Raw genomic sequence first — 57671 nt, forward strand, 5'->3', positions numbered from 1 at the left:
TCGTTCAGTTTTAATGATATAAACTGCTTTTCATATCCTGTACCAAAATATATTTGCAGGTGTCAAAATAATTAGCAAGCTTTAGTAGATCAACCAGGAGATGTATGAATACAGGGAAAGCCCATAAATCAGGTTTACGCGTGGTGACTTCCCATTCCTCACTTTGGGGACGCTTTCTACAAGGTGACCGCCACGCTTTCGCCGAAATATACGATGCCCACATCGACGACCTCTTTCATTATGGCATGCATTTCTGCCAGGAAAAAGAACGCGTGAAAGACTGTTTACAGGACCTGTTCCAGGATCTCTGGATCAGCAGGGAACACCTGTCGGCCGATATACAAAATGTACGTTATTACCTGATCAGCAGCCTGAGAAGACGCCTCCTCCGCGCCCTGCGTAAAGACCGCCGCTACCAGCACCGTGAATCATGGGAAGCCTTCGAGTTCGAATACACCCTTCCGCTCGAAAACCAGCTAATCCTCGATGAAACCGCCGAAGAACAGAAACGCCTCCTGCAACAAGGTCTTGCAGGCCTTACCCGCCGCCAGCGGGAAGCCATTTACCTCCGCTTCTTCCAGAACCTCAACTACCAGGAAGTAGCCGATATCATGTCCATGCAGGTAGATTCTGTGTATAATACCATCTCCAAAGCTATCGGCATCCTCAAAAAGAATATTTCTTTGCCGCTCCTGCTCCTGCTTTTAAGCAGATAAAAAAAACTTCAGAAAAAGTGATGAGATTTCTTTCATAAGGTGCTCTTTAAGAAAAAGCACGTTCTCTTGGCAGCCAGCAATTATTTATCATACACGGCCAGGGAGTTTGCGATGGATAAGGATTTCCAGGAATGGGTTTTGCACCCGGAGCTAAGGAATGTGTATTGGGAAACGTGGCTCGGGCAACACCCGGAAAAGGAACCCATCATCAGCGACGCCAGGCAATTGGTGCATAGTATCCGTTTCAAATCATACACCCTTTCCGCTACGGATAAGGAACAGCTATGGGATGCCGTTTGGAGTGGAATGGCCGAAGAAGAAACAGACAAAGATCCCGTAGTCAGTACGCCCTGGTGGAAATACACCTGGAAATACGCGGCGGCGGTATTACTGGGTATCCTGGTTGCCGGTGCATGGTGGTGGATGCAATCGCCCGGCACTGAACAAACGATCCTCAGCACACATACCAAACTGGGAGAAACCCGGCGCCTGCTGTTACCCGATTCTTCCGAAGTAACGCTGAATGCCGACTCCCGCCTGCTCTACGCCATAACCGGCAGCGGCAAAAGGGAAGTATGGCTCGACGGAGAAGCCTTTTTTCATGTAAAACATACCACTTCCGGCCAGAAATTTATCGTCCATACCTACGATAATCTCAACGTGGAAGTAATAGGTACACAATTTAATGTAAACAGCACCGGCAAAGAAATAGTAGTAGTACTGCAACAAGGCAGTATCCTGCTAAACATAGGCGAACCCGGTAAGGGAAAAGCCACGGAGCTATACCTGCACCCCGGCGAAATGCTCCGGTACAATAAGCAGGATGGCGACTATGTCAAAAAGAGTGTAGATGCGGATCACTATACTTCCTGGCATACAGGCCGGCTGATCATGGACGATTTTACACTGGCCGATGCTGCCATCTTTATGCAGCAGGTCTTTGGTAAAACACTGATCGTCCGCGATTCGCAATTATTAAAATATAAAGTATCAGGGTCAATGCCTATCATTTATAACCCCGATACCATGATGACACAGCTGGGAAAGGTTTTCCGTATGCAATTCAACCAAAGAGGCGATGAAGTCTGGATCCATAAGCAATAGGGATCGCCGCTCATTATTATAAGCAGTCTTATTCTTAATCGTTAAAACCTGTTCAAGATGAAAAAAGGTTTACGTGTTTTGCTAATGCAAACATTAGCCCTGTATTTCCTATCCCAAACGGTGTCGGCACAAAATATGGCCGCTGCCGGCAACCAGCCGCTGCCCCCGGAAACGGGCAACAGCGGATCATTACAACCTGATGAATCTTCGCTGAAAACAGTACTTCACCTTATTGAAGAACACTTCAGCGTTTCCATTGCCTATAAAAGCAACCTGGTAAAAAACAAGAAGGTACAACTGTCCGTTGCTGCCTGCCAGTCTGCCGAAGAAGCTTTAGGCAAAGCCCTGCAACCCTTTAACCTGCACTACGAAAAAGTACGGGAACATTTTTATATGGTCACCGAAAAAACGGCCACACCGCTGCCTGTGGAACCAGGAACCATACAGCAGCAACATCCTGTTAAAGGACTGGTGAAAGATGAAAAAGGTAACCCCTTCGCCGGCGTTACCATTCGTATAGCCGGTACCAGTATCGGTACCGTTACCAATCCGGATGGATCTTATTCCATTACTGCTCCCGGTAAAAGCAATGACGAACTGGAAGTAACATTTATCGGTTATGAAACACAGCGTATACCCGTTAGCGATAGACAGCTCATTAATATTACCATGAAAGAAGGCGCCAGCGCGCTCAACGAAATTGTAGTAACAGGATATACCACCCAGAAAAAGAAAGACCTCACCGGCTCCGTGGCGGTCGTAAATATTGATAACTTAATCAAACAGCCCTCCGCCCAGGTAACAGAACAGTTACAGGGACAGGCATCCGGTGTAACCGTGATTGGCTCAGGCCAGCCGGGAGAATCCCCTCAGATCCGTATTCGCGGCGTAAACACGTTTGGTTCCAACTCACCGCTATACGTGGTAGATGGCGTACCTACCACCGATATCGCTGACCTCAACCCGAATGATGTGGCTAACCTCCAGGTATTGAAAGATGCCGGCGCTGCTTCTATCTACGGTTCCCGCGCCTCCAACGGGGTGATCATCATCACTACACGCCGCGGCTCAGGCAAGGTGAAAGTAAGCTACGATGGCTACTACGGCCGCCAGTATCCAAAGAGCGGGAACGTATGGAATACCCTCAACCCGCAGGAACAGGCTGAACTCAGATGGCTGGCCTACAAAAACTCCGGCGCCGATCCGGGTAATGACCAGTATGGCCACGGCACCACGCCGAAAATTCCTGATTACATCCTGCCGTCAGGCGCCATGGAAGGAGATCCTGCCGTAGATCCGGCTAAATATTATGTCAATCCGAATTATACCGACCTGGCTGACTATGGTAATTTCTACCAGATCGTAAGAGCCAATAAAGCCGGTACCAACTGGTATCGCGAAATATTTCGTCCAGCTCCCATCACCAGTCACAACGTGGCCGTAAGCGGCGGCGGCGACAAGGGTAACTATCTCTTCTCCCTGAATTATTTTAATCAGCAGGGTACGTTGATGAATACCTATCTCAGACGCTATACCGTTCGTTCTAATACACAATACAACATCACCGATCATATCCGCGTAGGAGAGAACCTGGCTTTTTCTATGTCTGAAAATCCTACGGTAGACATTAACACGGCCGATGCCGCCATCGGTCATGCTATGCGGGAACAAAGCATTATCCCGGTATATGATATCAAAGGCAATTTCGCCGGTTCCGCCGGTGATGCCCTTGGAGATGCCAATAATCCCGTAGCCATTCAGGCCCGTACCGCCAATAACAAAGCTTTCAACAGCAGGTTGTTTGGTAATGTTTATGGAGAAGTGGACTTCCTCAGGTACCTGACCTTCCGTACCAGCTTTGGGGGAGAAGTAGTATCCGGATGGTCGCACTCTTTTACTTTTCCGCAATATGAAAACAAGGAGAACTCTACCAGTAACTCCTATACGGAAGGATCTAACAACTCCCACAGCTGGACCTGGACCAACACGCTGACCTATCATCAAACATTCAATAAAGATCATGACCTGAAGATAATAGCCGGTACGGAGGCATTCGACAGCCGCAGCCGCACCGTAGGAGGTACCACGAAAGATTATTTCACCTTCGATGCCTACTTCCCCGACCTCACCACCGGTACCGGTGTACAAACCAACTACAGTACCCGGGAAATAGAATCACTGTTCTCCCTGCTGGGCCGGATAGATTATGCGTTTAAAGATAAATACCTGTTGAGTGCCACTCTGCGCCGCGATGGTTCTTCCAAATTTGTAAATAACCACTATGGTAATTTCCCCGCTATATCCGCCGGCTGGCGTATTTCACAGGAAGAATTTATGAAGAAGCTAACCTGGATATCTGACCTGAAGCTGCGCGGCGGCTGGGGAATCATGGGTAACCAGTTAAACCTCGGCGTCAACAACGGCTACTTCCTGTATGGCGGTAAACGCAGCTCTACCTACTACGACCTTGCCGGTGTAAACAATGGTTTGAATGCCGGTTTCGCCAGCTTCCAAATCGGTAATCCCGACGCCAAATGGGAAAGTGATGTCAACGCCAACATCGGTATCGATGCCAGCCTGTTTAACGGACAACTGGATTTCTCGGCAGATTATTACCGCAAGGATATCAAGGACCTGCTCTACAATCCTGAGCTGCCCGGCCTGGCAGGTACCTCTGCCCAGCCTTTTGTGAATATTGCCCAAATGAAAAATGAAGGATTCGATTTCTCCGTTGGATGGCATAAAAATATCAGCAAAGATCTGCAGCTAAACTTAACGGGTACACTCACTACCTACAAAAATAAAATTGTAAAAATTGCAGATGGGGTGGACTACTTCGATAGTGACGGCCGCCGTTTTGACGGCAGTAACATTATCCGCAATGCAGTAGGACAACCGGTTTCCTCTTTCTTCGGTTATAAAGTGATCGGCTTCTGGAATGAAACAGCCGAACTGGAAGAAGCAGATAAGCAGGCGCAGAAAGCCACCAATACACCCGATGCTATATACCAGGAAGGCGAAGGATTAGGTCGCTTCCGCTACCAGGATGTGAATGGCGATGGTATCATTACCCCCGATGACCGTACTTTCCTGGGCAATCCGAATCCCGACTTCTCTTATGGTTTCAATATAGGCGTTACCTGGAAAGGGTTTGATTTCAGTCTTTTCCTCTTCGGCACACATGGCAACCAGATATGGAATAATGTGCGCTGGTGGCGTGATTTTTATCCTTCTTTCGAAAGCGCCAAAAGTAAAACAGCCTTGTATGATTCCTGGAGACCGGATCATCACAACGCCAAAGCGCCGATACAGGAAGTGGATGGATCTACCAGCACCCAAAACGTGCCCAACTCCTATATGGTGGAAAACGGCGCTTACCTGCGCGCTAAAAATATGCAGCTCGGATATACTTTCCCGGCAGGCTCACTTACCCGTTTACACATTACCAAACTGAGGGTATACGTGCAGGCAGCTAACCTGTTTACCATCACAAAATATTCCGGCCTGGATCCCGAAATAGGAGGCTCAGATATCACTGATTTCGGCGTAGACGAAGGAGCCTATCCCAATCAGCGTCAGTTCCTCGTTGGACTTAACCTGGGTTTCTAACAATTGCTCATTTAAAAAAGTATGATCATGAAATCATTTTATCATATAATACTGAGTGCGGCTTTTGCAACTCCCCTGATAGCCGGATGTGGTAAAAGTTTCCTCGAACGCACGCCGCAGTCTTCCCTGGAAGAATCAGCTCTTACCAATAAAAAAGGGGTAAATACCCTGCTCATTGGCGCTTATGGCGCATTAGACGGACAGGACTTCAAAGATGGTGACCTGGTGAATCTTTCCGGAGGCAGCGGTTATGCCGTTTCTCCGGATAACTGGATCTATGGCAGCGTTTGCGGTGGGGATGCCCATAAAGGAAGCGACCCCGGGGATGCTGCCGCGGTGTTACAGATTGCCACTTTTGTAGGTAATGCTACCAACAGTTTTTTCAACGATAAATGGCGGGTAGATTATGAAGGCGTGCGCCGCTGCAATTTTGTATTGCATGTGCTGAAAAATGTGACTGATATGAGCGCCGATGAAAAGAAAGAACTCGAGGCAGAAGCCCGCTTCCTTCGCGGCCATTTCTTTTCCGACCTGAAGAAAATGTTTGATCATGTACCCTGGGTAGATGAGAATTCGGAAAGCTTCCTCAAACTGAACGTAGACGATTACAAAGTGCCTAATGATAAAGATATCTGGCCAATGATTGAAGCCGACTTCAAGTTTGCAGCGGATAACCTGAACGAAGTACAGGACGTAATAGGCCGCGCCAATAACTGGGCCGCCAAAGCCTACCTGGCAAAGACTTATCTCTACCAGAAAAAATACGCGCTGGCTATGCCTATCTTCGAAGATATCATCGCAAACGGTGTCACCGCCAAAGGAACCAAACTGGCGCTGACCACAAAATTCCACGATAACTTCGATGCCTTTACCGAAAATAACAGCGAAGCCGTTTTTTCGATCCAATACAGCGCTAACGACGGCTCCGGGGGCACTGGTAACGCCAACCAGGGAGAGATGCTGAATTACCCTTATAATGGTCCTTTCAGCTGCTGCGGTTTTTATCAGCCCTCCCAGGACCTGGTCAACTCTTTCCGTACAGATGCCGCTGGTTTGCCTTATATCGATGATTTCAATGATCATGCGGTTAAAAACGATATGAATATCGCCAGCAGCGATGCTTTTACGCCGGATGCAGGCAACCTGGATCCCCGGCTCGACTGGACCGTTGGTCGCCGCGGCATTCCTTTCCTGGACTGGGGTAATCACCCCGGCAACGACTGGGTACGTGATCAGCATTCTGCCGGTCCTTATGCCGCATTGAAGAATGTATACATGCAGGCCACCCAGGATAAATATTACGATGGCAACGGATGGGCGCCCGGTAACGCCATCAACTACGTGTTGATCCGCTTTTCTGATGTGCTGCTCATGGCGGCAGAATGCCAGGCCGAAGCCGGAGATCTGACTATCGCACAAAATCATGTAAACGAAGTACGTAACCGCGCTGCCAATCCAGTAGGCTGGGTGAAAACCTATATAGACCCTTCGCGCCCAATGGCTGGTTATACCAACACCCCGGCGGCACACTACAAAGTAAGCCCGTACGCAGCCGGTACTTTTACCACTAAAGGAAAGGCCTGGGCGGTAAAAGCCGTACGCTTCGAACGTAAACTGGAACTGGCCATGGAAGGCCACCGTTATTTCGACCTGGTACGCTGGGGCATTGCCCAGTCAGAACTGAACCGCTATTTCAGCTACGAAAAAACCATCACCACTGATATTGTAGGTGGTAACTTTGGCGCAAAAAATGTGAGATACCCGATCCCGCAACGACAAATAGACCTGAGCGTGAAAAACGGAACCTCCGTGCTTACGCAGAATACAGGTTACTAATCATCTGATCAGCAGGGAAAGGTGACTGCCTTTCCCTGTTTTATACTCCTCATAGCTTAAATATATCATTACATGAAACACGGCTATTACCTGTCGCTGTTAATGAGCCTTGCTTTGCCTCTGCGCGCCCAGCAGTGGCTTACCGCGAAGCAGCCACTGAATGAAAACTGGCAGATACAGTCGGCCGCTAAGGTAACCGGACACGGGAAAGAGATTTCTTCGCTAAACTATTCACCGGATCAATGGTACCCCGCTAAGGTACCGGGAACCGTGATGGCTTCGCTGGTGGAAGATGGAGTATACAAGGATATCTTCTTCCATAACAATATGGAACATATTGCCACCGACCCGTTTAAAGTCCCCTGGTGGCACCGCACCACTTTTAACTTGCCGGCCATGCCTCCCGGGCAGGTGGTACAGCTATTATTTAACGGGATCAACTACCGTGCGGCCATCTGGATAAACGGACAACAGGTAGCCACCGATACGCTCAGGGGGGGATTCCGCAGGTTCAGGTTCGATGTAAGCAAACTGGTACACGCGGGCACGAATGTGATGGCTGTAGAGGTTACCGCCCCGGCCCCCGGTGAACCCACTCTCGGGTTTGTAGACTGGAATCCCGCGCCCCCGGATAAAAACATGGGGATCTGGCGGGATGTGCAATTGCTGTTGAGTGGTCCTGTAACCATTTCACAGCCTTTTGTGCAAACCAACATTGATACGGCTACCGGAAAGCGTGCATCCGTTACCGTGAGTACGTTTCTGGCCAATGAAAGTAACCAGGCTGTAACCGGTACCCTTGAAGGCCGCATAGGAAAGGAGATCCGTTTTTCCCAACAGGTAACCCTGAGTCCCAACAGCCATCGCCAGGTTACGTTCCGGCCACAACAGTACCCGGTGCTCAACATCCTGAATCCCCGGTTGTGGTGGACCCGCGATCTCGGTAAACCGGAACTGTACCAGCTTTCCCTGCAGTTTAAAGTTAATAATACGGTAACGGATAAACGTAACGTTACTTTCGGTATCCGGCAGGTATCGGATTATATCAATGCCGACGGCCACCGCGGGTATATCCTCAATGGCAGAAAATTGCTGATCCGTGGTGGCGGATGGACAGATCCCATGCTGCTCAATGCTTCCGCCGATTATGAACGGGCCGGTATTGACTACGCGGTACATATGAACCTGAACACCATCCGGATGGAAGGATTCTGGGGGAATAATCAACACCTGTACGATCTCTGCGACGAAAGAGGAATCCTGGTGATGGTAGGCTGGAGCGCCCACTGGGAATGGGATAACTACATGGGCAGTCCGGCCGATGAATATGGCGGTATCATTACCCCGGAACAGCAATTTATTGCTACCGAGTCATGGAAAGATCAGATCATCTGGTTACGCAATCACCCATCTGTATTTGTTTGGGTGTATGGCAGCGATAAACTGCCCCGCCCGGGCCTTGAACAACAATACCTCGATATCCTGCATCAATACGATCCTTCACGTCCTTCCCTGAGTTCCGCCCACGATAATACCAGTACCATCAGTGGTCCGGCAGGCGTGAAAATGAGGGGGCCATATGATTATGTGCCGCCCGACTACTGGTACATCGATGATAAAAACGGCGGTGCTTTCGGATTTAATACAGAAACAGGCCCCGGTCCGCAGGTACCATTACTGGAAAGCCTGCAGAAAATGATCCCTGCCGATTCGCTCTGGCCCATTTCAAACGCATGGATGTATCACGCGGCAAGAGGAGAGTTTCATAACCTCGACTACTATAACAACGCCATGGAAAAACGTTTAGGCAGCCCCGTTAGTCTGAACGATTACCTGCGCAAAGCCCAATACCTGAACTACGAAGGGATGCGCGCCATGCTGGAAGCTTTTGCCGCCAACAGACCCGCTGCCACCGGCATTGTCCAGTGGATGTATAATTCCTCCTGGCCCAAACTCTGGTGGCAATTGTACGATTATTACCTGTTGCCTACGGCTGCATTTTACGGCGCCCGCAAAGCCGGTGAACCCCTGCACATTTCCTGGAACTATGGCCGCCGCGGAGTAGATGTGATCAACAATACCGCCAATTCCGCCGGGCAACTGAAAGCCAGCATACAGGTAATGGATACCGCGTTGAAAACGCTGTACCGCATCGATACCACGCTCCGGGACCTGCAGCCACAGCAGGCTTTTCACCTGCCGGCATTACCGGTACAACCGGCTGCGCCTACCTGGTATCTCGATCTGCAGTTGCAGGATAAAGGTAAAGTCGTAAGCCGTAATTTTTATGTGCTGTCATCCCGGCAGGACCTGCTCGATACCGCGAAAACCAACTGGTACATTACTCCCCAGTCACAGTTCGCTGATCTGTCTTCCCTCGGGCATCTCCCGGCTGTGAAGCTGGATATGCAATCGAAGTTGACTCGGAAAAACGATACCACTTTCGCCAGGGTAGTGCTGAAGAACCCGGGCAAGGAACTGGCATTTATGGTGCACCTGGATATCCGCCGCCAGAGCGGGGAAACAGTAGTGCCGGTGTTCTGGGAAGATAATGATATTACCATACTGCCCGGTGAAACGAGGGAGATTAACGGCTATGTACATACGAAAGATTTACAACAACCTGCGGTGATCGCTTTAAGCGGCTGGAACATCGTACCAATTCATCAATAATGAAAAACAGGAATTATTATATCGTAGCCCTGATTATGCTCACATTTTTTGTGATCTCTTTTCTCACCAATGTAATAGGTCCGCTGGTACCGGATATCATCAGTGGGTTTCACCTGAGCCTCACCCTGGTGGCGTTGCTGCCTTTTGCCTTTTTTATTGCCTATGGGGTAATGAGCATTCCTGCGGGCATGCTCATAGAAAAATATAAGGAGAAAAGGATCATGATAGCATCCTTTGTGGTGGCCTTTCTCGGCGCCCTGCTGCTGTCGTGTTTTCCCAACTACCTGACAGCGGTGGCCTCTCTTTTCCTGATCGGCTGTGGTATGGCCATGTTACAGGTGGTGATCAATCCGCTGCTGCGCACCTCCGGCGGAGAAGAACATTATGCCTTCAACTCTGTGCTGGCACAGCTGATTTTTGGATTGGCGTCTTTTGTAAGTCCGCTCGTATATTCGTACCTGGTAGTAAACATACAGGGTGGTGGCTTGCATGCCCTGGCCCGCCTGGTACCACCTGCGTTGCCCTGGATTTCTTTGTACTGGCTGTTTACCATTATCTGCCTGGCAATGATTATTATCATTGCGGTCTCAAAATTTCCCAAAGTTGCATTAACAAAAGACGAGCAGGCAGGGGCGCTGCAAACGCATATCGATTTACTGAAAAAACCGGTAGTGCTGTTGTATTTCTTTGCCTTGTTCTGTTATGTGGGAACAGAGCAGGGTATCGCTAACTGGATTTCGCAATTTTTGAGCGTATATCATCATTACGATCCGCAAACAACCGGCGCGAATGCGGTGGCTTATTTCTGGGGCTTGATGACTGCAGGCGGGGTGGTAGGGCTGCTGTTGCTGAAACTGGCCGATAGCCGTAAAGTATTGACAGGGTTCACACTGCTGGCTATTGCAAGTCTTACCGCAGCATTATTTGGCAGCGGACCGGTGGCACGCATCGCGTTTCCGTTGGTCGGCTTCTTTGCTTCGGTTATGTATCCCATCATTTTTTCATTGGCGCTGAATTCTGTAACAGAACACCATGGCTCGTTCTCCGGCATTCTTGTAACCGGTATCACCGGTGGGGCAGTACTGCCCGTGATCGTGGGTTGGATCGGCGATCACTGGGGATTGCGTACAGGCATGTGTTTCCTGTACCTCACCATGGGATATATTTTAAGTATCGGTTTTTGGGCTAAACCTATCATCACCAACAAAACGTTAAGCTTCGGCAACCGGGAAGAAAGGTAGCTGCTCTGCCCACTCGAGGCCGCCGGCTAAGGTCCGCCTGCTGAACTCAATATGTATGACCCTGCGGCTATGCCCGTTGCTGCTGCGTCCCGAAGCATGCATCAGCAGCGGTCGCATAATCATGATGCCACCTCTTTTTACCGGGCAGCTAACATCCGGTGTGGTGAGCAGATCAATACTATCCGGGCGGTAAATACCTTTGCGGTGCGAGCCGGGAATCACCTTCAACGCCCCGTTGTGCTCATCGGTATCATCCAGGTGAATACGAATGGTAAAATTGTTTTCCAGTATATCAACCGGAGGCTGCACCGCATATTGATCCGGCTTCACAGTCCATGGACCATAACCTTCAACAGGCAATTTTTTCGCTACTGCGATGGTCAGGTCCTGGTGCCAGGCCACAAACCAGTTCGACTGTCCCGGCTTATCAAAATAGATGGATTTCACCGGGAAATAGCCGGTACCAAAGAGCTGCCCGATCATCCCGGCAAGCCTCTCCGTAAAAATAAGCGGCTGTATCCCCGGAACAACCTGTAAAAATCGCCGGATAGCGAAAAGATCACTGGTTTTCCGGAATAGCGGACCAGAACTGTCTGCCGCACCGATGACACTTATCATTGTATCTATTGTGCTATTGCTGAAAACGTCAGGAATGATGATAAATCCATCAGCATCCAATAATGTTGCTATATCTTGTTTACTCATCTGTTATACGGATATTCATTGATCCAGTGAAATCCCCTGCTCATCAGTGCAAAATCATTCGGATCTTTTCTTTTTAGTACCACATGTATGCTGTCGCCGTTTATCTTTCCATTCAGATACAGCGTATCTGTTGAAGGAATACTGTAGTGCATCATCACGCTGTCGGTTTGACTGCTCCAGTAAGTCAGCAGATGTTTGGTGCTGTCAATTTTCATGTCGTAGTACTGCATATCATCCTTTTTCCTGGCGACCATTTGGTAATCTTTGTCAAAATATACTTTTTGCCAGAATTTAAAATTATTAATTAAAGAATTGGAAAATCCGGCAGTATCGCAAGTCACCGATTTTACTTCATAGATACCATATAAAGGTGGTGTTGTTTTACGCACGTACATTCGGTCCATTTCTATGCCGCCTGTAATTGTTGTGTATAGATAAAATGCCAGGAAAGCATACTTTAACCCCACAAAAATAATGCGTTTCCATTTTGTTTTAAAAACCGGCCGCCAATGGCTCGCCGCAGGAACCGGTTTGTTAAGAACGAAAAAGTTGATCAGCCGTTGTAAATCAGGCCATGCGATAAAACAGGAAAGAAGGAGTAAATGTGCAGAGAACAACTTTACGGGGATATCGTAATAAAGATTCATCATTACAATATTAAGCGTTACCGTAATGCTCATTAACGCACCAAGCAGCCGGGTGCGTTGGAAGAAAAGCAGCACACCACAAAAACATTCGGCGAAACCGGTAAACAGGTTATAACCGGTGGAATATCCCATATATGTCCAGGCAAGTCCCATGGGCGACATGTCGCCAATGGTTTGATCCAGTCGCGCGAGAGAAGGAAAGGGGAACTGTGTTTTTACAACTTTGGCCATGCCATATCCTATCAGCGTGACCGCAAGACCATAGCGGAAAATAACCATTGTCCAGTAGCACAAGCGGTCGTAGCTCTTCCTGTTACGATCAGTTAAAGACCATATGATGGTAATAAATAACGACCAAACTATCAGGCAGCAAACCTGCAGGTAGTTGTAGGTGGTGTCGCCACTGCCGCCAGGCCAATATTCGATATGATAGTCCCGTTTGATCAGCAGCTTTCCCATCCAGATAACCGGTGTATCGGATGGGAAACTCATTATCCCAAGATTATTAACCAGGTAGGATAAAAAATAGATGGCAAAAAAACGGAATAAAATCTTTTTGCCGGTTGACCATGTTGACAGGGACTCGTTTTGGAGGTTCATAGCGGATCTTTGATGCACTACGAATTAATTGAATTTTTTTTATGCCGCCACATATTTAAGAGAGTAGATAAGTATATGATATAAAGCTAAAGGCAGAAAGCGGAAAGCAAAAAGCTATTGAAGCGAATGATCCAGGCGGGTTTTCCTGCTTAATCATTCGCTTCAATAGCTTTTTGCTTTCCGCTTTCTGCCTTTAGCTCTACTTGATCAGTATAATACTGCCTTTGAACTCAAATTTTTCGCCGCTTTCACACACGGTTTGCATGGAGTAAATATAGGTGCCCAGCGGTGCAGCATGATTGCCATTACGGCCGTCCCAACCGGCTGCTGCTACGTTTACAGGGAAATGTGTTTTTTCAAATACAAGGGTGCCCCAACGATCGTAGATACGCAGCCATTCTATTTCTTTCACCCCCTTTCCCTTAGGGTAAATACGTTCGTTTCTGCCATCATTGTTGGGGGTAAAAGCAGTCGGCATATAGATGGCGCTCTGGTTGCAAAGCACGTGTATGATTACATCATCGGAGGCTTTGCAACCATAGGTGTTCTCTACTTCTATTTCGTAGCGGGTGGTAAGGTTGGGGATGGCCTGTACCCGCGGACAGCTACTGCAATCCAGGTAATCCGCCGGTGTCCATTTCCAGCGAATTACATCGTTGCTGTTGTTGCTGGCCAGGTAAACAGGCACGCCGGCCATTGTTTCCCTGTCTATGCCTGCACTCACCTGCGGTCTGGCGTTGACGGTTACGTTAACGGTTGCCTGGTCGGAGAAGCAGTTGTCTTTGTCATACCCCGTTACCTCATACGTGTAAGCGCCTGTCCAGGGCAGCGTGCTTACCGGCGTTGAAGCGTTGGGTTGATCCAATCCCTCTCCGCGCCAGCTGTAGAAATCAGCTCCCCAGGCGCGTAGCGGCAGTTTGTCTCCCAGGCACAGCACCGTATCCGGTGTGGCGTGAACGGTAAATGGTTGCACCACCCGTAGTTTTACTTCGTCTGTATTGATACAGCCATCATTGTCCGTTACTTTTACCTGGTAGGTAGTGGTGATCGCCGGTGATGCAGTAGGGTTGGCAATCCCGGCATTGTCAAGACCAGTGGCCGGACTCCATTCATAAATATTGCCGCCCCCTGCATGAAGGGGGATGGTATTTCCCAGGCAGATAAATGCTGCCGGCGAACTTGCTTTAATATCCGGTAATGGCAGTATGTTAATGGCATGACTGGCCTCGTTCATACAGCCATCTGCACTGGTAACTTTCAGTATGATATTGGTATTGCCCGGCGTTGCATAAGATTGTGCCGGCGGTTGTTGTACGCTGCTGCTGTTGCCGTTGCCCAGGTCCCAGGCCCATGTAACATCTGTGGACCGCGTTACACTGCCGCCAAAATTTACCGGTACATCCTTACATGCCTTATCCGGTCCGGAAATGGCTGCTAACGGTTTCGGGTATACGTTGATGGCTTCGGATACTTTCTGGTGACAACCATATTTAGTAGTGACTTCTAACCCGAACGTATACACGCCTACTTTATCCAGGAAAAATTCCGGGGTGGTAGTATTGATGTTTTTGGGCGTAAGGGATGGATCATAGGTCCAGGTAAAAGCAGGGGTGATACCCAGGTCTTCTACCGAATAACTATTGAAAACCGGCGCAAACGTAAGCGTTCCCTCGTCACAAAGCTTTGGCACACTGGGATGCAGTTTTATATCCAGCTGATCAATCACCACCGGATGGTCCAGGAAGGCGCTGCCTTTACAGCCGGCTGCATCTTTTACGATCAGTTGCGGCTTGTATATGCCTGGGTCGGTGAAGTGGTGCTTTACTTCGAGTGCATTTGTTTCTTCCACATTACCATCGGTAAAATCCCAGCTGAATGAAGTAGCATTTTCCGGCTTCACGGTAAAGGTGATTTCTTTTTCGAGACAACCTCCTTCAGCGCTGGCGGTAATAACGGCATAGGGGCCTTTTACAATCACTATTTCACTGTATTCATCTTCCGTATCGGCGATGCCTTTTACTTTTAAGGTCACTTTGTAATGCCCTGAGTTGGTATAGGTATGCACCGGAAACGCCTGGTCGGAAGTACTGCCGTCACCGAAATCCCAGGCACAGGTAGTATAGTTGATGGAGGTGTTGTTGAAACGATAGATAGCAGGCGCACAGTTACCTCCGTTTACAAATGTATAGGTGTACGTGAAGCTTGCACCCACAGCCGCTACTTTAATGGTTTTCGTGGTTTCGTCGGTACAGCCGTTATCGTCTTTTATCTGCAGCTTTACTTTATATATGCCTTCATCCGGATACACGTGCGATAAATAATATGGCTCAGTAGACGTGTTTCCATCTCCCAGATCCCATTTCAGTTCCGTGATGGTACCGCCGGTTTCATTTGAATTATTCCAGAAATTTATATTGGCGCCGGGCATTACCACATACGCATCGGGGGTGAAATCGGCATTGGGACCGTTTACCTGCAGGTTTTTGCCGCTGAAGGTATTTATACAACCCTCCTTGTCTGTTACGGTGAGGGTGGGAACAAAATTGCCCGCTGTTTGGTAGGTATGCCTGAATGGCGGACTGCTAAAGGTTTCCGAAGGGGTATTGTCGCCAAAATTCCATACCCATTTGGCAATACTGCTGCTATAGGTAAGGTCAGAATTGTCGGTGAAGGTAAGCTCTGTTTTCTTACACTCTATTTGCGAAGGGAGGTTGTAGTCAACGATTGGTCCGCGTACATCCATATCAATCACATTACTGTTGTTAAAGCAGCCCAGCCGGTCCTGTATCCGCAGGTTGACTGTGTGTTTACCGGGAGTAAGACCACTGTATACCTGCGTAGGTTTATTATAATCCCACCACCCCTGGTCGCTGCCATCGAGCTGCCAGTGATAAGGCCAGGCGCTGTTGTGGATACTGCCATCTTCTGCGGTTACCCTGGCAGTAAAGCTTTCATTGCTGCATAAAGTAGTTTTGTCTGTAGTAATTGTTACGAGAGAAGGGGCTATAATGCTCACGCGGCTGCTCAGATAGGTAGTACAATGGCCGTCGGAGGTGGTTAATTGAATCGTATAGTCACCGGATTTCTCATAAATATGTGTTACGTTATCGCTGTGAACGGTATAGGCGGTGTCTTTTCCATCGCCCCAGCTCCATTTCCAACTGTTGGCGCCTAATGAATACTCGCTAACGTTAACGGTAGTACGCTGATCGCAGTTCACCGGGCTGACGCTGAAACGGGGAAAAGGATTCACCGCTTTGATATAGGCAGTTTTGGTAGCGCTGTTGGGGCAGGTGCCGTTTGACACGGTAAGGGTTACATCGTAGAGCCCCGGTTCCTGGTAGCTATGTTGCACGGTTGAGCCGTAGCCCGACATGCCGTTGTCACCAAAATTCCAGTACCAGGTATCTCCCACGTCCGACTTGCTAATGAAGGAGGCATTTGTGTTACCGCATACTTCCGGTGCATCTGGTGAGCTGAAATCCACCGTAGGTTTTTTGTACACCTGTACGGGGCTGGATGCGTTGACCGTTCCCGTACAGCCGTTAACGGTAGTGTATTTCAGCGATGCCATATAGTTACCGGCTTTAGGGTACGTGTGCGTGGGGGCGGCGGCAGTGGAAGTACTGCCATCACCGAAATCCCATTGAAAAGTTTTTACCACATCGCTGCTGCTGCTGTACGAATCAAAGTTGGCGGTCAGCCCTTCGCAACCACTGGCGTTGCTTACGGTGGGGGTTATCCGCGTGCTGTTGACTGTCAGGTAAACCTCCCTGCGGATGGCACAACCGTCTTTACTGGTAGCGGTAAGTCTTACGTAAAAATATCCTTCCTGGTTAAAATTATGGACCGGGTTTTCCTGGGTAGACTGCTGACCGTCTGCGAAGTCCCAGTTCCAGCTGCTGGCGCCGGTGATGCCCGCTTTGAAATTAATGGTGGCCGGTACCGCGCAAATTGGTTTGTCGTCCATGCTGATATTGCCACTGGGTGTTGGCTTCACGTCTACCGTTTTCTCCACTACATCGGGGCAGTTGCCATACATAGCGGTTACTTTTATTTTTACCGGACCGGCGGCCGGCGCATGATAAGTAAGGGTGTTGTTGTTGTATGCCCATGCGGGCTGGCCATTGATTTCCCAGTTGGTGCTCTGGGGCTGAACGGGAGAGAAGCCGGCAACAAAATTGCTGTTCTGCTCAGAACACACCAGCGTGGGTACGCTGAGGGTGGTGGCGTAGTTTGCCACGTTGATGTCGTCTACTTTTTTTACCGCTGCACATCCCCGTTCATTCTTCACCGTTAGGGTAATGCTATGCGTACCCTTGGTGGTAAAAGTATGTTTGCCGGGATTTTGCTGTGTGCTGCTACCGCCATCATCAAAATCCCATTTATAACTAAGCGTGCCCGGACCACTGGAGGTATTGGAGAAATTCACCTCTACCGGTGCTTTACAAAGTACCTTCTCCGCTACGCTGAAATCGGCGTTGATCGCCGGCGCTACGTCAACGACTTTATCCAGCACTTTGAAATTCGTACAACCGTAACTGTTAGTAACTGTCAGTACTGCACTATATGCGCCGGGCACAGTATAAGTATGGGCGATACTGCTGCCCGCATTTTCGGCAACGCCTCCGTCGCCAAAATCCCAGCTGAAACTTTGCAGGGAACCGTCGCCGGGTTGCGATTTATCGGTAAAAGTGGTAGAAAAAGGAACGCAGCCTTTGTTGGGCGATACGCTGAAATTAACAACAGGCTTCGATCTTACATGAATATAGTCCGTTTTTACAGCTGTTTTACTGCTGCCATCTCCATAGGTTACCTTCAACGTCACTGTATAGTTGCCCGTTTTCAGATAGGTGGCTGAGGGCTTTTTTTTCGTACTGGTGTAGCCGTTACCAAAGTCCCATTGCCATGCCACCGGCGCGCCATCCGACAGGTCGGTAAACGTGGTGCTTACAGACTCGCAATCACTGACTACAGAGGCTTCAAAATCGGCTTTCTGTTGGGCATAGACCTTACCTGTATTAACAAAATATGCAAAAAAGCATAGTAACAGGGATACAACAATACGGTGCTTGGCAGGGGACAGATACATGCTGGTATAGGTATAATGTCATAAAAGTATATATATTTCCCGGGATATTTCCGGCCGATGTATCACTTGAATATTATGTTTTCGCTATACGATTTATGCTTAATTTTAACGGACTAAAAAGCAATCGCTTATGTCGAATTTGTTTAGTCCCTTTTCCTTAAGGGAGGTGGTATTCCGTAACCGTATTGCAGTGTCGCCCATGTGCGAGTATTCTTCGGACGATGGATTTGCGAACGATTGGCACCTGGTGCACCTGGGCAGCAGGGCAGTAGGCGGCGCCGGGCTGGTGCTGACAGAGGCGGCGGCTGTATCGCCGGAAGGCCGCATTTCCATTAATGACCTGGGCATCTGGAAAAAAGAGCATATACCAATGCTGCAAAGGATTACCCGCTTCATCGCAGCACAGGGCGCCGTTCCGGGCATACAGCTGGCACATGCCGGCAGGAAAGCCAGCACACTCAGACCCTGGGAAGGGAGCGGAACATTACCCGCCGATAAAGGCGGCTGGCAGGCGGTAGCTCCCAGTGCTATCCCCTTTAACGACGTATATCCTATGCCGGTGGCACTCACGGAAACGGGCATACGCAAAGTACTGGATGATTTCCGGGAGGCGGCCGCACGCGCCCTGGAGGCAGGCTTCCAGGTAGTGGAAATACATGCCGCCCATGGCTACCTGTTGCATAATTTTTTATCTCCCCTCAGTAATCAACGCACGGATGAATATGGGGGTTCTTTTGAAAACAGGATACGGCTGCTGCTGCAAACCGTGGAAGCTGTTCGCACGGTGTGGCCGGAGCGATATCCGCTGCTGGTAAGGATTTCCGCGACGGATTGGGCGGAAGGAGGCTGGAACCTCGGAGAATCGGTACAACTGGCTGCCCTCCTCGGGAACCAGGGTGTGGATTTGATCGATTGCTCTTCCGGCGGACTTGCAGCGCATCAGCATATCAAGGTGGGACCTCTTTATCAGACGCCTTTTGCAGAGAAAATCCGCAAAGAAGCAGGCATCGCTACCGGTGCAGTTGGTATGATCACCACCGCGGAAGAGGCAGAGTCCATCATCGCGGAAGGCCGGGCAGATATGGTACTGATGGCCCGGGAACTGTTACGAAGCCCCTATTTCCCCCTGCATGCAGCCCATACATTGGAGGCACATATACCATGGCCTATACAATATGAACGCGCAAGAATGCGGAAATAAACAGGGATAAAAGAAGAAGGGAGCGGCTTCACAGCCACTCCCTTCTTCTTTTATATGCCAGCAATATTTTATTTCAGTATCGCTTCAATAGCATCCAGTTCTTCTTTGGTAAAAGTGGTATTCTTCAGGGCATCCAGGTTATTGTCGAGCTGCGCAACAGAGCTGGCGCCGATCAGGACCGTTGTAATACGCTTATCTTTCAGTATCCAGGCCAGCGCCATCTGTGCCAGCGACTGACCCCGTTGCTGCGCCAGGCTATTGAGCTTTTTAACTTTCTCAATTTTCGCAGGCGTTACTTCTCCTTCCTGCAGGAAGCCGGTGGGCTTGCTGGCCCGCGAACCTGCCGGAATACCGTTAAGATAGCGGTCGGTCAATAAGCCCTGCGCCAGCGGTGAAAAGGGGATACATCCAACACCATTGGCTTCGAGCACATCCAGCAACCCATTTTCCACCCAACGCTCAAACATGCTGTATTTGGGCTGATGAATCAGGCAGGGCGTGCCAAGCGATTTTAATACGGCAACTGCCTCACGGGTTTGTTCGGCGGTATAATTGGAAAGACCTACATACAGCGCTTTACCCTGCTGTACAATGCTGTGCAGCGCGCCCATAGTTTCTTCAATTGGCGTATTGGGATCCGGACGGTGCGAATAAAATATATCCACATATTCCAGCTGCATACGGCGTAAACTCTGATCCAGGCTGGAAATAAGGTATTTGCGGGAACCCCAGTCGCCATACGGGCCAGGCCACATGGTATAACCGGCTTTGCTGGAAATGATCAGCTCATCCCGCAGATAGCCGGTAAAGTCCATTTTCAGCACCCTGCCGAATGTTTCTTCCGCACTGCCCGGTAAAGGGCCGTAGTTGTTAGCCAGGTCGAAATGAGTAATGCCCTTGTCGAATGCGGCACGGATAATATTGCGCCCGTTCTCAAAATTATCTATTGAGCCGAAGTTATGCCATAACCCCAGGGAAACGGCCGGTAACTGGATGCCGCTTTTGCCGCAACGGTTATAGGTCATACTGTTGTATCTGTCGGCTGCAGGTAAGTATTGCATGGAATTTTAAATTTTAGTGAGCCAAGATAAAAAATAAAAGGGAAACATACCAGCTGGTATATTTCCCTTTTCTATATCTTATTATTTGTAATAATTACTGTGCCTCTTCTACCGGGATACGGTCTGCAGCTTTCTGCGACAGTTTATTACTTTCCTTCAGTTTTTCAGGAACCGGGCGTATTTCCCAAACAATCCCCAGGAAACCTAATGTTTTGATAACATAGTAAGTAATGTCAAATTCCCACCAGTAAAAACCTTGTCTGGCTGCACTCTGATAATAATGGTGGTTGTTATGCCAGCCTTCTCCGAGCGTTACCAACGCCAGGATAGCGCTGTTGCGGGATTCATCTCCCGTGTAATATCTCTTATTACCAATTTTGTGCATCAGGGAATTGATGGTAAAAGTACCATGATAAAGGATAACAGTACTCAGGAAGAAACCGATCAGGAGTGTAGATAAACCTGCGCTCCAGTCAAACCAGCCGGTACCATTTACTTTATTACCTACAAAATATACGGCAATAGCTAATATCACAGCAGGCACCATATGCCATTTGTTGAGCCACAACAGTTCTTTTGCTTTATGGTCTTTGATCAGGTCAAAACGGGTAGGCTTGTATTCCGGTCCCATAATCCAACCGATATGCGCATACCAGAAACCGTAAACATTTGCGGAATGCGGATCTTCAGGCGTATCGCTATGCTTGTGGTGGATACGGTGATTAGCCGACCACCATAAAGCGCCCTTCTGCAGACTGCTTTGCGCTCCCCCGGCCAGGATAAACTGGAAGAATCTCGACGTTTTAAACGCACGATGTGAGAAATAACGATGGTAACCCGCCGTTACAAAAAACATGCGTATCACGTACAACACACCACATAAAATCCAGTCGAATGCTGTTGTGCCGGTAAAAAACGCCAGTAAGGGTATCGCGTGAATACCCATGAAATCTGCCTGATGCCACCAATTGGGTGGTTTTCTGTCTTGCTTGATCGCCTTATTCATTCCGCAAAGATAATTTCCGTCTTTTATTAAATAAATGATTTAAATCATTTGGGCAAAGTTAAGTGCTTTTCCCCGGTTTTTCCGCGGCTATATTATACCGAACATTTTATGACAGCAGGTGTTAGAATGGAAACATACTACTATCCTTTATTAACATTAAAGTAATCATTATGTCACAATTCAGTTCTGCTATCCGCAATACAGTGAAATACTGGTGGCTCTATTTGCTGAACGGTATTATCTTCCTGATCGCAGGTTTTATCGTTTTTTCCAATCCTTTCAGCAGCTATATACTCCTGAGTATCTTTTTCAGTGTTACATTATTCGTGACCGGGATCTTTGAGGTTTCATTTGCCCTCAGCAACCGCAAATCGCATTCAGGCTGGGGCTGGTCCCTGGCTTCGGGTGTTATTGATGTAGTGGTAGGTATTATCCTGATAGGATATCCTGCTGTCAGCATGGCGGTGATCCCGCTGTTCCTCGCCTTCTGGTTTATGTTCAAAGGTATCAGTCTCATAGGCTTTTCCATACAATTGCAAACAGATAAGATCCCCAACTGGGGCTGGTTGCTGGTAGGCGGTATTGGCCTGATTATCATTTCCATTGTTATACTCGATAACCCTGCATTGGGCATAGCGGCCATATTGGGATTGATGGCGGCGGCTTTCTGGGCCACCGGCGTACTGAGTATTATCTTTGCCTTCCGGCTGAAGCATATAAAGAAGGAGCTGAAGGCTTAAAGCTGAAAGCAAAAAGCTATTGCAGCAAATAACATATATACACTGATCACTCGCTGTAATAGCTTTTTGCTTTCAGCTTTAAGCCTTCAGCTTTTTTCAATATATTCGACTATTCATAATCTATTCTCTTTCGATGAAAATCAACAAAATCTATGCTATTGCATCCTTGCTGTTATGCAGCGGAATACAGCAGGGAATGGCCCAGACAACGTCCAAATATGATCAGCACGAGGCTTTTTCTCCCTTGTTTTACCCGGCTCCCGGCAACGAATTTCGCAGTGCCGGCGGACAGCCCGGCCCAAAGTATTGGCAGAATGCGGCCGATTACAAGTTGGATGTAACCCTCGATACCTTAGAACACCGCATCAGTGGGAACGTAGTCATTACCTACAAGAATAACAGCCCCGATCAGTTACCTTTCCTGTGGTTACAGCTCGATCAGAACATCTACAGGGAAGACTCACGAGGCTCCGCTACCGTGGCCGTATCAGGCGAACGGTTTGCTAACCGCAGCTTTACAAAAGGATTTGAACTCAAAACAGTGAGTCTCCTCAGCAACGGCAAAACCATTGCTGCCAACTACCTGGTAAACGATACCCGTATGCAGATCAAACTGGCGGATGCCCTGAAAACAGGCGCCTCCCTGCAGATCCGTATCGATTACGCCTATACGATTCCTGAATATGGCACCGACCGTACCTCCCGTTTGCGTACCGCTAACGGATGGATATACGAAATAGCACAGTGGTATCCACGTATGGCGGTTTACGACGATGTACTCGGATGGAATAACATTCCTTACATGGGTGCATCAGAATTCTATCTCGAATATGGCAACTTTGACTACAGCATTACAGCGCCCGCCAATATGATATTAGGCGGCTCCGGCGCATTGGTCAATGAAGCGCAGGTATTATCACCCAAAGAACTGACCCGGCTGGCAAAAGCACGCAACAGCAACGAAACCGTGTTTATACGCGACAGCGCCGATATTAACAGCAACAGCGCAAAAGGCAACCGTACCTGGCACTTCGTATGTAAGAATACCCGCGACGTAGCCTGGGGCGCTTCCGGCGCCTTTATATGGGATGCCGCCCGTATTAATTTACCGGGAGGCAAAACAGCCCTGGCCCAATCCCTTTACCCGGCAGAAGTTGCCGGCCAGAACGCCTGGGGCAGGTCTACCGAATTTGTAAAAGGCTGTATTGAACACTACTCCAAACAATGGTACGTATATACGTACCCGGTAGCCACCAACGTAGCAGGCACCGTAGGCGGAATGGAATACCCCGGTATTGTATTCTGCTCGTGGAAGTCCACCAGGGGAGGCCTCTGGGGCGTTACGGATCACGAGTTCGGCCATAACTGGTTCCCGATGATCGTTGGATCCAACGAACGTAAATACGCCTGGATGGATGAAGGCTTTAATACTTTCATCAATGGTCTGTCTACCGCAGCATTTAACAAAGGCGAATTCAAAACACCGGCAATGGTGCAAAGATCTGCACCTATGCTGTTTTCCAACAGGGCCGAACCCATCATGACCACCCCCGACGTACTCGATATGAATTACCTTGGTGTGGCCGCCTACTACAAACCAGCCATGGGACTCAATCTCCTGAGGAATGAAATCCTCGGCCCCGAACGTTTTGACTATGCCTTCCGGGAATATATTAAACGCTGGGCGTTTAAACATCCCACGCCATGGGACTTCTTCCGCAGCATGGAAAACGCAGCCGGTGAAGACCTCGCCTGGTTCTGGCGCGGATGGTTCCTCAATAGCTGGAAACTCGACCAGGCCGTGAAAAGCGTTCAATATGTTAAAAGTGATCCCGCCCAGGGCGCCCTCATTACCATCCAGAACCTGGAACAACTGCCGATGCCGGTAGTGCTGGCGATCAAGGATGTAAACGGTAAAACAGATACAGTGCGCTTACCGGTGGAAATATGGCAGCGCACCGCTACCTGGACTTTCCGTTATCCGTCGACCGTTAAAATTCGCAGCGTTGTCATTGACCCGGCAGGGAATTTCCCCGATATCAATCCTTCCAACAACAGCTGGAATGCGGAGGCCGGACAAGCGGTTCCCGCCGGTACTACGGCCACGACTATATTAAATAAATATATCAACGCCGTTGGCGGCGCTGATAAACTGAAAGCAGTGAAAGACCTTACCCAACAATATAAAGGAGAGGTAAGCGGTACCCAGGTGGATGTAACGGTAAAAGCCAAACAGCCGGATAAGCTGCTGCAAACAGTATTTGTACCCGCAGCCAACCTGATGGCCATGAAACTGCTGATCGACGGTAATAATGTAAGTATGTTCCGCAGCGGACAGGAAGCGCCGCTCCCGCCGGCAGAGAAGGTCATCCTGAAAGACAATAACCGGGTATTCCCCGAACTGTATTTCCTGGCGCCGGAAAATAATGTTAAACTGGAATTGTTGCCGGTAACAGAAGATATTAACGGCGTACCTACCTACGTGGTAAACGCCGCTACTTCAAATGGCGCCCTGCTGCGTTTGTATTATGATGTGAAAACCGGCTACAAGGTGCGCACGGTAACGTTGGCAGGACAGGAAGGTGGCAGCCCCGAAACCGTGAGCGACTATGGTGATTATCACGAAGTGAGCGGCATACAGTTTCCGTTTAAATACGCCAGCGGCAGATCCGGGCTCAGCGTAAACATGAAACTGAAAACAGTGACCGTGAATAGCGGATTAACGGATGAGCTGTTTAAATAATTGATAATTTTACAAGACATATAAAGCATCTCCCAAATCCGGGAGATGCTTTTGTGTTTATTGCCGGCCGAAAGTTAATATCTTCGTTGCCGTTTAAAGTCGAGATGCATATGAAACAATTGCGGCCGGTTATGTTTGTTGGTACGGGGTCCGATGTAGGCAAAAGTGTGATCACGGCCGGGTTTTGCCGTATATTTAAACAAGACGGTTATACACCCGCACCGTTTAAGGCGCAGAATATGTCGCTCAACAGCTACGCTACACCCGATGGACTGGAAATAGGCCGTGCCCAGGCGGTACAGGCGGAAGCCGCCGGTGTTGCTTGTCATACCGATATGAACCCGGTGCTGCTGAAACCTACCAACGATCAATCAGCGCAACTGGTGCTCCATGGTAAACCTGCCGGTAACCAGTCGGCCTGGGAGTATTTTATGGAAGATGATAAACGCGCCCTGTTTGAAGCGGTATCGCAATCATTTAATCGCCTGTCTCACCAGTATAACCCGGTAGTAATGGAAGGCGCCGGCAGTATTTCAGAACTCAACCTCCGGCAGAAAGATATCACCAATATGCGCATGGCCCTGCATGCCAAAGCGGCTGTATACCTGGTAGCGGATATCGACAGGGGGGGCGTTTTCGGCAGCGTATATGGTACGCTGGCACTGCTGCCGCCAGAGGAAAAGGCGCTGATCAAAGGTGTTATCATCAATAAATTCCGCGGCGATATCCGCTTATTTGAAGATGGACGCAAACTATTGGAAGAGCTCACCGGTGTACCGGTAACCGGCGTATTACCATATTATCACGATATTCATATTGAAGAAGAAGATGCCGTGTCACTTGCGCTCAAACATAAGCGGTTGCTGGCCGGACAGGTAAATGTGGCCGTAGTGCTGTTGCGTCATATGTCTAACTTCACCGACTTTAATGCACTGGAAAAAGACGAGCGCGTAAACCTTTTTTATACCGACAATCCCGCAGAACTGGCCGCCGCCGATATTATTATCCTGCCCGGCAGTAAAAATACGCTCGATGACCTGATTGCCATCCGGAATAACGGCACGGCCCGTGCTATAACGGAAGCGCACAAACGAAATAAAGTGGTGATCGGAATTTGCGGCGGATACCAGATGATGGGAACACGGATCGCCGATCCCTATGGCGTGGAAGGTCCTGTGGGGGCTATGCCCGGACTGGGCATATTGCCGGTAACCACGGTGCTTACCCGTGAAAAAACAACACTGCAACACAGTTTTCTTTACCGCGGCAACAGCAAGGTATGTACCGGGTATGAAATTCATATGGGAGATACCAGCAGCGACAACCCTTCGCCGCTGAATGAATTAAGCGGTGGCGGTAAGGAAGGCTATTTCCTCAGCACCCGGTGCTGGGGCACCTATCTCCACGGTATCCTCGATAACGATGTGGTGATCAACGACCTGTTGGCCAGCTGTGGGAAAACACCCGTAGTAAAGGATTTCGACTACCAGCACTTTAAGGAAACACAGTACGATAAACTGGCGCTGCATATCCGTGAAAATCTCGACATTCCGGCTGTTTATAAGGCACTGGAATTATAATATTACCTGATTATGATACAAGGACATGGAGACGATGGCTATCTGTTTGACCGGCCGATAAAAGCAGATTTCAGCTCAAATGTATGGTATGGCGGCCTGGCAGAGGGGCTAAAAACGCACCTCAGTAACCAGGTAGCGGGAATCGGTCATTATCCCGATGCGGCTGCCGGGAAATTGCAATCCCTGCTCGAACAACAGGCTAATCTCCCCGCCGGCGCCATCATGGTCACCAGCGGTGGTACAGAGGCTATTTACCTCGTGGCACAGGCATTTGCCGGCGCCACTGCCTCCGTATTAATACCCACTTTTTCAGAGTATGCAGACGCCTGCAGATTATACGGCCACCAGGTGCAATACCTGTTATGGGATAAGCTCACGGCTGCCACCGTATTTAATACCGATATGGTGTTTATCTGCAACCCGAATAATCCTACGGGGCAGGCCCTCGATGAACATGCCCTGCAACAGCTGATCCAGTTAAACAAACATACGGTATTCGTGATCGATGAAGCGTATATAGACTTTACCCGCGCAGCAGCCACTATGATACCTCACCTGCACCGCCTGCCCAACGTGCTGGTGCTGAGATCCATGACCAAAACCTGTTGTATTCCGGGGCTTCGCCTCGGTTATATCGCCGGCAGAAAACAGTTGCTGGATCGTGTACGCGCGTTCAAAATGCCCTGGTCGGTGAACAGCCTCGCACTGGAAGCGGGCTATTATATACTCGAACACCCCGGGCAATTCCGCCTGGATCCCGATAGCCTGCTGCAGGACACCTTCCACTTATGGGAGGGCATCCGGAAAATGCCGGAATATAAAGTATGGCCAACGCATACACATTATTTCCTGTTTGAAACATTAACAGGTACCGCCGCAGCACTGAAAGCCTGGCTGGTAGAGAATCATGGCATTCTTATCCGCGATGCCGCTAATTTTTATGGACTGGAACAAGGACACTGCCGCGTTGCCTGCCGCAGTGCCCATGATAACAAATTACTGATTACTGCCTTGCGCCAATGGAGCCTGTATTAAAATTCGTATTGCCGTTACTGTTAGGATATATTGCAGATCTGCTGCTGGGTGATCCACGCAGCTGGCCACATCCGGTGAAAGGATTCGGAAAGCTGATTCAACAAGGTACCCGCCTGTTGAACCGTGGCGCCGGCCGGTTCTGGAAGGGCATGTTGCTCACCCTTCTCCTGTGCGCGGGTGTAGTCTGTTTTTTCTATTTTGCACAAAAGGGCTTGTCGCAGTGGCCCATCGCATGGTATGCTTTCAGCACCGTTTTTGTTTTCTTTGCGCTGGCCAACAAAAGCCTCCTCCAGGAAGGTAAAGCCGTATTTGATATCCTGCATCGGCAGGGCGTGGAAGCAGGCAGAGAAAGACTATCGTGGATTGTAGGCCGCGATACGACACATTTATCTCCCCACCAGATCCGCATCGCTGTGATGGAATCCATGTCTGAAAACCTGAGTGACGGCGTAGTGGCGCCGCTCTGTTTTTACGCGGTAGGGGGGCTGCCCGGTATGATGCTCTACAAAATGATCAATACCCTCGATTCTATGATCGGCTATAAAAACGAAAAGTATCTTTACTTCGGTCGTTTTGCTGCCCGCCTCGATGATGTGGCCAATTATATTCCTGCACGCATCACCGCCCTGCTGATGATATTATTATACGGCAGCAGCCGCGCCTGGCATTTTGTAGTGAAATACGGTTCTGCACATGCCAGCCCTAATTCGGGCTACCCGGAAGCTGCATTGGCAGGCATTCTCGACTGCCGGTTTGGTGGCCCCAATACCTACGGCGGAGAAGTAGTACACAAGCCTTATATAGGGGAAAATGAACGCAGCATTGAACACGACGAATTCACAAAGGTAATGTACCTCAATCATGCCGTCACTTTTGTGATGATCATTTCTATCATCGCTGTAAAGTATTACCTGGTGTGGTATGCACAGCAGCAGTAATATTTATTTCTGCCGCTGCGTGGGGATGATCAGCGTTACCTTTACGCCCTGACCACCTTTGTCTTTCTTGTCGGTAACAGCAATGGAGGCTAGTTTTCCGGTTTGCTTGCTGAGTATTTTTAAACGTTCCTGTGTAATAATACCGGAGAGAGAATTTTTTTCAGGACTGCTTTCCTCAACGATACCAAGCCCGTTGTCTTCAATTACGCAATGGAGTAATGCATTCCGGAGCTGCAGCGTAATACTGATATGACCCTTGTAGGGAAGGTTGCGCATCCCATGCTGGATGGCGTTTTCTACGAAAGGCTGCATCAGCATTGGCGGAATAAAAACATCCATGTCTTCACAACCCTCAATGGGATGAACTTCATAATCGAATGCATGCTCAAACCGGATGGCCTGCAAGCTCAGGTAGTTTTCGAGGGCCTCCACCTCCTGGTGCAGCTGTACCAGGTTATGCCGGGAGTTTTCAAGGTTCAGTCTTAGCAGGCGCGCAAATTTATTCAGGTATTTAACGGATTTTTCTTTTTCATCATGACGGATAAAGCTTTGTAATACCGCCAGGGTATTAAAAATAAAATGCGGTTCCATCTGGCTGCGTAACAGTCGTTGCTCTAACGCGGTACTATGTTGCAGCGTTCTCAATTTTCGTTGACGGATAAGCACAATGGTCAGCGCAACGCCCGCCAGCAGCAGGATGCCGAATATAAACAGGATAATCCGCTGCTGTCGCAGGATGATGGCCTGGTTATTATATTGGCGGCTGATGTCAAGTGTTTTGTGTTGCTGTTCTTTCAACTCGTTAATCGCCTGCAACTCCATTACTTTTTTCAGCTGTTGTTCTTCCATTTCTGTTAGCGACATATTGGAGGCAGAATCCAGGTACTGCACCGCTTTTTTATAGTCGCCGTTTTCGTAATAGATATTGTATAAACTGCTGTAGGCGGCACTGAGGTTACCCGCATTTTCAGGTTCCCTGGCCATATCTGCGGCTTTGTTAATATAGTAGATGGCTTTCGGGAAATCTTTTTCCTCCATAAACATCTGCCCGTAGTTTACATATTCGCGGAAAGATACTTTGTTGAGCCTCTCCTTGATATGAAACGCCTGCACCATCAGCTGGTGTCCTTTTTTTCTATCACCCATTTTCTCGGATAGCACACCCAGCGCGGCATACACCGTGGCAATACGGATGGAATCCGGTTGCTTTAAGGCCAGCCGGAGGGCGCTGTCTTCATAATGCAACGCACGCTGATAATTGTGCTGCCGTTCGGCAATACGCGATTGCGCTTCCATCAGGTACGACATATAATAATAGTCCTTCTTGTTGGGATAACCGGCAATTGCTTTGTCAGTATATGTTTGTGCCTTGTCGTATACGCCATAGCGAAAATGTATTTCGGCGGCGAGGTCATAAATGCGGTATAGCTCCGGGTATTTAAACTGTTGTGCAAGCTCCAGTAAATGATAGATCCGTGAAAAGGTGCTGTCGTCAATTTTTTGTTGCAGATCGATCCGTATCAGGCCCATTTGCTGGAATACATAGAGATCTATCAGCCTGCTGCTGTCGAACGGGGTATTGGGTAACATGCGCCGGTAGCTGGTGGCAGCGGCTTTGTTACTGTCGGCAAACCACTGTTGCCTGCCCTCGAGATAATAATAAAGTCCTTGTCCCTTATCGCCGGCGGCCATGGCTATGGGCCGCAGCTGCTGCATTTTTCTCCGGGCAGCGGCGCCGGAAAAACGATCACCTGAGTCGATCAGTTGTTTTAATACGCCGATCACCGGCAGATCCCCGGCAGGCGCAGGCAAAGTATCAGGCGTAGGGCTGTTTTGCCGGCTGCAGCTAAGAAAACAACAGTAAATAACAGCCGGTATCAACAGAAACCTGGACGGAGAAATCATGAACACAATTTAATGATCGCCGGTAAGAAATTGCCTGACAAACTCCCTTTTACGCGATGATACCGGGATTTCACTGCCTTCTTTGAGCACCAGTATACCGTCTTTCAGAAACCGGTCTATGAAATGATGATTCACGATGTACGATTGATGAATACGGATAAACCAGTTTTCCGGCAGCAACTCTTCATACTCTTTAATAGGCCGGGACACGGTTACCTTTTTCCTGTCGGTAAGATAAAAAGTGGTATAGCTGCCATCACTCTGGCAATACAGGATGTCTTCAAAAGAAACAACCTGCAGGTACTGATGGGAGCGGAGTACAATACGGTTATGCAGCCCGGGTTTCTTATGGGCGTCGGCCACTTCAAGTTGCAGCTTAGGCTGTACAGGGCTTTCGGATTTTAAACGCTCCAGGGTTTCCGACAGCTCTTCTTCGTCTACCGGTTTCAACAGGTAATCGAATGCCCCAAATTTGATGGCCCTGATCGCATGTTGATTATAGGCCGTAATAAAGATAATGCGGAAATGCCTCTCCGGAAACTGCTGTAACAGCTCAAAGCCTGTCCCGTCAGACAGCTCAATATCCAGTAACAGCAGGTCCGGCTCTGTATTGGGGATAATGACCTTGGCTTCTGCAATATTGCCACAACTGCCCAGTACTATAAAATCAGGATAGCGCTTCATCAACCATTCCAGGTCCTTTCTGATGGCAGGTTCATCGTCGATAATCAGTGTACGGATCATAGTTTCCTTTTACGGTATCCAATGCTGTTTCACAGGTAAGCGATAAACAGCTGTCTAAAAGTAAGGGATTTTCACAGTCTTCAAAACTATGGGTTATAAACAGAGATGAGAGGCCGGCTATATGCCCTGGTGGTTGCTGTTGACCACGATGTTTGCTTCATCCTCAAACGATTTAAATTCGTTTTTCCGGGTAGATTTAAACACCACTTTAATCAATAACAGGCCGATGATGACAGGGATCGCGCCACCGAAGCTGATGACCAGCGTTTGGAACACCAGGCTTAAAACAATAGTAAAAAGGCCAAAGCCGGCCAGCATACCACCAATGATCCACATTACCGGTGGTATAAAATCCACCTGCAGGTACTGCTGCTTATAGCGCAACAGGTACTTGTAATTGTCGTGCGGAATAATAATGGTTTGCGGACTTAAAAACGGCTTTTTCAGTTGTGCCTTTGGAAAGTGCTGTTGCATCTCTGAGAAGATCTGCTGTACACTTTTTGACTGTGAATTGGTGATCTGCATTAAAACGGATTTATGGTTCCTCAATATTGTGCTGTTGGTAATATGCCTGCAAAATAGTACCTGTTGTGGGGGTAAATGGTACTGAATCTATATCCGTTCGCATTTTCCATATATTCGCCGTTTTTTGGGAGATGTGCTACCTTCGTAACGGCATAAAACTTTATCATGGGCAAAGGAGAGAAGATCAGTATTTTAAGTTGCGGGTGGTTGGGAAAACCGCTGGCGCTGCATCTCAAGGCGGCGGGCTATCCTGTAAAGGGAGCCAGGACCAGTGAAGCCGGCGTGGCTGAACTGGCTGCGCTGGGGCTGGAGGCTTATACTGTGATCCTGTCGGAAGAGGTGTTGACCGGCCCCGATGCTTTCTGGGATGCCGATATCCTGGTTGTTAATATTCCGCCCCGCAGGGAAAGAGGGATGGAGGCACATGTAGCGGAGATAGCCCTGTTGCGCAGTTTCCTGGAAACAACCCGTATTAATAAAGTAGTTTTCGTGAGTTCAACGTCTGTTTATGCAGATATAAACGGCCTGGTAACGGAAGATAATGAAGAAGTGCCCGATACTGCCAATGGCCAGGCGCTAAGGGCTGCCGAAGCCCTGTTGCTGGCGTCTGATCATTTTGACGCCACGGTGCTCCGTTTCGGCGGACTGATAGGCTACGATCGTTTACCTGATGCCCGCCGCATACAGGAAGGCAAACGGATCAATGAACAGCCCATGAATGTTATACACCGGGACGATTGCATTGGTATTATCCGGATGGTCATTGAAAAAGAGGTGTGGGGTGAGATGTTTAATGCCTGCGCCAGTGCACATCCCCGTCGCAGTCACTATTATAAGGCTGCTGCACAGGCGCTGGGGATAGAATTACCACGCCGGTTGCCGGCGGAAGAGGGGCCGTATAAAATAGTAGGCTCGCGTAAATTAAGACATGTGCTAGGCTATACCTTTAAATATGATGACCCCTTACTGGTATTTGATCAGGTAGCAAAGCCGTTAAAGTAGCAACGCCCCTGGTATTGAAAAAAAAAATTGTTTACATATATTAAAATCGCTATATTGTAGTACTACCTCAACATGCCAACAGGAGAGGTATTTTTTAACCATAAAAATTTATATCACCTAAACCTAATTAAAGCCGTGAATCTGCTGCTACTTAGCCTGTTTGCCCTCGCGCTATGGCTGATGTTCACCCTGTACAGGAGTCACAACCGCAGGAAATCTGAACTGCTCCTGCCTGTTCGCTCCGCGAATATTGTTAAAATTCATAGTTACAAGTCTTTTGGCATTATTGCCACTATCCGTTTTAAGGATGACCTTACACCACAGATAGGAGACCGTTTACATGAAGAAGGCAATATTTACCAGATAACGGGCGTGGTAAAGCCCGATCCGGTACAGGAGCAACCAAAGGATACCTGGGATTGCCGCCTGGTAAAAATATAAGCAATGGAATACCTCAAAATTTCCTGGCTTCATCGCTTCGACGATGAACCGGTATTTCTATACAGTGAAATTGATGCACAACGCTTTGAAAACCGGAAGGTAGAGATATACCCGGACGGCAGTTTTGGTATTGCCAATTGTAATTTTCACTTCGGAGGAACCGCCTTATCAGATATGGTAATGCCCGACATAGAAGATATCAGCGAGGATAAACAATTTATTCCTGAACTGATTTCGCAGGCAGAATTTGAACTGATCTGGAACCAATATTTTTATTTTTTGTCCTGACATAGCTGGTCCGTCGTTTGCGGAAGATCTTTAAAAGGATCTTATGAACGCATTCATGATAAAAACATCCGGAGGCCGCTTTTACGTAAAGCCTTATTCCGCCGAACGTTTCCTGGTAGACGTGGACGGGGAGGAAATTGTGATGGAGAAAGATGAAGACGGGTATGTACGCGCACCAGGCGCTACAGACAACGGTCATCGTTTAAACATGGGGCTGCTGAATCTTATCGCAGACCAGATTGCTGTACAGACAGCGTAAAAAATCCACAACCTGTGGTTATTTGTGTGCGGTAAAGGCCGACAAATACTTGTCGATATACAAGTCCTTGGTTTTGGTTTTATACTGCATCACAAAACGGGGATGTTCCAGGGGAACGATTGCTTTGAAGAATTTTTCTTTTTCATTCAGCTCCTGCAGGAATGCGGCATTCTTCCCGGTGCCCATGCAATAACACACCTCGCGGCTGATATTCCATTGCAGCTGCTGCGTTAAACTGCTTACAATGAAGGAGTAGGAGGCTTTAGTGAGCGCCGCGCTGTCATAGTAATTATAGTTGACCTCTTTCCCGCCCGGTTTCAGGGCCGTAAATCCAAGCGGACAAATACTGCTGATATAAAAGTGCTGGTAAAACTTTTTAACACCACCGTAGGCGTCTATTACATCATATACAAATACCGAAGAAGGTTCATGTGTTTTCAGACCCTTGATCTCAATCCCGCATTTTTCGTACATCCGTTTCGTATCTGTAAAGGGTACGCCGGTTGATCCCGAACCCAGGCGGCCGGGATTAATACCCAGGATGAGCTGCCGGGGCTTTTTGTCGTCATAAAACTTTTTATAGAATTCGGTCATGATATCCAGTATCCCCGGACCTTCTTTGAAGGGGTTCATGACGCGTATGCCTGCGGGCAGTTTGCCCGGAAAATGCAGGTGGCTGTTAAAGTCGATGATCTGATCCGCTATAGTCATTCCGCAATTTAGACCATTTGCCGATGCCTGGTAATTTTTTCCAGGATATCTTCTTCGCGGTAAGGTTTCATGATGTAATCATTTAACCCGGAGCGGAGGTAGAGCGCGATATCATCTTCCAAAACATTACCGGTAATAGCAATGATGGTGACCCCTGCTTTTTTCTTGTCGGGCAGGTCCCTGATCATAGCGGTCAGCATCAGGCCATCGATACCCGGAAGGTCGATGTCGGTAAGAATAAAATCGAATGATTCACGCTGGTACACTTCCAGTGCTTCTTCCGCAGAAGATACGATCAGGTAGGATGCCTGCATCCTGTCCAGCATCAGGGCCAGCAATTTCTGGTTGAGGATACTATCCTCTACTACTAATAGCCTTATACCGGCGGGTATAGTGCCGCTTGCAGGTGTATTACTCACGGGGACAATGATTTTTTTGGTAGCAGGTGATGGATTCATCAGCTTATACCTGATTTCAAAATAAAAAGTGGTGCCTTTGCCTGGGAGACTCTCCACATGAATTTTACCGTTGTGCAGGTCAATGATTTTCTTGGAAATATGCAATCCTAATCCACTGCCTTTATGATAATGGTTATTTCCCTGGGAGAATGCATCGAATACCAAAGGTAGTTCTTTATGTGAAATACCGGACCCGGTATCTTTTACGCTTACCTGGAGTAAATCGTTTTCCCTGATATGCGCGGTAACCGTAACATTACCCTGGTCAGTGAACTTTATCGCATTGGCCACCAGGTTGATCAATACCTGCTTCAGCCTGAAATCGTCGCCCAACACCAGCAGGGTACTGGGGAAATAGATGTGCACGTCGAACGCAAGCGATTTCATTTCCGCTTGTACCGACAACGTTTTGCATACTTCCTCTATAGCCGCCCGCGGAGAAAATTTTTCCTCGCGCAGTATAGGCTCGGCCGTTTCCATCCGCGTGTAGTCAAGCACGTTATTTACCACCTGCAGCAGCATGTCTGCTGAATGTCGTATAGCCGACACCGTTTCCGGGGTTTTGTCCCGTTCCATCAGGGAGGTAAATCCCAGGATTGACTGCACCGGTGTCCGGATTTCATGGCTGATGGTAGCCGCAAAATCGCTTTTCTGCTGCGCAAATTTTTCCGCCTGTTGCTTAGCCCTCAGCAGGGCCAGGTCGTAACGGTAAAGACGGCTGATACCATATATAATAATGGCCGCCATTAGCAGTATCAACGGAATTTCCCAGTAATTGTGCTTGTCGAGCCGGTATAGAGAATGGTCGATATCCTGTCCCAGCTGCAGCCGTTTTTTATCGGTTTCATCCAGTATGCTCGTCTTCAGGTCAGCCATGAGATGAAGCAGTTCTGTAAACAACCGCTCGTTGGCTACCACCAACGCATATTCCTTTTGTTTCAGGTTGTTATGGCTGTTGGCAGCATCCCGGATAAATTTGGTATAGGTGTCCTGTATTTTTTTTAACTGTTCGCGGCTAAAGGCTTTACCTCCGGAATTACCCGTGTCGTACTGCACTATCTTCACCTGTTTGCTGGTTTGTTGCGCGCCTTGTTTGTTGCTGATGGCGTCTTTTATACGCCCGAACAGTTTTTTCCTGCCCTGGGCTTTGGCCGTATCCGTTGTAACAACGGTATCGGTTTTCCTGTGTGCCAATGGCAACTTTATATTTTCCAGTTGTTGCATAGGCAGGGGAGCTGCCGTGGTATCCCAAACGAGCGATAACTGTAATAACGAGTCTACGTATAACCGTGTTTGTAAAAACAGTTGTGACTTGCGCGCTTTGTCTGCCAGCAATGCCGCCATCTGATCCCTGTCCTTACCGGCGCCCACTGCGCTGTCGAGATGGGCTGTAATGCTTTTAAGCTGCCCGGCATAAGTATTCAGGTATTTCCGGTCGTAGGTAAGCGTATAAATCCTGAAGTTATTGTCTGCTGCATATAATAATTGCACCGCCGCATCGATATGACGGGCGTCAGTTTTCGTTGCCACAAGGTCTTTCACAACTATACCTAACTGATGGGATTCGCGTTTTCTTAAAAAGATGATCATGAAAAATGTCATCAGAACTAAAACCATGATCGTCAGCACCGCATAGCGTACAAAAGTCTTTTTTTCCTGGGTCGTGTACATTGTTACATTATGATTGGGTCGTGGGTTGCCCGTTCGTCCGGGGCGGGAGCTAAAATAAACGATTTTATCCGCCGTAACTAATAGATAATCAATGAAAAACAATAAATATAGATAGCGAAAAGCATCTGAATTATATATGTATTGTTTTATTTAATACATTATATTTTTTTAGTTATTAAAAGAATCGCAATGGCCATTTTTATCTTTCAATTCATAAAATTTATAATATATTTTATGAGCGGGAAAGTTCCATCCGGATTTTGTATTATTATTGTCCGACCATAATAAATACGATATTAAACAGGTTTCTTCGATGCGCTATCTGAAAAACTCTTTCTTTACCTGCCTGTTGTTGTTTGTAATACTGTCAACTACGTATAGTCAACAGGTTTATCCTGACCCGCATTACAGGTTTTTATCGGGCCCCGGACTATTACAGGATCGTAATTTTTACCTGTTTACCCTGCTGGAACAGTTACCCGGTTTGCCATCGCTGCTGACTAAAGACAGCAGTCTGAATGAACTGGCGAAAGGATACAAACAGCGTATAGCCAATCCCGTAAGTAAACATGACATGGCTGACTCCTTGCTGTTTACAGAAAACACGATCCGGCAGGTGAGCAATACCTTTATCACGTTACTGGAGCGTAACCCGGAACAGTGGCTGCCCCTGTTGCGCGAAATGCGCGGCAGCGGCTTGTTTGAACTGTATGCCGGTAAAAGCGATGCCCAGTTGCTCCACTATGCATGGAAAGATGCCGCCAACGGCATTAACTATATTATCAATGCCTACGCAAATGGTACCGGTTTGCGCTACCCCGTGATAGACTCTGCTGCTTTTTACGTGCGCTCCCCTGCATACAGGGCAGCCATACAACAGCTGCTGGAACAGGTGCGGGAGAAGGATAAACCGGGCGAACTGTTTTTTCAGCCATCGCTGCAGCTGGCCCTGGGCTTGCTCCGGCTTAACCACCGCGATGAAGCGGTGCGTTACGAACCGATGTCTGCCACTAACGGCGACGCCTATAGGTTAATTAAGAAAACCAGCTGGGATAAGTATCCTTATCCTGCGATGCTGATCCTCGGCGCCAGCCCGGTCGCCAAAGAAACCATCAGCGAAACAGGTAAAAGCCGCTGCCGGATGGGCGCTGAACTGTACCGTAAAGGATTGGCGCCTTTTATTATTGTGTCTGGTGGCCATGTACGCCCTGTAGGAACGGTATACTCGGAAGCCATAGAAATGAAGAAATACCTCGTCAACGAGTTAAAGATACCCGCTGCCGCCGTAATGGTGGATCCCTATGCAAGACATACCACCACTAATGTGCGGAATGCAGTCAGGATCGCCTGGAGAAGCGGTATCCCGGTTAATAAAAGAATGTTGTGCGTGTCCGACGCCATGCACCTGGTATATGTAAACAGCCCCCTGTTTAAACAGCGCTGTATGACCGAGCTGGGATATATGCCTGCGGCGGATATCAAACAGGCTGATCTTTACTTTTTGTCGTTCTTACCAGACCTGCGCTCGCTGCAGGCAAATGCATTCGATCCCCTGGATCCGTGATGCGCCATACTTTATCAAGTTTTTCATCTTCCAGATAAACCTTATAATCAAATCAATACTATGTCCGGGTCATCTCAACAATCTTTATATACTATCCTGGGTGCAGGTGGTATCATCGCCAACCAGCTGGCAAAAGAGCTCGTTAATAACAACAAACAGGTACGACTGGTTAGCCGTTCGCCCAAATCAGTGGAAGGCATTACCGACCTGGTAGCAGCAGACATTACCAACTATGAGCAAACAAAGAATGCAGTAAAAGGCAGCTCCGTCGTGTTCCTTACTGCCGGCCTGAAATACGATATAAAGGTTTGGTCCGACGCATGGCCCAAAATTATGACAAACGCGATCAACGCCTGCAAGGAAACCGGCGCCCGGCTTATTTTCTTCGATAACGTATATTCGTATGGGTTAGTAAACGGTCCTATGAAAGAGGATACGCCTTATCATCCTGCCAGTAAGAAAGGCGTCGTCCGCGCCGCCATCGCCACCCAGCTGATGAACGAAGTAAAAGCAGGAAACATTACCGCTACTATCGCACGTGCTGCCGATTTCTACGGCCCCGGCGCCGATAAAACCGGCTTCCTGAATATCCTGGTCATTGATAAATTTAAGAACAACAGCACTGCTATGTGGCTGGGAAAAGATGATCAGACACATAGCTACACTTTTACCCCGGATGCCGCTAAAGGACTGTACCTGCTTTCGCAGGACGATAGCTCCTGGAACCAGGTATGGCATTTACCTACCGCCAACCCGGCCCCCGATGGTAAAGGCTATGTAAACATGATCGCTGCCCGGATGAACGTAAAACCTAAATACATGAAGCTTGGCAGCTTTATGTTGACGCTCTCCGGCCTGTTCAACAGCACCATCAAAGAGATGAAGGAAATGCTGTACCAAAGCAACTATCCCTATATCCTGGATTCTTCAAAGTTTGAAAAACATTTCCAGGTGAAACCAACTTCTTACGAAGAAGGGATCCGGTTAACACTGGAAAAACAATAGTCTACTGAGTTTGTAGGAAAATAAATTTGGTAGTTAATTTTTCTGCCTTATCTTTGCACCAGTTCTTTAAATAGCTTATCAAGAAAGGAGGAGGGACATGGCCCGACGATACCTTAGCAACCATCACTGCGTAAGCAGTGAAAGGTGCTGCATCCATCCCGGTGTAACAACCAGGAAAGATAAGTCAGATTCTAAGTTTTACTTTACATTATTATTTATATAGTGATAAAACTCATCTGGCTCCCAGGTGAGTTTTTTTTATGCCCCTGCCTCCCCGATATGCTCATTTAACGGACCTGTTTAATCAATTTTCATCAAACTAAAAATCAAACAAAGATGAGCACTATCACAGAACTGATCCATTCTATTCCCGTAGACCCGCACACCGGCGCTATTGCGGTACCCATTTATCAGACTTCTACCTTTGTGCAGGAGGCGCCCGGTGTAAATAAAGGATATGACTATGCCCGGTCCAATAATCCTACCCGCGAAACCGCGGAAAAAATCATCGCCAAACTGGAAGGCGGCGCTGCGGCATCTGCCTTTTCCAGCGGCCTGGCAGCCATAGATGCGGTGATCAAGCTCCTGAAATCCGGCGACGAAATTGTAGCGGTAGATGATATCTACGGCGGCGCTTTCCGCCTGTTTAATAAAGTGTATGAAAAATTTGGTATCAAGGTTCATTATGTAGATACTTCCGATACACAAGCGGTGTTTAATGCCATCACACCGGCCACCCGTTTAATATGGCTGGAAACACCCACTAATCCTACGCTGAAGATCTCCGATATCGCTGCTATCGGCCGTATTGCCAAAGCGCATAATTGTTTGTTTTGTGTAGACAATACCTTTGCCTCCCCCATATTACAAAAGCCGTTGCTGCTGGGCGCCGACCTCGTGATACACAGCGCCACCAAGTATCTCGGCGGGCACAGTGATCTTATTGCCGGTGTGGTGGTAGCGAAAACAATACAACTGGGAGAGGAGATCAAATTTTATCAGAATGCCTGCGGCGCCATTCTTTCGCCGTTCGACAGCTTCCTGCTGATAAGAGGTATAGAAACACTGCACCTGCGCATCAGGCAACATGGAATCAACGCACAGGCGCTGGCAGAATACCTGGAACAACACCCGGCAGTAGCGAAAGTATTTTATCCCGGATTACCTTCGCACCCGGGACATGAACTGGCAAAGCAGCAGAGTAAAGGATTTGGCGGCATCATCTCTTTTACATTAAAGGATGATACTACCGCGGCAGCTACGGCATTTGTGACCTCCACTCATTATTTTAAACTGGCAGAAAGCTTGGGTGGTATTAAAAGCTTGCTCTGTCACCCGGCAGCAATGACGCATAAATCTATTCCCGAGGAAAAAAGAAGGGCGGCCGGAGTGAGCGATAGCCTGATCCGTTTATCTGTAGGATTGGAAGAAACGGCCGATCTGCTGGCCGACCTGGAACAGGCCTTTAAGAAACTGCCGGCGCCCGCCCGCGAAGAAAACGTGTTGTCAGCATAGCGGCTACATTGTCGCCCGTTGCATTGAGAATGGTGGCCAGCGGATCTACCAGGGTGCCAATGATCATCAGCGGCGGCAGCGCTTCTACCGGGAAGCCATATATGCTCATCACCAGCAGCTCACCTATATAGCCGCCGTTGGGAATACCGCCTTCCACGATGCTGGCTATAACGGTAACGCCTAAAGCCATAATGATCACGGAAGGACTGTCGAAGCTTTTGCCAAACATAGCAAATACCACCGCCATTTTTATGATAGAAGAAATACTGGAGCCATCTTTATGCAGGGTGGCTCCCAGGGGCACCACCACGCTTCCGATATCAGCAGGAACGCCCATCCGTCCCACTGCGTTGAGGTTTGCAGGTATGGTGGCAATGCTGCTGCCGGTGCCCAAAGCGGTAAGACTTGGTACTATATTATTCTTCCAGAAAATTTTAACACCCGGTATACCTCCCGCTATAAACGCATAGAGTGTAAATCCGACAATAAAATAGAAGATGCCAAAGCCATAATAAATGCCCAGGGAATGGGCATAGGTACCAAACAATTGCGGCCCCACAGTGCCCACCTGGTAAGCGAAGTAAGCACCGAGCCCAACAGGGCCCAGCTTCATAATCACGGTCAGCACTTCCTTGATCACTTCGTTGCCGGAATGCAGGAACTGCCGGAAAGCTCTGCCGGATTCTCCCGCCCGCATGGCAGCGAAGCCAACAAGACCAGAGAAGATAATGAAAGGCAGCATATTTTTACGCGACAACAACTCATAAAACTCGCTTACGGTGAGCAGCCTGGCAAGCTGTTCACCCCAGTTACCGGGTTGTTCCAGGCTAATTGCTTTTGATAACGTAACCTGTTGATGAATAGGGAAGATCCACACCGCCACAATCGTAAAAAAGGCAGAGATCAGGATCGTAGCCAGGAATAGCAGCGACATTACGCCCAATATACGGCCCAGCTTATTACCCGCCTCGATATGCGCAATGGCGTTCGCAATGCTGAAGAATACCAGCGGAATAATTACCGTAAACAACAGGTTCAAAAAAATATCGCCTATCGGTTTAATAATGACCACACGTTCTCCGAATATCAGTCCGGCAATGCTGCCGGCTATAATGCCCGCCAGCAGCCAGAACATACTGCTGTATGTTTTTAAAAATCCCATGCCTGCAATTTATATAATACAAGATAACCAAATGTGTTTGATTCGTGAACAATCTGACATGATTATTGTTTATGCACATAGCAAACCAAGTTACTTATCATGAAAAGCCTGCTGCTCTGTTTGTTGCTTCCCTTTGCTTTCCAGGAACATACCTATACGGTGGGAGAGGTGATGCGCCACGCGCGGCAACTGCATAACGACAGTGCCGTGGTACAGATCACCGGGTATGTGACGAGGAAATTACGTGATAATAATTATATGTTTGAAGACAGGACGGCTGAAATCCAGGTAGATATAGACCCCAAATACCTCCCGAAAACACCTTTTACCGATAAGGATGCGGTGACCATCAAAGCCCTGGTGCAATACGAAATCAACAAACCTATCACCCTGAAGGTGAGTCAGCCGGTCAGCAACGATTAACGGAAATGCCTATATGATTTTTACAAGGAAAGTATAAATGCTCTTCATGCTCACCAGTATCACAATCACTGCTACCGCTACCATAATGGTTTTGGCAGAAATTTTATTGGATACCCGTGCCGCAATAGGAGAGGCAATAGCGCTGCCTATCACCAGGCCCAGTACTGCGTCCCAGTGAACATGGTATAACACGGTAATAAAAGTGAGAGAGCTGAGCATCGCGATAAAAAAGCGGGTAGCCTTTACCGTGCCCAGGGAAAAACGGGGATGCCGGCCGCCGGCAATCAGGGAAGATAATACAATAGATCCCCAGCCACCGCCGCCGATGGCGTCAATAAAACCGCCACCGAAGCCCAGCAGGCCAATTCTCTTTATCTTTTTGGTAACTTGTTTTTTACGTTGTGCCCGGACAGCCCGTAACAGGATCACCGTACCCAATATCAGGGTATACAGCGATACCAGCGGTTTAGTATATTGCGCATAATGCTCCAGCGATGACAACAGGTAAGCGCCGATCACCGCCCCCGCAATACCGGGTAATATCAGTAGCTTAAAAAGCTTTTTATTGACGTTGCCCATCCGCTGATGCATCCACCCGGCAATACCGCAGCTCAGGATCTCGGAAATATGCACCGCCGTACTGGCAGATGCCGGCGGAATACCCATCGACAGGGAAAAGGTGGTGGAAGTAATACCATACGACATGCCGATCGCACCATCGATCATCGCGAATATAAACCCGGCTACCAGGAAATAATAGAAAGTCGGTGGTACATCTTCCACATAGGTGCGGAATGCCGGCGACTGCCACCAGGAAATACCTAATATTACCGCCAATAGCAATAATCCCCCCAATCCGTATATCCAGCGCTGCTTTTTATAGGCAATGCTTTCGGTGGCGTTGCTGTTTTCCGATGGCAATACTGCCGCTGTTTCTTCTGTGGTCAGGGCCGCCGGAGCAGCCAGGGTAGTAAGTTCTTTCTCCATTTTTTATAATGTGCCAGCCTTAATTCACCACAAAATACATAAACTCTATGAAATAAGTAGACTATCGATAAAAAAATTGCGAATTACCAATTACCAATTACGCCGCCAGGGGAGATAAACCGGTAATTGGTAATTTGTAATTCGCAATTCTTTAGAAATCCCAACGTATAAAAATTGATTTACCTATATTTGGGGTTGCGAACCAATTTACAAACTACATGCTTTGGCAACTTTTCTGGACAATTATTTTAGTGCTATTAAACGGATTCTTTGTTGCGGCAGAATTTGCCATTGTTAAAGTACGTTCCTCTCAAATCAACAGCAAGGGTAGCGCGGGTAAAAGAACCACCGCAGCGGCCAAAAGCGTGCTGAGTAACCTTGACGGCTACCTGGCAGCCACCCAGTTGGGTATTACCTTAGCTTCGCTGGGCCTGGGTTGGGTAGGTGAATCTGTCATGACAGCGATCGTACTGCAGCTGATGGGAAAACTGGGTATCGCCATTTCCGCGGCCGCTATCCACTGGATTTCAGTAGCCATCGCATTTACTATTATTACCATACTTCACATTGTTTTCGGAGAACTGGCCCCAAAATCAATGGCTATCCGTAAACCGTTGCCCACCACATTGGCCGTAGCCATCCCGCTCCGCGTGCTGTTCGTGATTTTCAGACCGTTTATCTGGATGCTCAATGGTTTGGCCAACAGTATTCTCCGGCTGATCGGCATCACACCGGCAGGCGAATCCGAAATTCACTCGGAGGAAGAATTGAAACTGATCATTTCTGAAAGCCAGGAAGGAGGCGCCATCGAAGAAACAGAAAGAGAACTGATTCAGAACGTATTTGAGTTTGATGATAGCCGTGTAAAGGAAATTCTCACGCATCGTAAAGATATATCTGTCCTCGATATCAACCTCCCTCTTGACCAGCTGATCGACCAGGTGATCAAAGACGGCTATTCCCGGTATCCCGTATGCAGCGGCTCGCTGGATGAACTGAAAGGAGTGGTATACACAAAAGATGTGGTAAAAGGCGTGCATGAAAAAACGCTGCAAAACATCAAAGACATTATGAAACCGGTATTCTATGTACCGGACAGCATGAAAATAAAAGACCTGCTGCGTACTTTCCAGGGCCAGCGCCTGCAGATGGCGGTAGTCACCAATGAGTTCGGTGATACGGAAGGCATCGTTACTATGGAAGATATCCTGGAAGAGCTGGTAGGAGACATACAGGATGAACATGACCATGAGGCGCCGATCGTTGAGCAAAAAGACGATAACTTCATCGTGGACGCACATGAATTCCTGGCAGATATCAACGAACTGTTGCCTTACCCGCTCCCTGAAAGCGAACATTATGAAACGCTTTCGGGTTTAATAAATTATATACACGGAAATATTCCCCGCGAAGGTGAAGTGATCATCATCGAAAACTACGAAGTGCTCATCCTGAAAATGTTCCGCAGTTCCGTAGAGAAAGCAAGACTAAAGTTGATCCGATAAAATATTTTTTATGGAGAAGAAGATATTGCACGTGCTGGAAGGCCGGGAAAAACATATCACCGATACCGAGGTAGTAAGACAATCACTGCCTACCATGCAGTTCCGTTTCGCCAACCCGTTTATTGTATTGCATCATATGCCGGCGAAGTATTTTGCGCCGGGCTCGCCGGAAGACCGGCTGCACCCGCACCCGCACAGGGGCTTTGCGCCGGTTACCTTTATGTTGCAGGGACAGGGCTATCACCGCGATAATGCCGGTAATGCCATGACGGTTACCGCCGGCGACGTACAGTGGATGTTTGCCGGGAAAGGTATCCTCCACAGCGAAGGACCATCTGCAGCGTTTCTCGAAAAAGGCGGTAACTATGAATTGTTGCAGCTATGGTTTAATGTGCCCGCAGCCCATAAAGGAGAAGCCCCCTGGTACCAGTATGTCAAAGCGGCGGAAATGCCTGTTGTCGCGGCAAAAGAAGGCGTACACCTGACGCTGGTAGGTGGCAGCTACGACAATAAACAAGGGCCTTTAAAGAATTTTACGCCTATTATCGCTATCTGGGGAAATATAGAAATCGGAAAAGAGGTAACTTTAACGGCTACACGTGGATACTGGACGCTGCTGTATGTGATAGACGGCGCCATAAAAGTTAACGGAACTGCCGTGGACGGTTATCACCTGGTAGTTTTTGATAAGGAAGATGAACAGGCCGACATACATATAGAAGCTCTTCAAAACACCCGTCTGCTCTATCTTTGCGCGGAACCAATTAACGAACCGGTTGCAGCAAAAGACAATTATGTAATGAATACTGCTGCTGAAATTGATCAGGCCATGGAAGATTATAAAAATGGTTTGTTCGGCACGCTCGAAAAATAAATAATAAATCATCCTGATGAGCCATCGTTTTTAACCATGCACCTCTTTGCCCATCAGGATGATCTGCATCGCATTAACTATAGTGTATCTTTTTTGTGTTTCCAGGTAGAATCCATTTTCTTTTTATCTTTTTTGTGATGTTTCATCGTTGTGTCCATTGGCTTGGGAGGAAATGTATCCTGTTGGAAAATTTCAATGTTATTAGCCTTTACCGGCGCCGCCTGTAATGTACGATCCGGATCGCCCCTGAAGAAAATGAATAAGGTTAATACACCTATTAATCCGATGGTAGCTGGTAGGTTTTTCATAAAATTAAATTTATGTCCGGAAGTACATTAGCAGATATCGTGCGTGGTTTCCTGCGGCTGAGCCGCACCCGGCATAATGCATTGATCATATTTCATTTGTCTCTTCAGATACGGCTGTAACCGTTTGAAAAAACGGCTTGGCAATTGTGGATATTGCCCGTCAATCAGTGGAAACAGCGGTACATGTTTGACATGAAAAGTACTGCCGGCGAAGAGAGAACAAAGGCACTGCTTTTGTGGCAAAACAGGTATTGTTCACCAAACTTTTTTCTTATGAAAGGTACAAGAAGTGAAAATACGCGTCAAAGTAAACAGTCATCTTTCTCCAACATGCCTAAGCCGGAAATCAGGGATAACCTGGACAGCCGGAAAAATGAAGAGCAGGACTTTAAAGGAAAGGATACCACGCACAATAGTAAAGATACCAAAGCCAATAAACACAGGAAGTACTGATAGAAGTTCTCGGGAAGCATTTTCCGGGCGGCTTCGTTGCCCTCACGATTAAACAGCAATTATGATGAAGGATACCATTTTGCGGGCGGGCCTGCTGGCAGCGACTATTTTCTTTTCCTGCAACAATCCTATGCAGAATAAGGAAGAACGCGCCGCCCATGATTCCGCCAATACACCGGTTAAAGCGCCGGCCACCGACGACAGTAAAAGTGTACAGCGGGATACCACCTATGGCGATTATCGTATTACGGTGATTGCCCGTGGTAATGGTTATATGCGGGACTTGTTACTGGCAGTGGGCAGCAAAAAAGATACAACAGTGGCAGACAGTATTACAGAGAAAGACGTGAAGGGGCAACTGAGAAGTCTTATGATCGCCGACCTGGATGGTAATGGGAAACCGGAGCTTTACTGCTATATGTTATCAGAAGGTACGGGACATTACGGAAGGATCTATGCGTTTGATTTGCGCAGTCCTATCGCCAGGATCAGCACCAATGCCATAGATACCATGCAGCAGGCGGCTTATCGCGGACAGGATACATTTTATATCAATGGAAAGGACCTGGTACGCACATTCCCTGCATTTAAAGAAGGAGATCCTGATGCGCTGACCGCTACTACCAAAGGCATTATCATATACAGCCTTGCAAAAGATGGCGACACACTGAAATTGCGACAGCGATGAGGGGAGGGGAGCGCCTTCGGCGCTTGTCTTTGGGCAGGATTAATGTGATTAAGATGATTGTACTGATTTTATTTCTTTCTTTGAAAGAAGCTTACTTCATTTTTGAAAGCATTCGCCAAATTGATAAAGACAGAGATCAGAAAAAGCTACAATCAATATAATCATCTTAATCACATTAATCCTGCCCAAAGACAAGCGCCGAAGGCGCTCCCTCCGCTACTTCTTATAATTGATTCCTTCTTTATCCCAACGGGCATAGAAGAATGCCAATGCCTGCTGAAAACGGGAATAATCCTTGTTCGCGGCTAATGTCCAGCCGTCTTCTGCGTAAGCGGCGAGACGGGGAAACACCAGGTTATTCATTGCTTTCACATCCGGGATCCATTCTCCCCACATCTGGCAGCCGCTACCCAGTATTTTAGCGTGGTATTTCGGATCCAGCCCGGCCGGGATCGGGTCAAAGCTATAGGCTTTTTCCAGGGAAATACTGTTGTAGTCATAATCCAGGTAGGTGGCGGCGTGGTAGGAGTTGATCACATCATATCCTTTGGAAACGGCGTCTGTAATGAGGTTGAGTTCTCCTTTCCAGAATTGGACGATGGTACCGGGCGCCAGTTTTTCGGTGGCTGCAACATCTTTGGTGTCGGTAAATTCATGGAGTTTGCTACCCATGATCTCGTTCCAGCCCGCCATGCGACGACCTTTTTTAGCCAGGTAAACAGAAATGCTATTGGTGAAAGAGATCTGCAGGTCGGCAGGAGAGGCCAGTTTATGTGTTTCCATGTATGATTTTACACCACCATCTGCTTTCCACTGGTCGTATTTTACCTCGTCCCCGCCAATATGTATTACTTTGGAAGGGAACAATGCGCTTACTTCGTTGAGCACATCCTGCAGAAAACCGGTTACGCGCGGACTGGTAACGTTAAAAACATCATAATGGACCCCAAAAGTGCCCGGAACTTTGATAGGCTGCTCTTGGGTGCCTAGCCAGGGATATGCGGCAATAGCGGCGCTGGAATGCCCCGGCATTTCTATTTCCGGCACAATGGTGATGTGCCTGTCGGCCGCATATTGAATAATTTCCCTGATCTGCTCCTGGGTATAGAAACCTTCATGCGGTTTTCCATCAAAATTCTTACTGTTCCAGGTGCCGATCTGTGTGGAGTCACGTTTGCTGCCTACCTGGGTGAGGAGCGGATATTTTTTGATTTCTATGCGCCAGCCCTGGTCATCGGTCAGGTGCCAGTGGAATACGTTCATTTTAAGCAGCGCCATTTCATCGAGCAGGCGTTTTACGGTTTCACCGCCTTTGAAATAACGGCCTTCGTCCAGCATAAATGCTCTCCAGCCAAAACGGGGTTTATCTTTTATAGCAACCGCGGGGATCGTATAGCTGTTATCGTTAACTGTAATCAGCTGACGCAGGGATTGGATGCCATAAAAAATACCGGCGTTGGCCGCCGCGGCAATCGTGATACCAGAGGGATTTACGGACAACTGGTATCCTTCTTCACCTAATGCAGCACGCAGTTTTTCGTTTAATGTTAAACGGATAAAATTACTTTGGGCGCCGGGTTTCAGCGACAGTGCAAGACCATAGGTTTCCTGCAATGCCTGCTGCAGTTGTTTGGCCTCGCCGGCGCTCTTGCCAGGAATAATGGCAGTAGCGCCGGATAAAGAGAACGTACCGGATAATGTTTTTACCTCCGACGGTTGCGGAATAATATTGATAGCCTGAAGCGGCAGACAGCTGACGGTTAACAATAACATCAGCGCACCCCTCAGGGTGTTGCATAGTTTTGACATACGTAGATTTTAATTGTTCACGTGGTTAAAGGTGAAAAAATACAAATAAAATCCCGTGAATTTTTCCGAAAAAAGCTATGCTGATGCTATTTTTCCCCTTGATACAGCAATATCAGTAATGGCTTCAGAATAAAATACCGGTGGTACATTTTTCAGCGGCAACAGGCAATCTTCCGCTTCCTTATCAGTACTGCGGAACCAGCGTTGCCGGGTTTTTGTTTTATCGATAAAATATAATTTCCCCAGTTTGTACCGGAAGCTATCTTCATCAGAAACGCTGCTCATTTCCATGATCACCTCCAGCTGCTGCTCATCATCTGTTTTATGCCAGGCGTATACATACTTGCCATCACTGCCTTCGCTGAGTTTCCATCCCTTTTGTTCCATGTACCTGTTGAGGAGTTCACTTTCCATGGAAATATCCTCGAAGTCGTGTATCAGGGTGTTATAGGCCTGTTGTGGCGACAACGATGCTACCGGTCTTTCCAGCTGAGGGAATACCGGTGCTATCTGCAGGTCCGCAAATTTTCGTTTCCATTGTTGCAGCACAGCGGTATCCAGGCAAACAGGATGAAGGATGCGAATGCTCGCATTTTCAGGCAGTACAATTGCGGTATCCGCTACTGTCCGCAGGGTAGCATCTTCCAGGCAACGGAACGTAGTGATCAGTTGTTCCTGTTCATCAAAAAGGGCCCACACCAGGCGGGTAGCAAATACAAACATAATGGGATGCTCCAGGAAAAGTTGCTGCCACCGGGCAGTACTCCACTTTCTTTGTATCACCAGGAAATGTTCGAGCCGTAAGGTCTGCAGCTTAATTGAGTCTGCCATTTCCTTTGGCAACATTTTAAACATCTCTTTTGTTTCTGCGGAAACCGCTGCCGGTATAGCTTTCAGGCGACGGTTATGGTCGTTGATATAGGCAGGCTTAAAGTTGCTGTCCAGCGTTGCGCGATAGGCGTCGTTCTTTACTTCAAAGTGTTTATACAAGCCATTGAACCCAAAAACAGGAATAATGCTATCGCCCAGTTCATGGACGGTCATACCTCTTTCCGCAGCAACCGTATGCAGCGCAGCCAGTGCAGCGGCGCCCACTACAGATTTGCGGGAACGGTATCTGCGGGAGAAGAATTCCACCGCCCGCAGTGACCGGTCGCTGCCATGAAGCGCGAGCGCGGTTACGCCATGTTCCGCCATTTTGAGACGTTTGGTATCTACCCAGTACTGAATGGCTATACGTAATTTATCTGCCAGCACATCATCGCCTGTGAGTGCTGCCAGTACCATCAGGTATTTGTATTTGGCATCGCCGCCCTGTTCGCCGTACATCTCAAAAAGGTGCGTGGCAAAAGCGCCGCTGCGGGTCCGGTCGATCATACGAAGGAGGGGACGCGCTTCCACATCGGCCTGCACTTCTTTTATGCGCGACATACGGTAAAAAAGGAAGCGCACCATATCGGTGCTCAGCATATCACCATTCAGCAGGTAGAGCGGTGGGAAGGTGCTGTCATCCAGCCATTTTTCCGCTGATTTATTAAGCTTGTGCCGTTTTTTTGCGAAGGTCACGAGTTGCGTCACCACTTCTTCATCACTGCCCGTAATGGTATGCCCACCAAGGGTTTCCAGCATCATGTCGCGCGCATCGTCGTTTACTTCCTTATGTAATGTTTGCAGAAGCAGTTCCCTTGCCAACGGATCATCGAGCCTGCACAGGATCTGCACCGCCGTTAAACGTTGATCTGCTTTCTTATACTGTAACAGTTCCGCCGCCTTTTCCAGCGCCTGCGGATGATCTGCCAGCACCACTGCTACCAGCGAGCGGACAGATTTCAGTTTATGATAGGTAAATGGCCAGAGCTGATCAATGTAAAGACCGGCGGGTAATTGTGTGAGTGCCGGCAATACCACTTTCGCATCATAATCATTTTCCAGTGCATGCAGCAACAAGGCTACCGCACCATCTTTCAGCTCCTCTGCCAGGAGCGGGAAGGCGCCGGGATGCAGGTATCGTTTCTCCGTAAAAAGATGGTACAGGAGGGGGAGCAGTGCCGCCCTGTCACGTTGTAATAGTTCACGAACGGCCAGTACACCGGAAGGTGTGATATCGAAATTCCATTGACCGGTAACCAACGACACGCCGGATTCTTCCTGGGTAATGCCCACTCCTGGCATGTTGAGGTAATCGTAGGCGGCATTTAGCAACCTTTGATTATATTTTTCGGGAAGATGACCAGCCAGCAGGTAATACCCCTGGAGAGCCGCCGCGTAGTTGGCCAGCCGGGTGGCTTTCTCCGTAGTGTTTTCAACCAATGATTCATATTTCTGCAGGTTATTTTGCAGTAATACTTTCGAGAGCTGGTACTGATCGGGCAGGTTCCCGGAGGGCTGCACGATGTTTTCCAGGTATTCCATTTCCCGCTCAGGGTGTGCTTTGGTCAGGAGCCGGAAAAAAAGCGAGTTCCAGTTTTTTGTTTTCCAGGTGTGCAGGTAGTCGTCTACCACATATCGTTCCGCACTTTTGAGGAGGTCCTGCAGAAATTTACGTAGTGGCGTAAATTTCAACGGCGTCAGGTCAAAATTATTTCCATCGCCGGAATAGCGGATAAGCTGGGAGCCTATTTCTTCCGGTGTGCAGCCCCGTTGTTGCAGGAAGCTGGTGAAAAAGCTGAAACGCAGTACAATGGAAGACGAAGTACCGGGTTGGTCCATCATGGGAACGATGGTGGTAAGAAAAAGGTGTTTGCTCCCTTTCCATGCATTGGGAGCAGAGATGAGTTGTAATATCAACCGGTCATTGTCGTTCCAGAGTTCCGGTACCTGTAACAGGTGAATAAATATTCCGAGTTTTTGTGCATCATCATCCGAAGTAAATACCGGAGGAGAAATGATCTGCCCTGTAAGGAAATCTACCCCGGACCGTATAGGTTCAATGTTTTCATAGTTAGTCAAGTTCAGTCTTTCAAGCAGAGGTAGTATCGCTTCCTTTTTGTATGGCATAAAGGTATAAATAGATTCATTTTATTTTTTCAGCACAATATCTTCTTTTGCGGCCCATTGCGCAACATCCTGTTTGCTCAGGGCCATGGCCATCATATCCGGGAATTTATCCGGAGAGCAGGCAAACACCGGGATACCCAGGTTGGCGAGGAACTGCGCATTTTCATGATCATAACCGGGTGCTCCCTCGTCGTTCAGTGCCAGTAGCACGATTACCTGCACACCCGCCGCCGCCAGGTCGGTAAACCGTTTACGCATATTCATTTCGTCGCCCCCCTCAAAAAGATCGGTGATCAGCACCAATACCGTGTCTGTAGGCCGGCTGATGATCTGTCCGCAATATTTCAATGCCGCGTTGATATCGGTGCCGCCGCCCAGTTGAACGCCAAATAATAATTCTACCGGGTCCTGCAATTCTTCTGTAAGATCGGCCACCGCGGTGTCAAAAACAACCATTTGTGTTTTTAATGCAGGAATTGATGCCATCACGGCCCCAAATATACCCGAATATACCACAGAAGTGCCCATAGAGCCACTTTGATCCAGGCATAGTACCACTTCTTTCAGCGCCGAACGTCTGCGCCCGTATCCAATAAGGGTTTCGGGGATAATGGTTTTATAATCCGGTTGGTAATGCTGCAGGTTTTTCCGGATAGTGAGATGCCAGTTTACTTCATTGTGGCGGGGACGCCGGTTCCGGGCGCTGCGGTTCAAACTGCCGCTGATCGCCTGTTGCGTAGGCTGCGCCAGCTTTTTCATCAGCTCATCCACCACTTTCCTTACCACCTGCCGGGCTGTATCTTTGGTCTTCTCCGGGATCACCCGGCTGAGTGTCATGAGCGTAGCCACCAGGTGTACGTCTGGTTCCACATTTTCCAGCATCTCTTTTTCAAAGAGCATCTGCGTGAGGTTCAGGCGTTTCAGGGCATCCTGTTGCATCACCTGTACTACAGAAGAGGGAAAGTAGCTGCGTATGTCGCCCAGCCACCGGCTCACATTGGGTGAGGAGGGGCCAAGACCGCCCTGCCGGGTATTGTCGTACAACGCTTCCAGTGTTTTGTCTACCTGCAGGTCCGTTTTATTCAACGAAAAACCGGTGCCGTCATGCTGGGCTCCTCCCAGGATCAGCCGCCACCTGCGAGTGGTTTCTTCATGCTCCATCTGCTAACAATTTTGAATCATGCAATCCCAGCATCTGCATCACCACCGGGATACCGGCGGCTCCGCGTTGGTCGTCAATACCTCCTGTCGTAACAGTTTTTATGCTGGTGCCGCTGCCTCCGTTCTTTACTTTGTCACCCAGTTTTTTCCGTTCCGGGGCAGTAAAGTTAGAAAAGGTGCGGCGTAATAACGGCAATACCTGTATGAAAATATCATTTTCCAGTTGAGAAACCCAATGATGTACCATTCCCCACAGCTCTTCATCCAGTAACAGGAGGATGCCGCTGCCTTTCAGGAACCCTTCCAGCCAGGCTGCTGCCAGTGACGGCGGGTTGGCAACTGACATAGACACACTAAACATCCGGGCCAGTGCTTCTCCCGTAATAATTTTTGCATCAAACAACAGGCGGGTAGCATATCCTGCTATCATCTGTGCCGATTGTGCATTGCCGGAAATAGCCAGCAGTGTTTGCTGCCAGGAGCTGCTCAGCGCTTCCTGCTGCAACAGGCTGATGGCATCGTTCATAGCGTAAAAAAGGTCCAGCAGCGCCAGTGCAGCATCGTCTGCCACGGCAGTGCAGGCAGCCGGCAAACTGATACAGATACGGCCAATCATGCTTTCTGTAATATCGTTTACCAGTGCAGCATCTGTTTTACGTACGTTACCATATCTGCTGATGTTCACCAGGGATGGAATTACTTCCATCAGCTGTAATACATCGCCGGAGGCGGCTGCCAGGTTGTTGATCCGCTGGATCAGTACAGCCACTACCGCAGGCAACTCCGCTGGTATCGCGGATTCCAGCATTTTACACACCTGCCGGAGTGTGCTGGTGCTGCCGGCATAATGGGTAACGAAACGGGTGGCAGCTTCTTCCACCGTATTCCCCCAGCTGCCTTTTTCAATGATATCGATCGAAAAGGCCGGGTCCCATTGCAGCCGCCACTGTTCCTTGAACGTACCCTTACCAGATGTTTCCGTGCGTTTACCCCAGTGAATATCCATTAATTGCAGCCGGTGCAGGAAAATACTCCTTTCCAGGTCTGTATCTTTACGAAGATCCAGCGTATAGTCTTTGAAGTCTGCCGTTTGCGGCAGCCTCAGTTTTTTCTGCCATTTTGCAATATCGGCCTGCAGGGGCGGAGTAGGTACTTCCAGTGGCACCTTACCGATCCGGTTGCGAACGATCAGTTCATCGCGTATCAACTGCATGAGGATACTTTCCCCGTTGCAAAGCACGCTGAGGGTGGCTTCATTCAGCTCTTCCAATCCCGGGCGTGCATAATGCCTGAGCGCGGCGAGGGCGTTGGCCAGTCTTACCGCCTCCATCACATGCGCTACCGAGGTATCCTGTTGTTGCTCCCTGAAAAGCTTTGCTACCAGCGCCATCCAGCGGGTGCCGTCATCCGCCGGATGTTCCCATATATGCTCATACCATCCCGGTGAGGGGATGCCGGCGCCATATCCGCTCTCATAACTTAAACGGCTATACGTCCATGGTATCCAGGTACATTCCACTTTTGCTTTGGGCAGTCCTTTCAACAGCTCCTGATCTTCCTTTTGTTTGGGCATATTTTGCAGGGCAGGTGCATGCCAGGCGCCGCAGATCACCGCAATGCGCTGGAACATTTCCTTTTCAGCCAAACGGATACATTTCCGCATCCAGGCTTCCCGCAGCTGTTCATGCCGGTCATTGCGCCGGGGCAGTTCCTCCCGGAGCGCCTGCATGGCATCGTTTACCGCTTCAAATACCTGTGTTTGTTGTTGCCGGTATTCAAACATATGTTCCCACCACCTTTCTCCATCATCGTAACCGGCGGCTGCAGCCAGGTGTGAAATAGGATCACGGGCAGGTATAAACGGAGTATCGGTGCCGGTATCAAAAACTTCGTGACTGGTATTGCGTGATTGCCTGCGCCGGAGTGATTGCAGTCCGTCTGCAGTACCGGCTTCTCCGGCGGTTAATCCTTTGGCAGTCTCCGCTTTTGCCGCTTCTTCATTTTCGATCCCGAACACGTGCGACAGCGGCAGATCCATAAAACGAACATGGATGCGCTGTTGCCCCGCATATAACATGGCCTGCCACTCCGGTGAAAAGGCGGCGAACGGATAGAAGCAGGCTTTCTGCGGACTATCAGGTTGATACGCAAGTATCGCCACAGGAGGCTGCAGGTCTTCATGACTCGCCCATTGTATGAGGGCGTCTGCCTCCGGAGGTCCTTCTATCAACACAATATCCGGTTGCAGCTCTTCGAGGAATGCTTTTACATTCCTGGCAGAACCAGGTCCATGGTGCCGGATACCTAAAATATGTACAGACATCTATCTTGCTTAATCGTAAAATAAAATTACGCCAGGTCCCTGCAGGCGCGGTATACATCTTTCCACTCTTCCCTGGTTTTTACTACTGTTTCCAGGTATTCCTGCCATACCAGTTTATCCTGCACAGGATCTTTCACCACTGCGCCGATAATGCCGGCGGCCAGGTCGGCTGCATTCAGTCTGCCGTCGCCGAAATAGGCTGCCAGCGCAAGCCCATTATTTACCACAGAAATGGCTTCCGCAGTACTCAGCGTGCTGCCGGGAGATTTCAGTTTGGTTTTACCATCCAGCGTAACACCATTGCGCAGCTCACGGAAGATAGTGACTATCCGGCGGATTTCTTCTACCGCAGGCTTTTCTGCAGGCAGTTCCATCACTTTTTCAAAACTTTCCACCCGTCTTCTTACAATATCAATTTCTTCTTCCATAGATTCCGGTACAGGCAGTATAACGGTGTTGAACCTACGTTTTAATGCACTGGATAATTCGTTGACGCCTTTATCCCGGTTATTGGCGGTGGCAATTACGTTAAAGCCTTTACTGGCCTGCACTTCTGTATTCAGTTCCGGTATAGGAAGTGTTTTTTCAGACAGGATGGTAATGAGCGTATCCTGCACATCGGCGCCTATACGGGTAAGTTCTTCAATTCTTGCTATTTTACCATCCTGCATGGCGCGGAGCACGGGTGTTTCCACCAACGCATTCCTGGAAGGCCCCTCTGCCAGTAAACGTGCATAGTTCCAGCCATAGCGGATACTCTCTTCACTGGTTCCTGCGGTACCCTGTATGATCATGGTGGAATCGCCGCTGATGCCGGCAGCCAGATGTTCACTAACCCAGCTTTTGGCCGTTCCGGGCAGGCCATACAACAGCAGTGCGCGGTCAGTGGCCAGCGTGGCTACGGCTATTTCCATCAGGCGTTTGCTGCCAATATATTTGGGTGTTACTTCAAAACCATTTTTCAGTTTCCCGCCTATGAGGTAGGTCACTACAGACTGGGGGGATAACAACCAGTTTTGGGGGCGTTTTTCCTGGTCCTGTTTTTTCAGTTCTTCCAGCTCTTCTGCAAAAAGCTGTTCGGCGTGATAGCGTAAAATGTCAGACATAAATAGTGTTTTAGCGGTTAGCTTTTAGCAGTTAGCTTTTAGGCGCTTTGCTGGTAAGCTGATAGTTATTTGTTTTGTTTTGTAGCCTCGGGCTTTTTGCTTTCCGGCCTTCAGCTTTTTTAAAGGCCCCGGGTAGCTGGCTTTTTGCCTGTAAAAGTTTACCCAGGTGAACTTTTATGTTATTCCAGTATCCAACATGGTAAGATTCTGACGGCACAATATCATCCAGGGAAGCCGCGATGGCTACGGGTATCTGGCGGATTACATTATTCATAAAAAGCTGGTTGTAGGTATAAGGTTGTGTAGCCGCATACCGCAGGATCTTTGTACATAATGCCACACTCCATTCTGCCGGATGATTGCCAGCATATTTGATAATGGCTTCCGGGTATTCATCAAAGAATTTTTCGCTGAGCTCCTGTTGTTGTACAGGGGGAAGCATCGGAAGGATATCGATATAAAATGTTTCACTCTGTTGCATAAACGTTACCGCCCTTTCCTGGTCGCCAAACCAGGCGATGGCCTGCACCAGTGCAGGGGCAAAGGGTTTCAGTGGTTCCTGTTGCAAAAACATCGTCATTATTTCCGCGGCAGACCTTCCAAAATGTGTCTCCCACCTCGAAGGATGCACAAGACTGATCAACTGGCAGAGTATATGTGTTTCGTCGGATACCTGTTTATTATTACTGAGTTTTTCTATGCCGCTCTGAAAAACAGGATCATCGTTTAATTCCGGCAGCGCTACCACCACATGTCCGTCGTACTGAAGTTGTATAGCGCCCGCCAACACCTGCCAGTACTGCTCATGCAGCGAGGAACCGGGTAGTTTTTTCAGGATCCTCATTACGGTTTCCTTTACCTGTTTGCTTTTTTCCGACAGCAGCGATTCCAGCCATTCAAGATCTGTTGTAGCCGGTATTTCTTCCAACACCCCCAGCAGTTCGGTTTTCACCGTGGCGCTTTCTTTGGGCCAGGTTTGCTGCAGCCATTGGAGGGCTATAACGGGATCGGTTGTGCGTATTTCCTTCAGCGCTTCCACCCGTTGGGCAGTGGCGCCGTTGAGCCATCTTTCCTCCGGCGTATCTGCCACCCTTGAAAAATTCCAATCCGGGTTAAATTGCCCCAGCCAAGCTGCTCGGTGTCCTCCCGCCGCCGCAGTCAGTACGCGGAGCGATTTGTTGCGCCATGCTTTGTCGAGCATAACCGGCAGTTGTGCAGGCGGCAGTAGCAAATTGGCTTTGGTACAGTATTCCAGCCACA

At 48.5% G+C, this 57671-nt stretch carries 43 protein-coding genes and 1 riboswitch (1 of these 44 cut by a window edge); of the genes, 24 read left to right on the top strand and 19 right to left on the bottom strand.

Annotated features, from left to right (window positions below):
* Positions 1-104 precede the first annotated feature (104 nt).
* The 6 genes from KE626_RS22520 (at position 105) to KE626_RS22545 (ending at position 11179) form a co-directional block, all read left to right on the top strand.
* The gene (locus KE626_RS22520; RefSeq protein WP_211975256.1) at positions 105-716 is read left to right on the top strand and encodes an RNA polymerase sigma factor; all 612 of its coding nucleotides are present in this window, start codon (positions 105-107) and stop codon (positions 714-716) included.
* Between the two features lie 66 nt (positions 717-782).
* Complete coding sequence (locus tag KE626_RS22525) at positions 783-1820, top strand: FecR family protein (RefSeq protein ID WP_211975257.1); 1038 nt, start codon at positions 783-785, stop codon at positions 1818-1820.
* Positions 1821-1877: 57 nt separating this feature from the next.
* On the top strand, positions 1878-5429 hold the full coding sequence (locus KE626_RS22530; RefSeq protein WP_211975258.1) for a SusC/RagA family TonB-linked outer membrane protein: 3552 nt from the start codon (positions 1878-1880) through the stop codon (positions 5427-5429).
* Between the two features lie 27 nt (positions 5430-5456).
* Positions 5457-7265, top strand: coding sequence for a RagB/SusD family nutrient uptake outer membrane protein (locus KE626_RS22535; protein WP_249207634.1), 1809 nt, complete (start codon positions 5457-5459; stop codon positions 7263-7265).
* A gap of 72 nt (positions 7266-7337) precedes the next feature.
* Positions 7338-9938, top strand: coding sequence for a glycoside hydrolase family 2 protein (locus tag KE626_RS22540; protein WP_211975260.1), 2601 nt, complete (start codon positions 7338-7340; stop codon positions 9936-9938).
* Positions 9938-11179: an MFS transporter gene (locus tag KE626_RS22545; protein WP_211975261.1), complete on the top strand. Its 1242-nt coding sequence runs from the start codon at positions 9938-9940 to the stop codon at positions 11177-11179. The genes KE626_RS22540 and KE626_RS22545 overlap by 1 nt, the downstream gene beginning before the upstream one ends.
* Here the strand turns inward: KE626_RS22545 and KE626_RS22550 are convergent.
* From KE626_RS22550 to KE626_RS22560, 3 genes are all read right to left on the bottom strand, one after another.
* The gene (locus KE626_RS22550) at positions 11150-11884 is read right to left on the bottom strand and encodes a phytanoyl-CoA dioxygenase family protein (RefSeq protein WP_211975262.1); all 735 of its coding nucleotides are present in this window, start codon (positions 11882-11884) and stop codon (positions 11150-11152) included. The genes KE626_RS22545 and KE626_RS22550 overlap by 30 nt on opposite strands.
* Positions 11881-13023: a hypothetical protein gene (locus tag KE626_RS22555; protein WP_211975263.1), complete on the bottom strand. Its 1143-nt coding sequence runs from the start codon at positions 13021-13023 to the stop codon at positions 11881-11883. Before KE626_RS22555 ends, KE626_RS22550 begins: the two co-directional genes overlap by 4 nt.
* 307 nt (positions 13024-13330) lie before the next feature.
* Positions 13331-18223 (bottom strand): PKD domain-containing protein, encoded by a 4893-nt coding sequence (locus KE626_RS22560; protein WP_211975264.1) that lies wholly within the window; start codon positions 18221-18223, stop codon positions 13331-13333.
* Between the two features lie 130 nt (positions 18224-18353).
* Between KE626_RS22560 and KE626_RS22565 the strand changes: the two genes are divergently transcribed.
* Positions 18354-19424, top strand: a complete 1071-nt coding sequence (locus tag KE626_RS22565) for an NADH:flavin oxidoreductase/NADH oxidase (RefSeq protein ID WP_211975265.1) — start codon at positions 18354-18356, stop codon at positions 19422-19424.
* Positions 19425-19492: 68 nt separating this feature from the next.
* Here the strand turns inward: KE626_RS22565 and mgrA are convergent, their stop codons facing one another.
* Together mgrA and KE626_RS22575 are read right to left on the bottom strand one after the other, a co-directional pair.
* A complete protein-coding gene (gene mgrA, locus KE626_RS22570; RefSeq protein WP_211975266.1) occupies positions 19493-20485 on the bottom strand; it encodes an L-glyceraldehyde 3-phosphate reductase in 993 nt (330 codons plus the stop codon).
* Positions 20486-20579: 94 nt separating this feature from the next.
* Entirely contained in the window at positions 20580-21491 is a 912-nt protein-coding gene (locus KE626_RS22575; RefSeq protein WP_211975267.1) for an acyl-CoA desaturase, read from the bottom strand.
* 170 nt (positions 21492-21661) lie between these two features.
* Here KE626_RS22575 and KE626_RS22580 point away from each other — a divergent pair, with 170 nt between their 5' ends.
* The 5 genes from KE626_RS22580 (at position 21662) to cbiB (ending at position 28527) form a co-directional block, all read left to right on the top strand.
* Complete coding sequence (locus KE626_RS22580) at positions 21662-22231, top strand: HdeD family acid-resistance protein (RefSeq protein WP_211975268.1); 570 nt, start codon at positions 21662-21664, stop codon at positions 22229-22231.
* A gap of 133 nt (positions 22232-22364) precedes the next feature.
* The gene (locus tag KE626_RS22585) at positions 22365-24974 is read left to right on the top strand and encodes a M1 family metallopeptidase (protein ID WP_211975269.1); all 2610 of its coding nucleotides are present in this window, start codon (positions 22365-22367) and stop codon (positions 24972-24974) included.
* Between the two features lie 110 nt (positions 24975-25084).
* The gene (locus KE626_RS22590) at positions 25085-26554 is read left to right on the top strand and encodes a cobyric acid synthase (protein ID WP_249207635.1); all 1470 of its coding nucleotides are present in this window, start codon (positions 25085-25087) and stop codon (positions 26552-26554) included.
* Positions 26555-26566: 12 nt separating this feature from the next.
* Positions 26567-27589: a pyridoxal phosphate-dependent aminotransferase gene (locus KE626_RS22595; RefSeq protein ID WP_211975270.1), complete on the top strand. Its 1023-nt coding sequence runs from the start codon at positions 26567-26569 to the stop codon at positions 27587-27589.
* Positions 27574-28527 carry an adenosylcobinamide-phosphate synthase CbiB gene (cbiB, locus tag KE626_RS22600; protein ID WP_211975271.1) on the top strand — a complete coding sequence of 318 codons (954 nt, stop codon included), beginning with the start codon at positions 27574-27576 and terminating at the stop codon, positions 28525-28527. Before KE626_RS22595 ends, cbiB begins: the two co-directional genes overlap by 16 nt.
* 3 nt (positions 28528-28530) lie before the next feature.
* Here the strand turns inward: cbiB and KE626_RS22605 are convergent, their stop codons facing one another.
* The 3 genes from KE626_RS22605 to KE626_RS22615 form a co-directional block, all read right to left on the bottom strand.
* The gene (locus KE626_RS22605) at positions 28531-30432 is read right to left on the bottom strand and encodes a tetratricopeptide repeat-containing sensor histidine kinase (RefSeq protein ID WP_211975272.1); all 1902 of its coding nucleotides are present in this window, start codon (positions 30430-30432) and stop codon (positions 28531-28533) included.
* Positions 30433-30441: 9 nt separating this feature from the next.
* The gene (locus KE626_RS22610; protein WP_211975273.1) at positions 30442-31176 is read right to left on the bottom strand and encodes a LytR/AlgR family response regulator transcription factor; all 735 of its coding nucleotides are present in this window, start codon (positions 31174-31176) and stop codon (positions 30442-30444) included.
* A 117-nt stretch (positions 31177-31293) separates the two neighbouring features.
* Positions 31294-31701: a hypothetical protein gene (locus KE626_RS22615; RefSeq protein ID WP_211975274.1), complete on the bottom strand. Its 408-nt coding sequence runs from the start codon at positions 31699-31701 to the stop codon at positions 31294-31296.
* 165 nt (positions 31702-31866) lie between these two features.
* Between KE626_RS22615 and KE626_RS22620 the strand changes: the two genes are divergently transcribed.
* The 4 genes from KE626_RS22620 to KE626_RS22635 all read left to right on the top strand — a co-directional run bounded on the left by KE626_RS22620 (position 31867) and on the right by KE626_RS22635 (position 33691).
* On the top strand, positions 31867-32703 hold the full coding sequence (locus KE626_RS22620; RefSeq protein ID WP_211975275.1) for a Rossmann-fold NAD(P)-binding domain-containing protein: 837 nt from the start codon (positions 31867-31869) through the stop codon (positions 32701-32703).
* A 135-nt stretch (positions 32704-32838) separates the two neighbouring features.
* Positions 32839-33144, top strand: coding sequence for a head-tail adaptor protein (locus KE626_RS22625; protein ID WP_211975276.1), 306 nt, complete (start codon positions 32839-32841; stop codon positions 33142-33144).
* Between the two features lie 3 nt (positions 33145-33147).
* A complete protein-coding gene (locus KE626_RS22630) occupies positions 33148-33432 on the top strand; it encodes a DUF6881 domain-containing protein (RefSeq protein ID WP_211975277.1) in 285 nt (94 codons plus the stop codon).
* Between the two features lie 43 nt (positions 33433-33475).
* Entirely contained in the window at positions 33476-33691 is a 216-nt protein-coding gene (locus tag KE626_RS22635; RefSeq protein WP_211975278.1) for a hypothetical protein, read from the top strand.
* Between the two features lie 18 nt (positions 33692-33709).
* Here the strand turns inward: KE626_RS22635 and KE626_RS22640 are convergent, their stop codons facing one another.
* Together KE626_RS22640 and KE626_RS22645 are read right to left on the bottom strand one after the other, a co-directional pair.
* Positions 33710-34402: a uracil-DNA glycosylase family protein gene (locus KE626_RS22640; RefSeq protein ID WP_211975279.1), complete on the bottom strand. Its 693-nt coding sequence runs from the start codon at positions 34400-34402 to the stop codon at positions 33710-33712.
* A gap of 8 nt (positions 34403-34410) precedes the next feature.
* The gene (locus KE626_RS22645) at positions 34411-36531 is read right to left on the bottom strand and encodes an ATP-binding protein (protein ID WP_211975280.1); all 2121 of its coding nucleotides are present in this window, start codon (positions 36529-36531) and stop codon (positions 34411-34413) included.
* 313 nt (positions 36532-36844) lie between these two features.
* On the opposite strand from KE626_RS22645, the gene KE626_RS22650 reads away from it, so the two are divergent.
* The 3 genes from KE626_RS22650 (at position 36845) to KE626_RS22660 (ending at position 40615) form a co-directional block, all read left to right on the top strand.
* On the top strand, positions 36845-38095 hold the full coding sequence (locus KE626_RS22650) for a YdcF family protein (RefSeq protein WP_211975281.1): 1251 nt from the start codon (positions 36845-36847) through the stop codon (positions 38093-38095).
* 60 nt (positions 38096-38155) lie between these two features.
* On the top strand, positions 38156-39100 hold the full coding sequence (locus tag KE626_RS22655) for an NAD-dependent epimerase/dehydratase family protein (protein ID WP_211975282.1): 945 nt from the start codon (positions 38156-38158) through the stop codon (positions 39098-39100).
* Positions 39101-39172: 72 nt separating this feature from the next.
* Positions 39173-39286, top strand: a riboswitch (SAM riboswitch).
* Positions 39287-39436: 150 nt separating this feature from the next.
* A complete protein-coding gene (locus KE626_RS22660; RefSeq protein ID WP_211975283.1) occupies positions 39437-40615 on the top strand; it encodes a trans-sulfuration enzyme family protein in 1179 nt (392 codons plus the stop codon).
* Here KE626_RS22660 and KE626_RS22665 read toward each other — a convergent pair.
* On the bottom strand, positions 40566-41777 hold the full coding sequence (locus KE626_RS22665; RefSeq protein ID WP_211975284.1) for a dicarboxylate/amino acid:cation symporter: 1212 nt from the start codon (positions 41775-41777) through the stop codon (positions 40566-40568). The genes KE626_RS22660 and KE626_RS22665 overlap by 50 nt on opposite strands.
* A 99-nt stretch (positions 41778-41876) precedes the next feature.
* Between KE626_RS22665 and KE626_RS22670 the strand changes: the two genes are divergently transcribed.
* Positions 41877-42200, top strand: a complete 324-nt coding sequence (locus tag KE626_RS22670; protein ID WP_211975285.1) for a NirD/YgiW/YdeI family stress tolerance protein — start codon at positions 41877-41879, stop codon at positions 42198-42200.
* 9 nt (positions 42201-42209) lie between these two features.
* Here KE626_RS22670 and KE626_RS22675 read toward each other — a convergent pair whose 3' ends face one another.
* Entirely contained in the window at positions 42210-43187 is a 978-nt protein-coding gene (locus KE626_RS22675) for a sulfite exporter TauE/SafE family protein (protein WP_211975286.1), read from the bottom strand.
* Between the two features lie 218 nt (positions 43188-43405).
* Between KE626_RS22675 and KE626_RS22680 the strand changes: the two genes are divergently transcribed.
* Complete coding sequence (locus KE626_RS22680) at positions 43406-44692, top strand: hemolysin family protein (RefSeq protein ID WP_211975287.1); 1287 nt, start codon at positions 43406-43408, stop codon at positions 44690-44692.
* Between the two features lie 10 nt (positions 44693-44702).
* Entirely contained in the window at positions 44703-45566 is an 864-nt protein-coding gene (locus tag KE626_RS22685) for a pirin family protein (protein ID WP_211975288.1), read from the top strand.
* Between the two features lie 77 nt (positions 45567-45643).
* Here the strand turns inward: KE626_RS22685 and KE626_RS22690 are convergent, their stop codons facing one another.
* Positions 45644-45874 (bottom strand): hypothetical protein, encoded by a 231-nt coding sequence (locus tag KE626_RS22690; protein ID WP_211975289.1) that lies wholly within the window; start codon positions 45872-45874, stop codon positions 45644-45646.
* Between the two features lie 273 nt (positions 45875-46147).
* Here KE626_RS22690 and KE626_RS22695 point away from each other — a divergent pair, with 273 nt between their 5' ends.
* Both KE626_RS22695 and KE626_RS22700 read left to right on the top strand, forming a co-directional pair.
* Positions 46148-46327 (top strand): hypothetical protein, encoded by a 180-nt coding sequence (locus tag KE626_RS22695; protein WP_211975290.1) that lies wholly within the window; start codon positions 46148-46150, stop codon positions 46325-46327.
* Between the two features lie 61 nt (positions 46328-46388).
* A complete protein-coding gene (locus KE626_RS22700) occupies positions 46389-47015 on the top strand; it encodes a hypothetical protein (protein ID WP_211975291.1) in 627 nt (208 codons plus the stop codon).
* 216 nt (positions 47016-47231) lie between these two features.
* Here the strand turns inward: KE626_RS22700 and KE626_RS22705 are convergent, their stop codons facing one another.
* The 6 genes from KE626_RS22705 to KE626_RS22730 form a co-directional block, all read right to left on the bottom strand.
* Entirely contained in the window at positions 47232-48824 is a 1593-nt protein-coding gene (locus tag KE626_RS22705) for a beta-N-acetylhexosaminidase (RefSeq protein ID WP_211975292.1), read from the bottom strand.
* A 75-nt stretch (positions 48825-48899) separates the two neighbouring features.
* Positions 48900-51821, bottom strand: a complete 2922-nt coding sequence (locus KE626_RS22710; protein ID WP_211975293.1) for a DUF4132 domain-containing protein — start codon at positions 51819-51821, stop codon at positions 48900-48902.
* A 21-nt stretch (positions 51822-51842) separates the two neighbouring features.
* Positions 51843-52982, bottom strand: a complete 1140-nt coding sequence (locus tag KE626_RS22715; protein WP_211975294.1) for a VWA domain-containing protein — start codon at positions 52980-52982, stop codon at positions 51843-51845.
* On the bottom strand, positions 52972-55305 hold the full coding sequence (locus KE626_RS22720; protein ID WP_211975295.1) for a DUF5682 family protein: 2334 nt from the start codon (positions 55303-55305) through the stop codon (positions 52972-52974). The genes KE626_RS22715 and KE626_RS22720 overlap by 11 nt, the downstream gene beginning before the upstream one ends.
* A 26-nt stretch (positions 55306-55331) precedes the next feature.
* Positions 55332-56411 (bottom strand): ATP-binding protein, encoded by a 1080-nt coding sequence (locus KE626_RS22725; RefSeq protein ID WP_211975296.1) that lies wholly within the window; start codon positions 56409-56411, stop codon positions 55332-55334.
* Positions 56412-56442: 31 nt separating this feature from the next.
* Positions 56443-57671: the 3' portion of a DUF5691 domain-containing protein gene (locus tag KE626_RS22730; protein WP_211975297.1), read on the bottom strand. Its footprint extends 316 nt past the window's final position; only the last 1229 of its 1545 coding nucleotides appear in the window; its start codon lies beyond the right edge, outside the window — the gene reads right to left on this strand; it ends in the stop codon at positions 56443-56445.

This window comes from Chitinophaga hostae (assembly GCF_018224885.1).
Lineage (GTDB): Bacteria > Bacteroidota > Bacteroidia > Chitinophagales > Chitinophagaceae > Chitinophaga > Chitinophaga hostae.

Excerpts from the sequence above, each read along its gene's own strand:
- KE626_RS22545 (WP_211975261.1), top strand. The coding sequence starts at position 9,938 with ATGAAAAACAGGAATTATTATATCGTAGCCCTGATTATGCTCACATTT.
- KE626_RS22605 (WP_211975272.1), bottom strand. The coding sequence starts at position 30,432 with ATGATTTCTCCGTCCAGGTTTCTGTTGATACCGGCTGTTATTTACTGT.
- KE626_RS22645 (WP_211975280.1), bottom strand. The coding sequence starts at position 36,531 with ATGTACACGACCCAGGAAAAAAAGACTTTTGTACGCTATGCGGTGCTG.
- KE626_RS22580 (WP_211975268.1), top strand. The coding sequence starts at position 21,662 with ATGTCACAATTCAGTTCTGCTATCCGCAATACAGTGAAATACTGGTGG.
- KE626_RS22640 (WP_211975279.1), bottom strand. The coding sequence starts at position 34,402 with ATGACTATAGCGGATCAGATCATCGACTTTAACAGCCACCTGCATTTT.
- KE626_RS22670 (WP_211975285.1), top strand. The coding sequence starts at position 41,877 with ATGAAAAGCCTGCTGCTCTGTTTGTTGCTTCCCTTTGCTTTCCAGGAA.
- KE626_RS22705 (WP_211975292.1), bottom strand. The coding sequence starts at position 48,824 with ATGTCAAAACTATGCAACACCCTGAGGGGTGCGCTGATGTTATTGTTA.
- KE626_RS22530 (WP_211975258.1), top strand. The coding sequence starts at position 1,878 with ATGAAAAAAGGTTTACGTGTTTTGCTAATGCAAACATTAGCCCTGTAT.
- KE626_RS22665 (WP_211975284.1), bottom strand. The coding sequence starts at position 41,777 with ATGGGATTTTTAAAAACATACAGCAGTATGTTCTGGCTGCTGGCGGGC.
- KE626_RS22565 (WP_211975265.1), top strand. The coding sequence starts at position 18,354 with ATGTCGAATTTGTTTAGTCCCTTTTCCTTAAGGGAGGTGGTATTCCGT.
- KE626_RS22560 (WP_211975264.1), bottom strand. The coding sequence starts at position 18,223 with ATGTATCTGTCCCCTGCCAAGCACCGTATTGTTGTATCCCTGTTACTA.
- mgrA (WP_211975266.1), bottom strand. The coding sequence starts at position 20,485 with ATGCAATACTTACCTGCAGCCGACAGATACAACAGTATGACCTATAAC.
- KE626_RS22635 (WP_211975278.1), top strand. The coding sequence starts at position 33,476 with ATGAACGCATTCATGATAAAAACATCCGGAGGCCGCTTTTACGTAAAG.
- KE626_RS22595 (WP_211975270.1), top strand. The coding sequence starts at position 26,567 with ATGATACAAGGACATGGAGACGATGGCTATCTGTTTGACCGGCCGATA.
- KE626_RS22700 (WP_211975291.1), top strand. The coding sequence starts at position 46,389 with ATGATGAAGGATACCATTTTGCGGGCGGGCCTGCTGGCAGCGACTATT.
- KE626_RS22585 (WP_211975269.1), top strand. The coding sequence starts at position 22,365 with ATGAAAATCAACAAAATCTATGCTATTGCATCCTTGCTGTTATGCAGC.
- KE626_RS22630 (WP_211975277.1), top strand. The coding sequence starts at position 33,148 with ATGGAATACCTCAAAATTTCCTGGCTTCATCGCTTCGACGATGAACCG.
- KE626_RS22615 (WP_211975274.1), bottom strand. The coding sequence starts at position 31,701 with ATGCAGATCACCAATTCACAGTCAAAAAGTGTACAGCAGATCTTCTCA.
- cbiB (WP_211975271.1), top strand. The coding sequence starts at position 27,574 with ATGGAGCCTGTATTAAAATTCGTATTGCCGTTACTGTTAGGATATATT.
- KE626_RS22690 (WP_211975289.1), bottom strand. The coding sequence starts at position 45,874 with ATGAAAAACCTACCAGCTACCATCGGATTAATAGGTGTATTAACCTTA.
- KE626_RS22535 (WP_249207634.1), top strand. The coding sequence starts at position 5,457 with ATGAAATCATTTTATCATATAATACTGAGTGCGGCTTTTGCAACTCCC.
- KE626_RS22715 (WP_211975294.1), bottom strand. The coding sequence starts at position 52,982 with ATGGAGCATGAAGAAACCACTCGCAGGTGGCGGCTGATCCTGGGAGGA.
- KE626_RS22620 (WP_211975275.1), top strand. The coding sequence starts at position 31,867 with ATGGGCAAAGGAGAGAAGATCAGTATTTTAAGTTGCGGGTGGTTGGGA.
- KE626_RS22725 (WP_211975296.1), bottom strand. The coding sequence starts at position 56,411 with ATGTCTGACATTTTACGCTATCACGCCGAACAGCTTTTTGCAGAAGAG.
- KE626_RS22695 (WP_211975290.1), top strand. The coding sequence starts at position 46,148 with ATGAAAGGTACAAGAAGTGAAAATACGCGTCAAAGTAAACAGTCATCT.
- KE626_RS22660 (WP_211975283.1), top strand. The coding sequence starts at position 39,437 with ATGAGCACTATCACAGAACTGATCCATTCTATTCCCGTAGACCCGCAC.
- KE626_RS22550 (WP_211975262.1), bottom strand. The coding sequence starts at position 11,884 with ATGAGTAAACAAGATATAGCAACATTATTGGATGCTGATGGATTTATC.
- KE626_RS22520 (WP_211975256.1), top strand. The coding sequence starts at position 105 with ATGAATACAGGGAAAGCCCATAAATCAGGTTTACGCGTGGTGACTTCC.
- KE626_RS22720 (WP_211975295.1), bottom strand. The coding sequence starts at position 55,305 with ATGTCTGTACATATTTTAGGTATCCGGCACCATGGACCTGGTTCTGCC.
- KE626_RS22555 (WP_211975263.1), bottom strand. The coding sequence starts at position 13,023 with ATGAGTTTCCCATCCGATACACCGGTTATCTGGATGGGAAAGCTGCTG.
- KE626_RS22710 (WP_211975293.1), bottom strand. The coding sequence starts at position 51,821 with ATGCCATACAAAAAGGAAGCGATACTACCTCTGCTTGAAAGACTGAAC.
- KE626_RS22655 (WP_211975282.1), top strand. The coding sequence starts at position 38,156 with ATGTCCGGGTCATCTCAACAATCTTTATATACTATCCTGGGTGCAGGT.
- KE626_RS22680 (WP_211975287.1), top strand. The coding sequence starts at position 43,406 with ATGCTTTGGCAACTTTTCTGGACAATTATTTTAGTGCTATTAAACGGA.
- KE626_RS22610 (WP_211975273.1), bottom strand. The coding sequence starts at position 31,176 with ATGATCCGTACACTGATTATCGACGATGAACCTGCCATCAGAAAGGAC.
- KE626_RS22685 (WP_211975288.1), top strand. The coding sequence starts at position 44,703 with ATGGAGAAGAAGATATTGCACGTGCTGGAAGGCCGGGAAAAACATATC.
- KE626_RS22590 (WP_249207635.1), top strand. The coding sequence starts at position 25,085 with ATGAAACAATTGCGGCCGGTTATGTTTGTTGGTACGGGGTCCGATGTA.
- KE626_RS22650 (WP_211975281.1), top strand. The coding sequence starts at position 36,845 with ATGCGCTATCTGAAAAACTCTTTCTTTACCTGCCTGTTGTTGTTTGTA.
- KE626_RS22540 (WP_211975260.1), top strand. The coding sequence starts at position 7,338 with ATGAAACACGGCTATTACCTGTCGCTGTTAATGAGCCTTGCTTTGCCT.
- KE626_RS22675 (WP_211975286.1), bottom strand. The coding sequence starts at position 43,187 with ATGGAGAAAGAACTTACTACCCTGGCTGCTCCGGCGGCCCTGACCACA.
- KE626_RS22575 (WP_211975267.1), bottom strand. The coding sequence starts at position 21,491 with ATGAATAAGGCGATCAAGCAAGACAGAAAACCACCCAATTGGTGGCAT.